Source organism: Aeromonas sp. R10-2 (assembly GCF_040908445.1).
Classification (GTDB): domain Bacteria; phylum Pseudomonadota; class Gammaproteobacteria; order Enterobacterales; family Aeromonadaceae; genus Aeromonas; species Aeromonas veronii.
This window is the reverse complement of sequence record NZ_JBFODS010000035.1, coordinates 1-57,671: the sequence shown is the minus strand read 5'-3', so window position 1 is coordinate 57,671 and position 57,671 is coordinate 1. Positions and strand designations below refer to the sequence as shown.

Annotated in this window: 49 protein-coding genes, 1 pseudogene and 1 riboswitch (1 of these 51 running past the window's edge); of the genes and pseudogenes, 22 read left to right on the top strand and 28 right to left on the bottom strand. The window is 59.3% G+C overall.

Features of this window, described 5'->3' with window-relative positions; translation table 11 throughout:
• The 7 genes from AB5Y97_RS09075 to AB5Y97_RS09045 all read left to right on the top strand — a co-directional run.
• Positions 1–443 carry the 3' portion of an OmpA family protein gene (locus tag AB5Y97_RS09075; protein ID WP_047435991.1) on the top strand. The gene continues 1,096 nt to the left of window position 1, outside the view, so the window shows 443 of its 1,539 coding nt (coding positions 1,097–1,539); its start codon lies off the left edge, out of view; it ends in the stop codon at positions 441–443.
• Positions 444–460: 17 nt separating this feature from the next.
• Positions 461–2,041 (top strand): hypothetical protein, encoded by a 1,581-nt coding sequence (locus AB5Y97_RS09070; protein WP_201947494.1) that lies wholly within the window; start codon positions 461–463, stop codon positions 2,039–2,041.
• A 2-nt stretch (positions 2,042–2,043) separates the two neighbouring features.
• On the top strand, positions 2,044–2,877 hold the full coding sequence (locus AB5Y97_RS09065) for a hypothetical protein (protein ID WP_005349984.1): 834 nt from the start codon (positions 2,044–2,046) through the stop codon (positions 2,875–2,877).
• A 344-nt stretch (positions 2,878–3,221) separates the two neighbouring features.
• On the top strand, positions 3,222–4,721 hold the full coding sequence (locus tag AB5Y97_RS09060; RefSeq protein ID WP_368157656.1) for a histidine-type phosphatase: 1,500 nt from the start codon (positions 3,222–3,224) through the stop codon (positions 4,719–4,721).
• Between the two features lie 398 nt (positions 4,722–5,119).
• Positions 5,120–5,347 (top strand): dsDNA nuclease domain-containing protein, encoded by a 228-nt coding sequence (locus tag AB5Y97_RS09055; protein WP_368157654.1) that lies wholly within the window; start codon positions 5,120–5,122, stop codon positions 5,345–5,347.
• Positions 5,295–6,209 (top strand): dsDNA nuclease domain-containing protein, encoded by a 915-nt coding sequence (locus tag AB5Y97_RS09050; protein WP_368157658.1) that lies wholly within the window; start codon positions 5,295–5,297, stop codon positions 6,207–6,209. Before AB5Y97_RS09055 ends, AB5Y97_RS09050 begins: the two co-directional genes overlap by 53 nt.
• Positions 6,206–7,858 carry an AAA family ATPase gene (locus tag AB5Y97_RS09045; protein ID WP_100646511.1) on the top strand — a complete coding sequence of 551 codons (1,653 nt, stop codon included), beginning with the start codon at positions 6,206–6,208 and terminating at the stop codon, positions 7,856–7,858. Before AB5Y97_RS09050 ends, AB5Y97_RS09045 begins: the two co-directional genes overlap by 4 nt.
• Positions 7,859–7,941: 83 nt before the next feature.
• Here AB5Y97_RS09045 and AB5Y97_RS09040 read toward each other — a convergent pair whose 3' ends face one another.
• The 3 genes from AB5Y97_RS09040 to AB5Y97_RS09030 all read right to left on the bottom strand — a co-directional run bounded on the left by AB5Y97_RS09040 (position 7,942) and on the right by AB5Y97_RS09030 (position 14,705).
• On the bottom strand, positions 7,942–10,341 hold the full coding sequence (locus tag AB5Y97_RS09040) for a YgiQ family radical SAM protein (RefSeq protein WP_368157652.1): 2,400 nt from the start codon (positions 10,339–10,341) through the stop codon (positions 7,942–7,944).
• 198 nt (positions 10,342–10,539) lie between these two features.
• Positions 10,540–13,656, bottom strand: a complete 3,117-nt coding sequence (locus AB5Y97_RS09035) for an efflux RND transporter permease subunit (RefSeq protein ID WP_368157650.1) — start codon at positions 13,654–13,656, stop codon at positions 10,540–10,542.
• Complete coding sequence (locus tag AB5Y97_RS09030; protein ID WP_368157648.1) at positions 13,656–14,705, bottom strand: efflux RND transporter periplasmic adaptor subunit; 1,050 nt, start codon at positions 14,703–14,705, stop codon at positions 13,656–13,658. The genes AB5Y97_RS09035 and AB5Y97_RS09030 overlap by 1 nt, the downstream gene beginning before the upstream one ends.
• Positions 14,706–14,902: 197 nt before the next feature.
• Between AB5Y97_RS09030 and AB5Y97_RS09025 the strand changes: the two genes are divergently transcribed.
• Positions 14,903–16,441, top strand: a complete 1,539-nt coding sequence (locus tag AB5Y97_RS09025) for a diguanylate cyclase (RefSeq protein WP_368157646.1) — start codon at positions 14,903–14,905, stop codon at positions 16,439–16,441.
• A gap of 46 nt (positions 16,442–16,487) precedes the next feature.
• On the top strand, positions 16,488–17,363 hold the full coding sequence (locus AB5Y97_RS09020; RefSeq protein WP_368157644.1) for a patatin-like phospholipase family protein: 876 nt from the start codon (positions 16,488–16,490) through the stop codon (positions 17,361–17,363).
• A gap of 71 nt (positions 17,364–17,434) precedes the next feature.
• Here AB5Y97_RS09020 and AB5Y97_RS09015 read toward each other — a convergent pair whose 3' ends face one another.
• Positions 17,435–18,775 (bottom strand): APC family permease, encoded by a 1,341-nt coding sequence (locus AB5Y97_RS09015; protein ID WP_058057807.1) that lies wholly within the window; start codon positions 18,773–18,775, stop codon positions 17,435–17,437.
• A 199-nt stretch (positions 18,776–18,974) separates the two neighbouring features.
• Positions 18,975–19,241: a DNA-binding transcriptional regulator gene (locus tag AB5Y97_RS09010; protein WP_005338367.1), complete on the bottom strand. Its 267-nt coding sequence runs from the start codon at positions 19,239–19,241 to the stop codon at positions 18,975–18,977.
• 258 nt (positions 19,242–19,499) lie between these two features.
• Between AB5Y97_RS09010 and AB5Y97_RS09005 the strand changes: the two genes are divergently transcribed.
• From AB5Y97_RS09005 to AB5Y97_RS08995, 3 genes and pseudogenes are all read left to right on the top strand, one after another.
• On the top strand, positions 19,500–20,096 hold the full coding sequence (locus tag AB5Y97_RS09005) for a hypothetical protein (protein WP_219263350.1): 597 nt from the start codon (positions 19,500–19,502) through the stop codon (positions 20,094–20,096).
• Between the two features lie 308 nt (positions 20,097–20,404).
• Positions 20,405–21,424 (top strand): porin OmpA, encoded by a 1,020-nt coding sequence (gene ompA, locus AB5Y97_RS09000; RefSeq protein WP_013723997.1) that lies wholly within the window; start codon positions 20,405–20,407, stop codon positions 21,422–21,424.
• Between the two features lie 270 nt (positions 21,425–21,694).
• Positions 21,695–21,997: pseudogene (locus AB5Y97_RS08995) on the top strand (OmpA family protein); the annotation flags it as partial.
• Between the two features lie 85 nt (positions 21,998–22,082).
• Here the strand turns inward: AB5Y97_RS08995 and AB5Y97_RS08990 are convergent.
• Both AB5Y97_RS08990 and AB5Y97_RS08985 read right to left on the bottom strand, forming a co-directional pair.
• Entirely contained in the window at positions 22,083–23,777 is a 1,695-nt protein-coding gene (locus tag AB5Y97_RS08990; RefSeq protein WP_005338379.1) for an NAD-dependent malic enzyme, read from the bottom strand.
• Between the two features lie 69 nt (positions 23,778–23,846).
• The gene (locus AB5Y97_RS08985; protein WP_335827168.1) at positions 23,847–24,704 is read right to left on the bottom strand and encodes an AraC family transcriptional regulator; all 858 of its coding nucleotides are present in this window, start codon (positions 24,702–24,704) and stop codon (positions 23,847–23,849) included.
• 120 nt (positions 24,705–24,824) lie between these two features.
• Here AB5Y97_RS08985 and AB5Y97_RS08980 point away from each other — a divergent pair, with 120 nt between their 5' ends.
• Both AB5Y97_RS08980 and AB5Y97_RS08975 read left to right on the top strand, forming a co-directional pair.
• Positions 24,825–26,204, top strand: a complete 1,380-nt coding sequence (locus AB5Y97_RS08980; RefSeq protein ID WP_325793875.1) for an MATE family efflux transporter — start codon at positions 24,825–24,827, stop codon at positions 26,202–26,204.
• Between the two features lie 123 nt (positions 26,205–26,327).
• Positions 26,328–26,576, top strand: coding sequence for a YciN family protein (locus tag AB5Y97_RS08975; protein ID WP_005338382.1), 249 nt, complete (start codon positions 26,328–26,330; stop codon positions 26,574–26,576).
• A gap of 33 nt (positions 26,577–26,609) precedes the next feature.
• Here the strand turns inward: AB5Y97_RS08975 and AB5Y97_RS08970 are convergent, their stop codons facing one another.
• Positions 26,610–27,731, bottom strand: coding sequence for a GGDEF domain-containing protein (locus tag AB5Y97_RS08970; RefSeq protein ID WP_040066714.1), 1,122 nt, complete (start codon positions 27,729–27,731; stop codon positions 26,610–26,612).
• Positions 27,732–27,977: 246 nt separating this feature from the next.
• Here AB5Y97_RS08970 and AB5Y97_RS08965 point away from each other — a divergent pair, with 246 nt between their 5' ends.
• Positions 27,978–29,375 (top strand): nucleobase:cation symporter-2 family protein, encoded by a 1,398-nt coding sequence (locus AB5Y97_RS08965; RefSeq protein WP_201947478.1) that lies wholly within the window; start codon positions 27,978–27,980, stop codon positions 29,373–29,375.
• 100 nt (positions 29,376–29,475) lie between these two features.
• Positions 29,476–30,192: a protein ligase gene (locus AB5Y97_RS08960; RefSeq protein ID WP_201947476.1), complete on the top strand. Its 717-nt coding sequence runs from the start codon at positions 29,476–29,478 to the stop codon at positions 30,190–30,192.
• Between the two features lie 114 nt (positions 30,193–30,306).
• Here AB5Y97_RS08960 and AB5Y97_RS08955 read toward each other — a convergent pair whose 3' ends face one another.
• Positions 30,307–31,683, bottom strand: a complete 1,377-nt coding sequence (locus tag AB5Y97_RS08955; protein ID WP_201947474.1) for a sodium:alanine symporter family protein — start codon at positions 31,681–31,683, stop codon at positions 30,307–30,309.
• Between the two features lie 107 nt (positions 31,684–31,790).
• Positions 31,791–31,906, bottom strand: a riboswitch (glycine riboswitch).
• Between the two features lie 507 nt (positions 31,907–32,413).
• Between AB5Y97_RS08955 and AB5Y97_RS08950 the strand changes: the two genes are divergently transcribed.
• Entirely contained in the window at positions 32,414–33,580 is a 1,167-nt protein-coding gene (locus AB5Y97_RS08950) for a type III PLP-dependent enzyme (protein ID WP_043818871.1), read from the top strand.
• 84 nt (positions 33,581–33,664) lie between these two features.
• On the opposite strand, the gene AB5Y97_RS08945 is transcribed toward AB5Y97_RS08950, so the two are convergent.
• On the bottom strand, positions 33,665–34,633 hold the full coding sequence (locus tag AB5Y97_RS08945) for a calcium/sodium antiporter (RefSeq protein WP_005343920.1): 969 nt from the start codon (positions 34,631–34,633) through the stop codon (positions 33,665–33,667).
• A gap of 126 nt (positions 34,634–34,759) precedes the next feature.
• Positions 34,760–35,233 (bottom strand): peroxiredoxin, encoded by a 474-nt coding sequence (locus AB5Y97_RS08940; RefSeq protein ID WP_005358893.1) that lies wholly within the window; start codon positions 35,231–35,233, stop codon positions 34,760–34,762.
• Positions 35,234–35,388: 155 nt separating this feature from the next.
• Here AB5Y97_RS08940 and AB5Y97_RS08935 point away from each other — a divergent pair, with 155 nt between their 5' ends.
• Positions 35,389–36,315: a phenylacetate--CoA ligase family protein gene (locus AB5Y97_RS08935; protein WP_139735652.1), complete on the top strand. Its 927-nt coding sequence runs from the start codon at positions 35,389–35,391 to the stop codon at positions 36,313–36,315.
• A gap of 83 nt (positions 36,316–36,398) precedes the next feature.
• Here the strand turns inward: AB5Y97_RS08935 and yfcD are convergent, their stop codons facing one another.
• Positions 36,399–36,881: an NUDIX hydrolase YfcD gene (yfcD, locus tag AB5Y97_RS08930; protein WP_201947473.1), complete on the bottom strand. Its 483-nt coding sequence runs from the start codon at positions 36,879–36,881 to the stop codon at positions 36,399–36,401.
• 203 nt (positions 36,882–37,084) lie between these two features.
• Between yfcD and AB5Y97_RS08925 the strand changes: the two genes are divergently transcribed.
• A complete protein-coding gene (locus tag AB5Y97_RS08925; RefSeq protein WP_201947471.1) occupies positions 37,085–37,303 on the top strand; it encodes a DUF1107 family protein in 219 nt (72 codons plus the stop codon).
• Positions 37,304–37,355: 52 nt separating this feature from the next.
• On the opposite strand, the gene AB5Y97_RS08920 is transcribed toward AB5Y97_RS08925, so the two are convergent.
• From AB5Y97_RS08920 to AB5Y97_RS08870, 11 genes are all read right to left on the bottom strand, one after another.
• The gene (locus AB5Y97_RS08920) at positions 37,356–37,670 is read right to left on the bottom strand and encodes a DUF2845 domain-containing protein (protein WP_368157636.1); all 315 of its coding nucleotides are present in this window, start codon (positions 37,668–37,670) and stop codon (positions 37,356–37,358) included.
• Between the two features lie 188 nt (positions 37,671–37,858).
• Complete coding sequence (locus AB5Y97_RS08915) at positions 37,859–38,470, bottom strand: FKBP-type peptidyl-prolyl cis-trans isomerase (protein WP_005338405.1); 612 nt, start codon at positions 38,468–38,470, stop codon at positions 37,859–37,861.
• A gap of 149 nt (positions 38,471–38,619) precedes the next feature.
• Positions 38,620–39,345 (bottom strand): copper homeostasis protein CutC, encoded by a 726-nt coding sequence (locus tag AB5Y97_RS08910; protein WP_201947467.1) that lies wholly within the window; start codon positions 39,343–39,345, stop codon positions 38,620–38,622.
• 41 nt (positions 39,346–39,386) lie between these two features.
• The gene (locus AB5Y97_RS08905) at positions 39,387–40,289 is read right to left on the bottom strand and encodes an ROK family protein (RefSeq protein ID WP_005343908.1); all 903 of its coding nucleotides are present in this window, start codon (positions 40,287–40,289) and stop codon (positions 39,387–39,389) included.
• A gap of 108 nt (positions 40,290–40,397) precedes the next feature.
• On the bottom strand, positions 40,398–40,904 hold the full coding sequence (locus AB5Y97_RS08900; protein WP_058059158.1) for a GNAT family N-acetyltransferase: 507 nt from the start codon (positions 40,902–40,904) through the stop codon (positions 40,398–40,400).
• Positions 40,892–41,698 carry a M48 family metallopeptidase gene (locus tag AB5Y97_RS08895; RefSeq protein WP_005338409.1) on the bottom strand — a complete coding sequence of 269 codons (807 nt, stop codon included), beginning with the start codon at positions 41,696–41,698 and terminating at the stop codon, positions 40,892–40,894. Before AB5Y97_RS08895 ends, AB5Y97_RS08900 begins: the two co-directional genes overlap by 13 nt.
• A gap of 181 nt (positions 41,699–41,879) precedes the next feature.
• Positions 41,880–42,854, bottom strand: a complete 975-nt coding sequence (locus tag AB5Y97_RS08890; protein ID WP_005338411.1) for a PstS family phosphate ABC transporter substrate-binding protein — start codon at positions 42,852–42,854, stop codon at positions 41,880–41,882.
• A 178-nt stretch (positions 42,855–43,032) separates the two neighbouring features.
• Entirely contained in the window at positions 43,033–44,328 is a 1,296-nt protein-coding gene (gene phoR, locus AB5Y97_RS08885) for a phosphate regulon sensor histidine kinase PhoR (RefSeq protein ID WP_201947465.1), read from the bottom strand.
• Positions 44,329–44,336: 8 nt separating this feature from the next.
• Positions 44,337–45,026, bottom strand: a complete 690-nt coding sequence (phoB, locus tag AB5Y97_RS08880) for a phosphate regulon transcriptional regulator PhoB (protein ID WP_005338414.1) — start codon at positions 45,024–45,026, stop codon at positions 44,337–44,339.
• Between the two features lie 101 nt (positions 45,027–45,127).
• Positions 45,128–45,547 carry a VOC family protein gene (locus AB5Y97_RS08875; protein ID WP_201947463.1) on the bottom strand — a complete coding sequence of 140 codons (420 nt, stop codon included), beginning with the start codon at positions 45,545–45,547 and terminating at the stop codon, positions 45,128–45,130.
• Between the two features lie 129 nt (positions 45,548–45,676).
• Positions 45,677–47,356, bottom strand: coding sequence for a sigma-54-dependent Fis family transcriptional regulator (locus tag AB5Y97_RS08870; RefSeq protein WP_201947461.1), 1,680 nt, complete (start codon positions 47,354–47,356; stop codon positions 45,677–45,679).
• Between the two features lie 236 nt (positions 47,357–47,592).
• On the opposite strand from AB5Y97_RS08870, the gene AB5Y97_RS08865 reads away from it, so the two are divergent.
• Positions 47,593–49,110: an aldehyde dehydrogenase family protein gene (locus tag AB5Y97_RS08865; protein WP_042079825.1), complete on the top strand. Its 1,518-nt coding sequence runs from the start codon at positions 47,593–47,595 to the stop codon at positions 49,108–49,110.
• Between the two features lie 80 nt (positions 49,111–49,190).
• On the opposite strand, the gene AB5Y97_RS08860 is transcribed toward AB5Y97_RS08865, so the two are convergent.
• Positions 49,191–49,976, bottom strand: a complete 786-nt coding sequence (locus tag AB5Y97_RS08860; protein ID WP_236361801.1) for a helix-turn-helix domain-containing protein — start codon at positions 49,974–49,976, stop codon at positions 49,191–49,193.
• Positions 49,977–50,209: 233 nt separating this feature from the next.
• Here AB5Y97_RS08860 and AB5Y97_RS08855 point away from each other — a divergent pair, with 233 nt between their 5' ends.
• Positions 50,210–51,109 (top strand): DMT family transporter, encoded by a 900-nt coding sequence (locus AB5Y97_RS08855; protein WP_368157632.1) that lies wholly within the window; start codon positions 50,210–50,212, stop codon positions 51,107–51,109.
• A 76-nt stretch (positions 51,110–51,185) separates the two neighbouring features.
• Here AB5Y97_RS08855 and AB5Y97_RS08850 read toward each other — a convergent pair whose 3' ends face one another.
• From AB5Y97_RS08850 to AB5Y97_RS08835, 4 genes are read right to left on the bottom strand one after another with little or no spacing between them, the layout of a single operon-like run.
• Positions 51,186–51,881 (bottom strand): response regulator, encoded by a 696-nt coding sequence (locus AB5Y97_RS08850; protein WP_139735660.1) that lies wholly within the window; start codon positions 51,879–51,881, stop codon positions 51,186–51,188.
• Between the two features lie 3 nt (positions 51,882–51,884).
• Positions 51,885–53,453 (bottom strand): sensor histidine kinase, encoded by a 1,569-nt coding sequence (locus tag AB5Y97_RS08845; RefSeq protein WP_069526286.1) that lies wholly within the window; start codon positions 53,451–53,453, stop codon positions 51,885–51,887.
• Between the two features lie 17 nt (positions 53,454–53,470).
• The gene (locus tag AB5Y97_RS08840; RefSeq protein WP_368157629.1) at positions 53,471–55,021 is read right to left on the bottom strand and encodes an NAD-dependent malic enzyme; all 1,551 of its coding nucleotides are present in this window, start codon (positions 55,019–55,021) and stop codon (positions 53,471–53,473) included.
• A 23-nt stretch (positions 55,022–55,044) separates the two neighbouring features.
• Complete coding sequence (locus AB5Y97_RS08835; protein WP_368157627.1) at positions 55,045–56,289, bottom strand: 2-hydroxycarboxylate transporter family protein; 1,245 nt, start codon at positions 56,287–56,289, stop codon at positions 55,045–55,047.
• Positions 56,290–56,389: 100 nt separating this feature from the next.
• Here AB5Y97_RS08835 and AB5Y97_RS08830 point away from each other — a divergent pair, with 100 nt between their 5' ends.
• Positions 56,390–57,658 carry an IS4-like element ISAeme4 family transposase gene (locus AB5Y97_RS08830; RefSeq protein ID WP_041206016.1) on the top strand — a complete coding sequence of 423 codons (1,269 nt, stop codon included), beginning with the start codon at positions 56,390–56,392 and terminating at the stop codon, positions 57,656–57,658.
• Positions 57,659–57,671 lie beyond the last annotated feature (13 nt).

Sequence of the window (57,671 nt, the reverse complement as noted above, 5' to 3'; positions counted from 1 at the left end):
AGCCGCGCAGTGCTGGCCAGGTACTGAGCATGGCGGACGACAAACCTCTCCCACGTCATGCCACCAAGGAGTACATGCCCGGCTATAACAATCGTGTCTGGGCCAATACCGTCAACGGCCACCTGGTGACTGTTTCTCCGGTTTCCATCTTGCGTGACAACGCCAAGGTCGATCGTCAACCGATCCTGCAGGTGGTTCAGGGTTACAAATCTTCGAATCAGAAGAAGCCTCAAACCCTCAAGGCGGTGGCCAACACCTATGAGGGAGAAAGTGAAGTGCTTTACCGCGTCTTCACCAGCGATCCCAAGGCATCTGTGTCCTGCATGGATCTCGTGTTCAGCAAAGGCAACGCCCAGGTAAGCCAGGGAGCCCTGTTCTATCCGGCAGGTTCCGAGGCTTATGTTGCCTCCTACAAGCCCATTCCCGCCACCCATTCCAAATAAGAAAACGGAGAAACTTAGTGGAAGACTTTTCTTTGGCAGCGCTCAAAGCGCTGATCCTCGCCAACCAGATGCTGACCGTTGGCCTTGTTTCATTCCTCATCAGTGCCGTTGTGGTATGGCGGCATTGGGAGAATGTCTCCTACTTCCTGATCCGGGTATGGCACAGCCTCCCTCTCATCGGCACCGTTGCTCGCCTAGCGCGCAAACCCGCATCGGTCGATGGAAATGGCTGGATCAACCATGAAGTGACCCTGTCCAATGTGTATTACCGCGAATACAAGAAGCATTTAAAAGGAACAGATGCCTACAACGCCTCCCTCGACTACCTGGCCAAGGCAGGAGAGGCTGGTCGTTCCCCGCGCCCTGCGTGGGTTCTGGCCTTGGTGCTAGTACTGGTACTGGTCGAGGCAATGGGGTTTGCCTACGTGCTCGCAGGTTGGATGAACATGGATGCATCAACCAATGACCGTCACCTGCTGGCGGCCGCGACTGCGCTATTGCTTGCCGTCGCATCCGCATTTCTAGCGGAAGTTGCCGGGCACTCCCTGCATCACAACAGTCTGATAGCCCGTGCGCGCCACTGGTGGCAAGGGGAAGAGCCATCCAAACGCTCTCGTACCCTCAAGGCAAACAAGGCCATCAATCTGGAAGACTCCTTCTCGGATTCTGACAAACCTGACTATGAACAGCTGCTGGCACGCCTGAAGGATGTGAATTCCAATGTTAGCCGCAAGTTTGTCTGGCTGATTGTCTGTGCTTCATTTGTTGCCTGCATGGCTGTTGGCGCCTTCGTGGTACGCTCCGCGACCCTCGATAGCATCGAAACCGAGATGGTCAACAACATGCGTGCAGAAACAACGGCCCAGCATGACAGCAGCATGAGTTCGCCATTTGACCTGCCGGAAGAGTCTCAGGCAATCAACAACGAGGCGGAAGAAGCCACCATCGAAGACAAGATGCAGGCAATCCGTGAGGCCAGCCTGACCACCTACGTCATGCTGTCGCTCATCTACATCGCCATCCAGGGGATCAGCATCTGGCTTGCCAGCAAATACCATTTTGCGGGCACCCATTCCAAAACAGCCTGGCGTCTGACTCACGAGTACGCAACTGCCGAGGAGATGCTGGACGCGATGGACCAGCAACGCACTGCCATTGCCAGCCATGCCGATGACAAACTCCGCCGTTTGCAGACCCTGTTGTCGAGCCGTGACCATACCAACTCTGCTGTGCTAGGTGCGCTGGAAGGGGAGAAATCTGCCCGTCGTAACTTCCTGGCCTTTATTGAAAGGCCGAGCACTGTACCATCCAAGGTTGCCCCTCAGGCAGCTCCGGCAGCGCAAGCCGAGGTGGCACCGGCCGTACAACCTGCGGTTGCTCAAGCAGAAACGGAGGTCCTATCTACCACTGATGCCCCCAGCCAAGCCGGACCGAGCGTCAAGGCCGCCGATTTCCATGATGTCACTGGCCTGCCCGAAGAGAGCCTGGCCGCGGCCAGCCGCGCACTGGGTGTTGATGAAGCTCAGTTGCGTGATATCCGTGAGCAGCAGATGGCCCTCAAGACCCTGGGCCTCTTTCCCGCCAAGCAGAGTGCCTAATCGTGAAGATCACCCATATATTGCTACTGGCGTTGACGCTGCCTTGTGCAGCGTTGGCGGCCGAGCGTAACGACATACAGAGCTGTTATGAGCGTAATGGCCTGGCCGACATGAAACCTGCGGGCACCGGCCGCGAGCTGGTAGTCATCATCGACCAGACCATTCCGATGCCTGAAGACCTGCAACGAAGCAGTTGGGGGCAGATCGAACGGTTCGTCCAAGCCGGTGATCGCGTCAAGCTCTATACCTTCTCCGCCTTCTTGCCTGGTGAATACCTTCGCCTGACTTATGCGGGGCAACTGGATATGCCGCTGGAAGGGGAAGTCCGGGACGATGTCAGCATGCGTAAATTGCGCGGTCTGGACACCTGCCTGACGACGCAGACCAAGGTCTTTCGTAACGGCTTTGGCAAACAGTTCGTGAAAGCACTGCGTGATGCCCGCCAAGACATCCCCAAGAGCGAAATCATGAACTCGCTGCGAAAAGTGGGCGAGGATATGAAGGCCGAGCAAGGCGTCAGTGACCGCGTCGTGTTCCTCATTTCGGACATGCTGGAGCACTCCGATTACACCAGTTTCTATGCCACCAACAAGATCAAGCAGCTCAATGTAGGCGACGAGCTCAAGCAGGCCAAGAGCAAGGGGCTGTTTGCCGATCTGCAAGGCGCTCGCGTCTACGTCACGGGCGCCGGTCTGGTGACAGACGCGGTGAAGCATGCCTATCGTTCCGGCAAGACCATGGATGCACTCGGTGACTTCTGGTCACAGTACTTCGAGCACTCCCATGCCACTCTGGTGAACTTCGGAGCCCCCAGCCTGAGCACGGATTTGCAGTAACCGTCACATCCACAGGCAGAGCTCCGCGCTTCAACCCCATCACACAAGGGCGACCAACCGGTTGCCCTTGTTATTTTCATTACTGCCCACCTTCTCCCTGCGGGATCGCGTTTTTATTGCCATCTGATTGCTCCTGCCAAACACGTCATGAACGGGCTCCAAGCCCGTCTATCGGGCAAGCCAAGATAACAGAAGCGCTCCCTGATGGGCATGCTCGCCACGTCTGTCCCCTTGCTTACGGCTTTATCAGAAGTCATCAGCCTGTCATCTGGCTGACATCCCGCGGTCATTTTCAAGCCATAGAGTTTTTCACTTATTTTTCATATGGATAGATAAGGAACATCATGACTTTCCCGCGCTCTTCTTATGTGGCTTTGGCCGTCTCGCTGGTCTTGCTTGGTGGCTGCCAGTCAGAGAACGAATCGTCTGCCGACAGCCAGGGCAAAACGGCCTATCAATACAGCACCAAAGCGGTCTACAGCCCGCAGCAGCAGGCGGAGAGCTACGAGCCAGCGCCTCAGGGGTTCAGCCCGGTCTTTACCGAGATGGTGGCGCGCCACGGCTCGCGCTCCCTCTCCAGCCCGAAATATGACGTGCTGACCAAGCTGGTCTGGGAAGAGGCACAGCGTCAGGGGGCGCTCACCACCCTCGGGCAGGGGCTGGGAGGTAAGGTCGATCTGGTGACGGCCGCCAACCAGAAACTGGGCTATGGCCTGCTCTCGGCGCTGGGCAAGGAGGAGCACGCCAATCTCGCCACCCGGCTGGCGGCGCGGCTGCCGACCCTGCTCAACAGCAGCGAGCCCCACTGCATCAAGGTGGTCACCTCGGGCAAGGACAGGGCCAACGAAAGCGCCTTCTACTTTATGGAGAGTCTCAAACGCGACGTGAACTATGTCAGCGACTCGGCGCAGTGCTACCTCACGCAGGATGACCCCTCGAAGATCGACAAAAAGCTGGTCAACAAGTTCGAGCTCTACTTCCACAAGACCACGCCCGAGGGGGATTACGCCCGCTACCTGCCCGCCTATGAGAGCTACCAGCGCTTTATCGGCGACGAAGATGCCGGAATCGCCCCGGCCCCCGAGCTGGCCAGAGCGCTGGATCAGCTTAAAAACCTGAGCAAGACCAAAGAGATGGCCCGCAGCATGCTGGAGCGTATCTACAGCAAGGGCTTTGTCGACTATCTGGCGGGCGGCGTCGAGTTTGTCGCCATCAACCCGGAAGATGGCGGCATGACCTATGTGCGCGACGAAGTGGATGCCGCCCTGATGCTCTACAACCTCTTTATCATCGGCCCCGGCATGATCCGCGAAGCGCAGGCACAGGGCAGCGAACCCTGGGCGCTGGAGCAGTTCCTCACCCCGGAAGAGTCTGCCTGGTTCTCCTACCTCTCCGATGCGGAAGATTTCTACGAGAAGGGGCCGAGCTTTGCCAACCAGAGCGCCCCCTACGCCATTGCCCAGCCGCTGCTCGACGGCCTGTTTGGCGAGGTGCAAAGTCAAGTGGTGGAGGGCGAGCAGAGCCGACGGGCCACCCTGCGCTTTGCCCACGCCGAAGCCATTATCCCTCTCGCCGCCCTGATGAAGCTGGAAGGGAGCCGTCAGGGGGCCAGCCCGGATCAGCTGTTCAGCCAGCAGAACAACGAGTGGCGCGGCGGCTGGGTCTCCCCCTATACCGCCAATATTCAGTGGGATATCTACCAGAACGGGCAGCGGCAGGTGCTGGTCAAGATGCTCTACAACGAAAAGGAGATCGCCTTTAAGACCGGCTGCCAGCCCTACCAAAGCGGCAGCCACTACTACGACTTCGAGGAGCTCAAACGCTGCTACGGCTATAACGGCTAACCCCTAGCGCGCCGGATATGGCAATAACAAGGGCGACCAGCAGGTCGCCCCTATTCACTCCCCTTCCCTGTTTGCCAAAGCGGGATATGGCTACAAAGCCGCCTTCCGGCTCCATTTGCTGATCAAGCTCAAAAAACGATTAATTTCTGATAGTTAAGTTACTTTAAGACTCGCCTCGACAGTTTCATTTGGCTTACCATGGCCATTCAGAACCTGTTGAACTGCGATGGGTTGCTGCCAGCGCGGGTCAAGGGAGCATATTGGAAGCTGTAATCCACGGGCGGTAGCGTGGGATTTGGCTGCACTACACCTTGTTAAGAAACATAAGTGTCCCTGATTCTTCCTTATGCCTTTAATCCAAGATGAGCAAGTCAAATTAACAATAAATAAGGAAGTCTATGGGTTTAGCTGAAGCCTTAGTTGATATTCCACAATCTGAAAGAGGCGGAGAAATTGCTCAGCGCGGTTTTGATTATCAAGCTTGCTGGGCTTTATCTGAGATGCTGGAATATGAGCTAAATGGTAAAAATTATGTTTTTATTTTTGAGTATCACGATGATGTCCTTATTCTTGATGATCACTCAACCCCCCCAAAATTTGACATTTGCACAAGTAAAAACAAATGAAAATCACTGGACAGCATCGTCACTGAGCAATAGCACCAGCAAAAAACCTATATCTATTATTGGAAAACTATTTGTTCATTACAAAAATTTTATTGAGTATTCACCGAAACTTTTGTTTGTTACAAACGCATCATTAAATTTATGTGGTAGTAATGGTGGAAAATCTTCTTTTAGGGCTAATGAAATAAAGAATGAATACCAGATAAAATTTAAAAAAGCAATAAAGAACCAGGTTAAGCTCGATGATTCATGTATTGACCTTTCAGTAATGAAGTTTATTCAGTCATCATTGAGCCTAGATGATCACATTATCCATCTCAAAGGTAAACTATGTGACTTCATTAGTAGGAAGTATGGTGATAGCTCTATTCTTAATATTAATGCGCTAGCATCATTACTGGATCAGGAATGTCGAAAAAAATCTAAGGTTAAGTCAGCAGATATAATTGACTTTTCAGATTTAATCGCAAGAAAAGGATTTTCATCTCAAGATTTCAACTCTGTTCTAGAAGAGTTGAATGCTATTAATAAAACTATACCTACTTGGGAAATGGCAAGGCAGGTATTTCATGACCTTCATAAAACTTCAATACAGCTCATTCTATTACAAGCAAACTTCTCACAGATTTGCATAGAAATAAACCAAGATGTGAATAATCCGACACGCACTTATCAAAAGTATGCCATTGCATTTTACGACGAATCAAAAATCAATTTAAATCTAGAAGAATATATACTTACAACCATAAACAATATTGATGCACGTTGCCCTGACTACAAATTGGCTTTAACATCAGGAAAAAAAGAATGCATCGTTGTTTATTCCATAATTCAGAAGTTGCTAGAAGGGAATAAGACATGAGACACATCTACTTTAAAAGTGCCCATATATTATCCCTTCGAGATAAAAAAGGCTTCTCTTATGAATTCTCACCCGATATAAATATTATTACTGGAGAGAATGACACAGGGAAGTCCAGTTTTATAAAGAATCTATATTATACATTAGGAGCCGATATTCGCTTAGATCAGAAGTGGAAGAAAGATAGCTTTGTTTCAAAGGTTGTCATTTGCGTAAAAAATCGAGACTATGCATTTATTCGTCACGGAAAACGTATTTCCATATTTGATATTACTGATGACAATGAACATCTCCTAGTGACTTCTAATTCTCGTACAGAGATCGCTTTGACCGTACGAGATATATTTGACTTTAATTTAGAGCTGGTTTTAAAGGATGCCTTGGTTCAAGGGCAAGCACACCCAGCAAGCCTTTATCTTCCGTTCTATATTGATCAGGATGACGGATGGGCGACAGTATTAGATTCATTTAGTAGCTTGAAGATGTACAAAGACTGGCAGAAAAACATCCTTAATTTTCATACTGGGATTAAGCCAAAGGAATATTATAGGCTTCAAGGTAAAATTAGTTTAATAGATATTGACCTTAAAGAAACACGAGCAACATTAAAAGCTCTAGAAACTGCTAAGAAGCGCTTCGAAGATTCATTCGGAAGAGTACTATTTGATATTGATATTGAATATTATGAAATGTTATTGGAACGATTTCTGAGTAAGTGCCAGCATTTACATCAGGAAGAAACAGAGTACAGAATTAAACTCATAAAAGCTCTATCTCAACGAGATGAATTAGTAGCAGAGATAGACTCATCCAAAAGACAGCTTGATGACAGTAATATAGATTTTTTATCCCCGTCTGCAAGCTTAGAAGCCAAGTATGCCATCCTTGCAAACAGAGAAAATCTGTTGCAAATCATCCCTGAGTTGTATGATCAAAAATCATTATATGATGATCAAATTTCTAAAATAAAAGAAGACTTGAGAAACGCTCAAAAATTAAGCTCAGAACTTAAATGTATGCTTCAAGAAGTTAAAGAGCAACTGACACTTCAAGATGTTATAAAATCTCAAGCAAGTAAACAGGTTGAGTCAACATTCGATGAACAGATCGATGAACTACTAAGAAAAATTGGAGAACTAGATCAATCCAGAACTAAATTATCAGAGCGTTTAGCAGAGTTCGATGATAAAAAACGCACCCGTGAAATTAATGAAATATTTAAAGAGTCATTGATTTTTGCACAAACCGAACTAGGTATAAAAGACCCAAAAGTTGGAACTATTCTCCAATACGGTCCTATATCAAAAAGCGAAACTGGTAGCCGTGCGCCAAGAGCAATATTAGCTTATCATTATGCTCTTCTTAAAACGATAGAAGCTAAATCAACAAACCCGATGCTCCCAGTTATAATTGACTCACCTAAACAACAGGATCCTGATCCGCATACTACAAAAAAATTATTTGATTTATGTATTAATGGCCTATCTACTAACAATCAGCTTATTATCGGTTCTGTTTCTTTCGAAAGAGAAACTAATGCATTTAAAACACTTACAATGACTGAAAAATACAGCTTATTAAAAGCACATTTATACAGCGATGTTTATCAGCAAATCATGCCGTTATACCAAAAAGCATCTTTGTCTTAATCAGATTGCTTAGACAGCACAGCCTGTAAAAAGGCGACCATCCGGTCGCCTTTTTATTTTCTATCGCTTTCCTATCAGAAATATTACCGTACCGGTCGCTTGGCACTATTGCCTTTGGCCGCAGGCTTGCCGCCCTGAGCAGCGGGTTTGACTCCCGGCTTGGCAGAGCCAGCGCGGGTCGGGGTTTTACCCTTATGGGCGGGTTTTCCGGCAGGTTTACCCTGACCAGTACCCTGCGCGGCGGGCTTGCCGTTGCCAGAGCCTTTCTGGAGCGGAGAACCGACCGGTTTGCCATTGCCCACCTTGCCGCCATTTCTGCTGGTTGACGGGGCATTGCCTGCTCCAGCCTCGCTGCGGGCGGCCTTGTTGCCTGCACCATTGCCTCGCTGATGGGCAATGTTACTGTGGCGAGTCAGGGCCGGTTTCAGCCCCTTGCCGCTTGCGGCGCGCTCGTTGCGACCTTCCGCTGGCACCAGACAACCGGGGCCACTGCCAATCAGGTGGCCCTTGCCCATGGCGAGCAGGGCTTCGCGGATCATCGGCCAGCCAGCGGGGTCGTGGTAGCGCAGCAGCGCCTTGTGCAGGCGGCGGCGGCGCTCGCCCTTGGCGACAAACACATCGCCACCGGTACGGCTCACCTTGTTTAACGGGTTTTTCTCCGTGTAATACATGGTGGTGGCGTTGGCGAGCGGCGACGGGTAGAAGTTCTGCACCTGATCGAGCTTGAAGCGGTTCTCTTTGACCCAGAGCGCCAGATTGATCATGTCTTCATCCGTGGTGCCCGGGTGGGCGGAGATGAAGTAGGGGATCAGGTACTGCTGCTTGCCCGCCTCTTTGGAGTATTTGTCGAACAGCTCCTTGAACTGGTAGTAGCTGCCCATGCCCGGCTTCATCATCTTGGAGAGGGGCCCCTCCTCGGTGTGTTCCGGCGCGATCTTGAGGTAGCCGCCGACGTGATACTTGGCCAGCTCCTTGATATAACGGGGATCTTCGACCGCGATGTCGTAACGCACGCCGGAGGCGATGAGGATCTTCTTGATCCCCTTGAGGTCGCGCGCCTTGCGATAGAGGTTGATGGTCGGGCTGTGGTCGGTGTCCATGTGCGGGCAGATGGTGGGCCAGACACAGGAGGCGCGACGGCAGGTCTGCTCGGCCTTGGGGCTCTTGCAGCGCAGCTTGTACATGTTGGCGGTGGGGCCGCCGAGATCCGAGATGACGCCGGTAAAGCCCGGCACCTTGTCGCGAATATCTTCGATTTCTTTCAAGATCGACTCTTCCGAGCGGCTCTGGATGATGCGCCCTTCGTGCTCGGTGATGGAGCAGAAGGAGCAGCCGCCAAAGCAGCCGCGCATGATGTTGACCGAGGTCTTGATCATCTCAAACGCCGGGATCTTCTCGTTGCCATAGGCCGGGTGCGGCACCCGCTGGTAGGGCAGGCCGAATACGCCGTCCATCTCCTCGGTTTCCAGCGGGAAGGCGGGCGGGTTGACCCAGACGATGCGATCGCCGTGAGCCTGCGACAGGGCACGGGCACAGCCGGGGTTGGTCTCGTGGTGCAGAATGCGCGAGGCGTGGGCGTAGAGCACCTTGTCCTCTTTCACCCGCTCGAACGCCGGCAGCTTCACATAGGTTTTTTCCCACGGCTTGGGCTTGGGCGGCTGCACCAGCACAGGCTGGGCTTCCTGCGCGGCAGGTGCCGTTTCGCTGGCGTCATCCGAGCAGGGTGCCCCTTCCATATAAGGGTTCATGATGGGATCGATGCGGCCAATCTGGTCGAGCTTGCTCGAATCCACCCCTTTCCAGCCCGGCAGCGGCTCCTTGCGGATGACGGCGGTGCCGCGAATATCCTGCATGGTCTCGATGGTCTCCCCCGCCGCGATTCGGTGAGCCACTTCCACCAGCGGCCGCTCGGCGTTGCCGTAGATCAGGATATCGGCCTTGGCATCGAGCAGGATGGAGCGGCGGATGGTCTCGGACCAGTAGTCGTAGTGGGCGATGCGGCGCAGGGATGCCTCGATGCCGCCGATAACCACCGGCACCTCCTTGAAGGCCTCCTTGCAGCGCTGGGTATAGACCAGAGTGGCGCGATCCGGCCGCTTGCCGCCCACATCCCCCGGGGTGTAGGCGTCGTCGTGGCGCAGCTTCTTGTCGGAGGTGTAGCGGTTGATCATGGAGTCCATGTTGCCCGCAGTCACCCCGAAGAAGAGGTTCGGTTTGCCCAGACGCATAAAGTCATCCTTCGATGACCAGTCCGGCTGGGCGATGATGCCGACCCGAAAGCCCTGCGCTTCCAGCATGCGGCCGATGACCGCCATGCCGAAACTCGGGTGATCCACATAGGCATCCCCCGTCACCAGAATGACGTCGCAGCTGTCCCAACCGAGCTTGTCCATCTCTTTGCGGGACATGGGCAGGAAGGGCGCCGTGCCGTAGCACTCGGCCCAATAGCGGGGATAGGAGAAAAGGTTGGGTACCGGCTGCATTTTAACCACCTGGAACAATTCGGGTCGCGCATTATACCGGTTGCGGCCAAGGGGGGCGATGGCTTTTTGTCCCTATAGATCCCGCGGAATAGGTCGCCGCCCGCAATAGCAAGGGCGCCCGCAGGCGCCCTTGTGATGATGGAGGCTGATAACCGGCCCCCGCTTGGGTTCTGATCAGGGTTCTGATCAGGATGCTGGTCAGAGCGCCGGAGGGTGCGACTCCCCTGCCCCCTTGGCGGCCAGTGCTTCGTCTACCTGCTGATCCCGCGACCCAGTCATGCCGGCGTGACGGGCGATCAGATGGTAGATGGCGGGTACCACCAGCAGGGTAACCAGGGTTGCCAACGACAGTCCAAAGAAGACCACTGTCCCCACCGCCATCCGGCTCTCGTAACCCGCCCCCATGGAGAGCATCAGCGGCACAGCGCCGATAATGGCGGTCAGCGAAGTCATCAGGATGGGGCGCAAGCGGCGCACCGAGCCTGCGATGATCGCCTCCTCGAACCCTTCGCCGCGCTGGCGCAGCTGGTTGATGAACTCGACGATGAGGATGCCGTTCTTGGTCACCATGCCGATCAGCATGATCATCCCGATCTGGCTGTAGATGCTCATCTCCTGCCCCGTCAGCCAGAGGCCAAGCAGACCACCGAAAATGCCGAGCGGCACCGTCACCATCACCACCGCCGGGGTCAGGGTGCTCTCGAACTGGGCCACCAGCACCAGATAGACCACCAGCAGGGCGAGGCCAAACACCAGCACCATCTCCCCCTGATTGTCGCGGTAATCCTTGGAATCACCGGCGTAATCCACCGTCATGCCGGTCGGCAGGTTGGCGTTGGCCCAACCATCGAGGAAATCGAGCGCTTCGCCCAGGGTGTGGTCGGGGTGCACGTCGGCGGTCAGGGTGATCGCTTTTTGCCGCTGGTAGTGGTTGAGGCGGTTGGCGGTCGCTACCTGCTTGACGGTCGCCAGCGTCGAGAGACTGACCATCTCGCCGTTGGCGGCTTTTAGATAGATGCGGCCAAGATCCGAGATGCCGTTGAACTCGGTCTGGTTGCCGCGCAGGTAGACGTCATACTCCTCCCCCCTGTCCACATAGGTGGTCTTGCTCGCCCCGCCCAGCAGGGTCTGCAAGCTGTTGGCCACGGTGGAGACCGGAATACCGAGCTGGCTGGCGCTATCGCGATTGATGGTCACCTGCAGCTCGGGAGTCTTCTCGGCGTAGTCGAGATCCGGGCTCAGCATCAGGCCGCTGCCCTGCGCCGCCTGTTGCAGCGCCAACCCTTGCTGGTAGAGCTCGGCATAGTCGTTGCCCTGCAGCACGAACTGTACCGGTGCGGTGGAGCCGCCCCGGAAACCGGGCTGGAAGGTGCGGATCATCACGTCGGGAATGCCGGAGAGCTTGGCACCGAGCGAGCGGGAGAACTCGGTGGCGGTGACGTCGCGCTCGGCCCAGTCGGTGAGCTGGATGATCACCATACCGGTCTGATCGCCGCCACGGCCAAACGCGGGGGTACTGAAGCTCAGCGCCTGCACCACCCCTTTGCCCAGCATCGGCATGATGGCGGACTCCACCTGCTGCATGTTGCGCTTCATCCGCTCGATACTGGTTCCCTCTGCCCCCTTGACGAAGACATAGATGACGCCGCGATCCTCGGTCGGGGTAAGGCTGGTCGGCAGCTGGGTAAACAGGGCACCGATACCGCCCAGACAGAGCAGCAGCACCAGCGGCGTCCAGCGGGAGCGACGCAGCACCCACGCCAGCAGGTGGCGATAGTGCCCCTCCAGCCAGCCCAACCCGCGATCGAGCCCGGCAGTCAGCCGGTTCGGTTTATCCAGCGGGCGCATCAGCCAGGAGCCCATGGCCGGGGTCAGGGTCAGCGCCACCAGCGAGGAGCAGAGCACCGCCAAGGAGAGCAATATCGCAAACTCGGTAAAGAGCCGCCCCACCATGCCATCCATAAAAGCGATGGGGACAAACACCATCACCAGCACGGCGGTGGTGGCGATGACCGCAAAGCCCACCTCGCGGGTGCCGTGCCAGGCGGCCAGCAGCGGCGGCTCCCCCCGCTGCAGATGGTGGTGGATGTTCTCCACCACCACGATGGCGTCATCCACCACCAGGCCGATGGCGAGGATCAGCGCCAGCAAGGTAATGAGGTTGATGGAAAAGCCGAAATACCAGGCGCCGATAAAGGCAGAGATGAGCGATACCGGCACCGTGATCGCCGGAATGAGCGTGGTACGCCCCTGCCCGAGGAACAGATAGAGCACCGCCACCACCAGCACGGCGCAGATGGCCAGGGTCTCGTACACCTCGTCGATGGCCTGCTTGATAAAGATGGTGGAGTCGTAATCCACCTCGAGCTTGGCCCCCTCTGGCAGGAAGCGCTGCATCTCGCCGAGTTTCTTCTCGATCCCCTGCGCTACAGCCAGCGGGTTGGCGGTGGACTGGGCGACGATGCCAATACCCAGACTCTCCTTACCGTTGCGCTGATAGGCACTGTCTTCGTTCTTGGCTCCCACCTCCACGTCGGCGATATCGGCAAGATAGACGCTCTGGCCGTTGGCGGCGGTGGTGACTTGCAACTGCTGGAAATCTTCCGCTGTGTGGTAGAGACGGGCGATCTGCACCGCCATGGTCATTGAGTTGTTGCGGATCTCGCCGCCCGGCAGCTCGATGTTCTCCCGCTTGAGGGCCTCTTCCACATCGCTCACCGTGATGCCACGGGCCGCCATGTCGGCAGGACGCAGCCGCACATACATCACCTGGGTCAGATCGCCGGAGAGCGCCACTTCGCTCACCCCATCTACCAGACTCAAGGGATCGACCAGCACGCGGTTGGCGTAGTCGGTCATGGCGGTGCGATCCATCTGGCTGCTGCTGAAGTTGAGCCAGATCGCCACATCGCCGTTGCCGCTGTCCTTGGTCACCAGCGGCTCGTCCACCTCATCGGGCAGCCGGGGCCGGGCGCGGGAGAGGGCATCGCGCACATCGGAGATCCCCTCCACCATGTTCCAGCCGAGCTTGAACTCGACGGTGATCATCGAGCGCCCCTTGCGGGTCATGGAGTTGATGTTCTTGATGCCGCTGATGCCGGAGAGCTGATCCTCGATGGGCTTGGTGACCTGGCTCTCCATCACAGAAGGGGCAGCCCCCTCATAGGTGGTGGTGATGGAGACCGACGGGATCTGCACATCGGGCATCTCCCGCACCGTCAATTTGCTGAAGGCGACCAGACCAAACACGGTGAGCAGGGCGCTGAGCACCACCGCCACCAGCGGGCGACGTACTGAGATATCGGAGAGCCACATCAGCCGTTCACCTCGGCCAGGTCACGCACCTGCACCCCATCACGCAGATTGACCAGCCCCTCGACCACGATGCGATCGCCGACCTTCAGCCCCTCAGTGACCCAGACGGTCTCCCCTTCGGTTTCGCCGAGCACTACAGGCACCCGCTTGACCCGGCCATCGGCCTCGAGACGGTAAACAAAGCGCTGCTCACCGGCATACTCTACCGACTGGGCAGGGATCAGGGTGAGCTGCTGGGCAGGCAGCGCCAGCTCCACATTGAGCAGCATGCCCGGGCGCAACTGGCCGTTGCCATTGGGGATCATCACCCGCGCCTTGATGTTCTGGGTATCGTTGGAGACGCGGCTGTCGAGGGTGGTGAGAGTGCCGTTAAATTGCTGATCCGGCCAGGCAGTACTGGTGGCGGTGACCGCCATGCCGGGGCGCAGCAGGGAGAGGTAGCGCTCCGGCACCGCCAGATCGAGGCGCAATTTGTCGAGCTCATCGAGATGCAGCAGGGTATCGCCGCTGTTGACCAGCGCCCCTTCGCTGAGATCGATCAGGCTCACGGTACCGGCAAAGGGCGCCTGCAGGGTGCGCAGGGAGAGCTCGTAGCGGGCGGCATCGAGGCGCGCCTGCACCTGGGCCACGGTGGCCTCCTGCCCCTCCAGCTCGGATTGGGTCACGGCGCCACGGGCCACCAGCTTGCGCATATCACTCAGCTTGCGGTTCTCGTCGCGCAGACTGGCGCTCTGCTCGGCCAGCTCCGCCTGCTGCTTGCCCGCATCCAGCGCGATCAGGGTATCCCCCTTCGTCACGCTCTGACCCGACTGCACCGCAATCTTGACGATGCGGCCGGTCACTTCGGGGCTGATGATGACGGAGCGATTGGCCGCCAGCTTGCCCACCAGCTTGAGGGTCGGCTCAGCCAGACTCTGCTTGACGGTTTGGGTGCGGATATTGACCTGTCTGGCCGGTGCTTTGGCGGCGGGTTCGCTGTGACGCAGCGCCCAGACGCCGGCAACCACGATTAGAAGAAGGCCCAAGCCGAGCCAGATACGCATTTTCATCGAACGATCCATGAAGAGTGAGAAAGAAAAACCAGATTGGGGCCATTTTAGCCCCAGACTATGCCGTGACTATGTATAAATGTGACAAAACGTAACAGGAAGGGGGCAAGATCACTCCATTTGGCACGGTTCGATTCTTTTCCCGCCCTCTTCGCTTACACTCACGACACTCTCTTTTCCATGTCCGATCGTTGCCTATGCCCAATGTGTCAGCCACCCCTTTTCTCACCCGCCTGACCTGGCTGCTGTTTGCCCTGGTCATCCTGCTGGTTGGTCTGACCCTGCGGCAAAGCCTGAAACAGATAGAACGCCTCTACCAGAGCGATACCCTCAACAGCGCCATCTACCTGCGAGATCAGTTCAAGCAGATTGAGGTCTTTCTGGAGGCGATGCGCGGTCAGGCCGAGGAGCGACTGCGCAGCGACCCCCAGTCGGTGCTGACCCGCCAACTCTATGGCCACATCGAGGCACTGCCGGATGGACTGGCGCTGGACACGCTCCCCGCAAACCTGCCCGCGGGGCTGGCAGGCAACCTCACCGGTACGGAGCCACTGCCGCCACCGGGCAGCGAGCGGGAGGCGCGCATACATCTGGCCCTGAGCCTCTCCCCCCTGCTGGCCACCGCCAGCGAACACCTGGCCAAAGAGATCGCCTGGGTCTACTTCATCGGGGTGGACAACTTTATCTACCTCTACCCCTGGCAGCCCTCCAGCCGGTTTCGCTTCTACCCTGCCCTTTACCAGAAGTACTTCTGGCAAGATGCGCTGACGACCCGCACGCCGGACAAGGGAACGGTTCTCTCCCGCCCTTACGAAGACTTTCTCGGACTCGGCACCATGATCACCATGTCGCAACCCCTCTACAAGGACGGCACCCTGGTGGGGATGATCAGCATGGATGTGCTGCTCACCCGCCTGCAACAGCAGCTCGATCAGCTGACGCCGGCGCTGGGGGAGTATCTGCTGCTCAATCAGTATCATCAGGTGCTGGCCAGCAGTGCGCGCCAACCGGTGATCCCGCAGGACCCAGCGCCCACCGGTGAGTACCGCTGGCGACAGGGGCGATTGCAACTGACGATGGCGATCCCCGATACCCCGTTGCGACTGGTACACAACGTCACTCTGCTACCGCTGGCGTGGGCCATGCTCTGCCAATCCACACCGACCCTGCTCGCCATCCTCTTTATGCTGCTGGCGGCCCTCTCCAACCTGAGGTCCCACCGTCTCAACCTGCGACTCAACTACCTCTCCTGTCACGATGCCCTCACCGGCGCCTTCAATCGCCACTATCTGGAACGCCTGGAGCAGGGGGGCGAGCTGGCGCGACTGCAAGCCGGGATCCTGATGTTCGATGCGGATCACTTCAAACGGGTCAACGACACCTTCGGCCATGCCGTTGGCGATATGGTGCTGATCCGGCTGGTGCAGCTCTGCCAGCAGCAGCTCGGCCCGTCGGACAAATTGATCCGCTGGGGTGGCGAGGAGTTTCTACTGCTGATTAGCCACAGTGATGCCTCCCGCCTCGGCGAGCTGGCAGAGCAAATCCGTCTCGCCGTAGCCGAACATCACTGGGCCGCCATCGAGCCCGGGCTGGTGGTCACCATCAGCCTCGGCTATCACCCCCACGAGGCGGGCATCCCGCTCCATGAGGCGGTGCGCCGTGCCGATGTGGCGCTCTATCAGGCCAAAGCCAACGGGCGCAACCGCAGCGAAAGATGGCAGGGTGACGCATCCTGACTTGCGGAGTAAGCTGGTCGCTCCAACCCCTTTTTGGAGGAACGTCGTGCCACGTAAACCCCGCGTAGGGCTCGCTCTCGGGAGCGGTGCCGCCAGAGGATGGGCCCATATCGGCGTCATCCGCGCCCTTGAACGACTGGGCATCAAGCCCGACCTCATCGCAGGCTGCTCCATTGGCAGCTTTGTTGGCGCCGCCTATGCCGCCGGTGAGCTGGACCGGCTGGAGTCATGGGTGCGCGGCTTTACCCGTCTGCAGGTGGTCAGCCTGCTCGACCCGGCCCTCTCCGGCGGTCTGTTTCGTGGCGAGAAGGTGTTTGGCCTCGCCGCCAACCACCTGGGTAATCCTGAGCTGGAGAGCCTGCCCATCCCCTTCGCCTGTGTCGCCACCGAACTCGATACCGGCCGCGAGATCTGGCTGCAACAGGGGCCGCTGCGCCAGTCGGTACGCGCCTCCTGTGGCATGCCGGGGATCCTCACGCCGACCCGGGTCAACGACCGCTGGCTGGTCGATGGCGCCGTGGTCAATCCGGTGCCCATCTCGCTGGCCCGCGCCATGGGGGCCGAGGTGGTGATCGCCGTCAACCTCAACACCGACTTGCACCAGCCCTGGACCGACGAGCCGGATCAACCGGGCAGCATGGGCCTGCTCAGCCAGTGGCTCAATCGCGGTGAATCCGCGCCAGCCACCCCGGGTCTGTGGAGCGTGATGAGCGGCTCCATCAACATCATGCAGGAGCGCATTACCCGCGCCCGGATGGCGGGCGACCCGCCGGAGATCCAGCTCTGCCCGCGCCTTGGCAGCTTCTCCATCATGGATTTTCATCGCGCCAGCGACGCCATCAACGAGGGGGAAGCCTGCGTCGAGCGCAACCTCGATCAGCTCAAGGATGAACTCGGCCGCCTCGGGTTGCTGGGCAGTTAGTTGTCGACATGCTGCGGTTTACACATGAAAAAAGCGCCATCCGGCGCTTTTTTTTCAACTTACTTACCCGGTCACTCCTTACGGTAGAAGAGCAACCCGAGCAGAATCACTCCCACAGAGACCAGCAGATAGAGTCCCAGACTGGGATTGGTGATACCGCCATACAGAATGATGAGCGCACCCAGGGTGGCGCAGGTCGGGATCACAAACCGCTTTATCCAGCCCAACTCGGTAAAGGTGCGCATGTACCAGACATAGAGGAACAGATAGAGGCCATAAATCAGTACGATCGGCATCTCGTCCAGGGCGATGTAACGACCGAATGTCTCGTTGATGCTGCAGTACCACAGCACTGAGTAGATCACCGACAACAAGGCTGCCGCGAGGGCCGAGTTGATTGGCATGTGGTGATGCGGTTCGATACGGCTCATCCACTTGGGGGCAGGCCCCTGATTGCGGATCGCCAGCGAGTAGGGAATGCGCATGGTCGCCAACACCAGACCATTGAGGGTGCCGAGGCAGGAGATAATCACGAACACGGTCAAAATGGTCGAGGCAGTCCCGCCAAACAGGCTGGTTGTCGCGAGATTTACCGCGTTATCCCCTTGCGCCACTATCTCGTCCGTCGGCAAGACACTGGCGATCCCCAGAAAATAGGTGACATAGACCACAAAGACTATCAGGGTGCCAATCACCAGCGCTCTGGGCAGATTCTTCTTGGAATCGCGAATTTCGCTGTTGATGGTCACAGCGGCGATCCACCCCTCATAAGCGAAGGCGGTGGCAACCACGGCCGTGGCCAGAGTGCCTCCGGTGCTTCCTATCCCATCCATTGCCTGCACAAAGTTGGTCACGGTGACACCATTGAGCAAGCCTGAAATGGTGCCCACAATGGCAACCAGGATCAGCGGGATCAACTTGATCAGGGTAGAGCCCACTTGCAGCTTGCCCGCCAGGGCCGGGGCATAGAAGTTGATCAGATAGGTGACCGTCATATAGACAGCCGCCAGTATCCAGGTCGTACCAGAGTTGGTCGGATTATCACTGCCGAGCAAGATCATGGTGTACAGAGCGGCGACCCAGGCAAGGATGGCGGAAAGAGGAGCGTAATAGAGTACGCCTTTGAACCACCCCACCAGATAACCAAACATTTTGCCGTATGCCGCTTCGGCATAATCGACGATACCGTTGGACTTTTCGATCCGCTGGGCAAACTCGGCAAACACCAGCGCGCCGAAGATCATCGAAAATGCCCCCAGCGCCCATGCCAGCAGCGCAATGGCCAGATTACCGCCAGTCAGACGCAGTACATCATCGGCCTTGAAGAAGACACCGGAGCCGATCACCACGCCGACCACCATCGCAATGGCAGTCATCAGGCCATAACGTTTATCCAACTCATTACTGCTCATACCCATACTCCATACGATTGCTCATATCATCCTGAATGTAATAGTGTTCAGGTGGCCAGATACCACCAGGGGCCCACTTTTCGGGGCCGCTTATTCTCGTTGGCCTGCATGGATAATTCAAAGCGAGTTAGATCAAAATATCGATCGGCAACCCAAAAAAAATACCGCCCGAAGGCGGCATTTCTATTCACATCGATGATCACGCCTTGGCGAGGTCATCCGGGCCAATCTGGCCGATTTCGGCGACTTTCTTGTCTGCCAGCAGCCAGAGGGTGAACTTGTGCAGATCCGGGTGGTGCGCCAGGGCAACCAGGAAGGCGCCCCCAACTTCACGGTAACCCAGTTCGTAGTTTTTCAGCGTGGTGGGAGGAACACCCAGCAAATCTGCAAACTTCGGACGGCTCAAACCGACCGCTTCACGGATCTGACGGATCTTCTTGCCAACAGTGACGATATTTGAATTCATAATGTTACATACTCCGTTTGGCGGATTTACTCCGCCTTTTATTTTTCGCGACGACTCGTAGTCAAGTGTATCAGTTTTGTTCGGACTCGTTATGGTCGAGCCTCTATCTTATGAGCGCCTTTCGGCGACAACCCTTGCCTTCAAGGGGGGATGGTAATCGCTCAGCCGCCTCAGGTAAACAGTCTCGAAAAGAAACCTTTATTGTAGCCCCCCCAATAACTCGTATAATCCGCCAGATACCCATTAAGAGGAATAAGTATGGCGTTTCCCGGCATTATCTCTCGCCTGCACCCCGTATCCAGCACAGAAGAACTGGCACAACAGCGCCTGCAAGGTGAACAATATCGCGCCGAAGCATTCTGGCTTCCGGCCTTGATGTCCAGCCACGCCAGCGAGCTGCTGGCCGCCCTGCCGGAGAGCTGCAGCCTGTTTCTTGAACAGGCATGCCCGGACCTGACCCTGCGCAGCCACGACGGCACCCTGCATAACAATGAGCAGCTCGTCACGGTAAATGGTCAGGCGATTGCTCTGGCAACCACTCAAGGTGATGGTGGTCTGGTGCCCGAATCGGGCATGTGCGAGATGGCCAACTGGCTGGAGGCGGGACATCGCCACTTCATCTGTTCAGCTGCGGTTCAGCCTGTGGCTCGCGCTATCCTCAACATCTGGCCCCTTGACCCCTATCTGGCCCGACATTTCTTGATGACATTTACCCCCCTGCTGCAGAGCGCAACCCAGACAGATTACCTCGCGGTCTTTGCCGCCAGAGCGAATCCAGCCAACCCGCATAGCGACTGGGTTCAGGCCTATATGAAGCTGGAGAAGAAACTGCACAGGGCCTATCTGGATCACTAATTAATCTGGATAAACAGCCAGTTAAGGGCACGACACAATTTGCCACAAGGCTCATTTGTGAGCTTGATCATGTTTTAAAATCGGCATAGAGTGCGCCTCGTCATCGGAATGACATCAGTTGCCTGGCAGTGGTTTCTCACGCATTGCGTGCCATGCCAGCGCACTCGACACACCAGGAGAGTGTGCAACCCGGTTATACCGGGTCATCTGCCAGACTCGACGCCAGCCGTACGGCGGAGCCTGCAGCTTACATAAATTACAAAGTGTGAAGCACGTGAATAACGTGCGATCTCAACGAGGATTTTTTTATGATGAAAATGGCTCCTTCCATGATCGCCATCGCCATGGCTGCTCTGGGTGCTACCGCTGCTCACGCCGCTGACGACATCTACTTCGGTGCCGGTGTCGGTGCTACTCACTTCAACGGCCTGAACAAGCTGGAAAGCACCAATGTAGGCCAGGAAGACGCGGCTGCTGCCAACGCCTTCATGGGTTACAACTTCACCGAGAACTTCGGTACCGAACTGGGCTACCAGTACACCGGTCGTGGCAACACCGACGGCAACCGTTACGAGAGCCAGGGTGCCACCCTGTCCGGTATCGCCCGTATGCCGGTTGGCAACGACTTCTCCCTGTTCGCTGAAGGCGGCGCCTACTGGGGTCACACCGATGGTCTGGGCACCAGCGACACTAAAGTTTCCCCGCTGGCCGGTGCTGGTGTGACTTACAAGGTAAATGACGCGCTGGATCTGCAAGCTCGCTACCGCTACATGTGGGACGTGGCTGACCTGCACGCCAACGGTGAGCGTTACAAAGCCAACCAGAGCATCGCTACTCTGGAAGCGGTATACCACCCGTTCCGTACTTCCTACGTAGCTCCGGTAGCTGCTCCGGTTGTTGAAGAAGCGCCGGCTCCTGCTCCGCAAGTGGTAGAGAAGAACTTCGCCCTGAACTCAGACGTGCTGTTTGCCTTCGGCAAAGACACCCTGAAGCCTGAAGGCGTTGCAGCCCTGAACGGTCTGTATCAGCAAATCGTTGAGTTCCAGCCGAAAGATGGCAACGCTGTTGTTGTTGGTTACACCGACCGTATCGGTTCCGACGCTTACAACCAGAAGCTGTCTGAAGCCCGTGCCCGCACCGTTGCCAACTTCCTGGTAAGCAAAGGTATGGCTGCCAGCAAAGTTGCCATCGAAGGTCGTGGCGAAGCCAACCCGGTTACCGGCACCAAGTGCAACGGCGTAACCGCTAAAGCTCAACTGATCTCCTGCCTGGCTCCGGATCGTCGCGTAGAAGTTCGCGTATCTGGTGTACAAGAAGTTCAGCAATAATCTGACCTCGTTCAGATAGTGCGAAAAAAAGGGATGCTGCGGCATCCCTTTTTGTTTGTCTAGTTCTCGCTTGCATCCCTCACTCCCGCCTCCCTGCCCTTGCCTGCCCCGTCTCGAAAGCATAAAGTAGTTGCGCCTGTAAGGTATTGGATAAGCACTAAAAAGCGCTTCTTGTCCGGTCTGTTGTCCATGACGCCAATGCATCATGAGAGTCCAAAGCCTTCGCTATCCACTTTGCTGGCGATTTTTCGCAGCAATAAAAACAAGTGCAAGCAGATCGTCGACGTGCAGCCCAAGGATGGCAGTGCGGTCGTGATGGGGTATACCGACCGTATCGGCTCGGATGCCAATAATCAGAGGTTGTCAGAAGCTCGGGCCCAAACCGTTGCCGACTTTCTGATCAGCAAGGGATTGCCTGCCGACAAGGTGAGCATCCAGGGCAATGGCGCGAGCAATCCGGTCACCGGCAACCAGTGTAATGCCATCAAAGCTAAGGCGGCGCTCATCGACTGCCTTGGGCCGGATCGCCGGGTAGAGGTGCGTGTCACCGGCGTACAGGGCGGCAGCGAGTAGTTGATCTTGAGGCGATAACCATGTCAGACGTGCAGTAAAAAGGGATGCCGAGGCATCCCTTTTGCTTTGCGTCTTTGCGCAGAAATCAGAACGAGGTGCGACGGTAGCGGCGATATTCCGGATGCCAGAAGTTGGCGTCGATGGCCTGATCGATCACCTCGTCCGGGGTCTGCACCGCTTTGCCCTGCAGCATGGCGGTCTTGGCCACCATCTTGGCGATGTAGCGGGAGACCTGATGGATATCCGCCAGATCCGGCAGCAGAGAACCCTCCTCCCCTTTCACCAGCGGCGAGCACTCCGCCAGCGCGCGACTGGCCGACATCAACATGGCGTCAGTCACCCGGGTGGCACCGGAGGCGATAACACCCAAACCGATCCCCGGGAAGATGAAGGAGTTGTTGCACTGGGCGATGACGTAGCGCTTGCCCTTGTGCTCCACCGGTGCAAACGGACTGCCGGTGGCCACCAGCGCCTGACCGTCGGTCCAGCGGATAAGGTCTGCCGGCGTCGCCTCGACCCGGGAGGTGGGGTTGGAGAGCGGGAAGATGATGGGACGGGCACAGTGCTTGTGCATGGTCTTGACCACCTCTTCGGTAAACAGCCCCGGCTGACCGGAGACCCCAATCAGGATGTCCGGGCGACCGTGCTCCATCACCTCCAGCAGGGAGATATTGTCCCCCACCGGCCAGTCAGCGATCCGCTCCACCGGCTGGGAGAGGCGGCGCTGAAAGTCGAGCTGGTTGGGGATCTTGTCGGTGATAAGACCGAAGCGATCCACCATAAAGACCCGGCTGCGTGCCTGGGCATCGGTCAGCCCTTCAGCCTTCATCTGTGCCACGATCTGCTCGGCGATGCCGCAGCCGGCGCTGCCCGCGCCGAGGAATGCAACCCGCTTCTCGGAGAGCTTGGCGCCGGAGGCCTTGCAGGCGGCGATCAGGCTGCCCAGCGTCACCGCCGCAGTACCCTGAATATCGTCGTTGAAGCAGCAGAGCTCGTTCTTGTAGCGGTTGAGCAGTGGCATGGCGTTGTTCTGGGCGAAATCCTCAAACTGCAGCAGGATATCGGGCCAGCGGCGCTTGACCGCCTGAATGAAGGCATCGACAAACTCGGCGTACTCATCCCCCGAGATACGCGGATTGCGCCACCCCATATAGAAGGGGTCATTCAGCAATTGCTGGTTGTTGGTGCCGACATCCAGCACCACCGGCAGGCAGTAGGCGGGCGAAATGCCGCCACAGGCGGTGTAAAGCGACAGCTTGCCGATGGGAATGCCCATGCCGCCGATCCCCTGATCACCCAGACCCAGGATCCGCTCGCCATCGGTCACTACGATCACTTTGACGTTCTGCTTGGTGGCGTTTTGCAGCATGTCATCGATCCTGTCCTTGTCCGGATAGGAGATAAACAGGCCACGGGCGCGGCGATAGATGTTAGAGAACTCCTCGCACGCCTTGCCCACCGTCGGGGTGTAGATGATGGGCAGCATCTCGGTCAGGTGGTTGTGCAGCAGACGGTAGAAGAGCGTCTCGTTGGTATCCTGGATGTTGCGCAGGTAGATGTGCTTGTCCATGTCGTTGCCAAACGCCATGAACTGGCGATAGGCACGCTCGGCCTGCTCTTCGATGGTCTCGATATTCTGGGGCAACAGACCTTCGAGGTTGAAGTTGCTGCGCTCTTCGCTGGTGAAGGCGCTGCCCTTGTTGAGCAAAGGGGTCTCCAGCAGGGCGGGACCGGCGTAGGGAATGTAGAGAGGACGTTTCTGGTTATTATCTTCAAACATGGATCTTGGTACCTAAACGGTTAGCTAGACGCAGGGACCCGCCGATCCTAGGGGCTTGTCTCATTAATTTCAAAGAGTTTGCACATCCGTTGCAAAAGGTTTGCGACCCAGTCGACGAAAGGCGCCGGGGGTCTGACCAGTCAGACGACGAAAGCGGTTGGCAAAGTTGGCCCCATCGCTGTAACCGACCCGGGCCGCCAGCTCGCCAAGTGGCCAGTTGGTATAGAGCAGCAGCTGGCGCGCCTTGTTCATTCTGAGCTCGGTCACCCTCGCCATCGGCCCCATACCGAACGCTTGCTGACAGAGGCGATGCAGATGGGGCACCGAGCAGGCCATCTGCCGGGCCAGCAGGGCGACACTCCAGGGTTCGTCCAGGCGCGCCTCCACCCGGCGAAACAGTGCCTGCAATCTGAGTTCAGGGGTGCCGCGTACCTCCCCTTGCAGGGTGCGCTCCAGCAGCGCCAGCAACAGGCTGAGCAGTTGAGGTTGCAGCGGGGAGCGAACCCCTTCCCCCTGCATCAGGCTGAGCAGATGGTAGAGCTGATCGCCGCCATCCCCTTGCCAGATACGGTGCCCAAGACGATGCAGGTGCTGCCAGCGCGACACGTCATCGAGCAAAATCCAGCTGATCTGCCAGCTTTCGCCAATCAGCTTGAGACCACCGGGCACGGCGGCGGGCAGGAAAATCAGTGACCCGGCCGGAATGGCTTGCTCACCCTCGTCGGTGAGCAGCGCGCCCCCCTCATCGTGACTCACCATCAGGATGTGAAACTCGGGGCGATTGCGACGGATGAGGTAGTGATCCCGCACCCGTGAGAGGCCGGTCAGGAAGATCCCAGCCTCGCCGAGCAGGGGCAGCCCTTCACGTCCCAGCATCTGCTCTTCACAGGCTGGCGCTATCTCCAGACACTCGCTGGCAAATGGCATAACACCTCAACAGGATAGTTTTACACAAGAAAATCGAGAGCTACTCACAGTGAGAAGAGCCTCGTCAGCCCCTATCATACCCCTGACAAACCTTGCTTTTCTCATACCCGGTTAACAACTATGAATTATTGGCAAGCGATTTTAAAACAAACCACCGATCGCGAGTTCATGACCCGATTGTGGCGGCTGGCCCTGCCTGTCTCGCTGCAATCCATGATGTTCTCCCTGCTCGGCCTCATCGATATCATGATGGTGAGCCAGCTTGGCACCACGGCTGTGGCGGCGGTCGGCTTGGGTAACCGGGTCTTCTTCTTCAATCTGCTGGTGATAGCGGGCCTCGCGGGCGGGGTCTCGGTATTGGCAGCACAATACTTCGGGCGCGGGGAGATGGCCGGGGTGCGCCGCTCCCTGGCGCTGGCCATAGTGGGCGCCCTGCTGGTCACCCTGCCCTTTGCCTTCATCTATGTGTTATCACCGGGCAGCGTGCTGGGTTTTGCCAGTCAGGATCCGGCGCTGCGGGCACTGGCGGATCAATTCTTGATGATCACCGGCGCCACCATCCTCTGTACCGCTATCGTAGTGCCGCTGGAATCAGCCCTGCGCTCGGTCGGCAATGCCGCCGCGCCGACCCGCATCGGCATTATCGCTATCATCGCCAACGTCATCCTCAACTACGCCCTTATCTTCGGTCACTTCGGCTTCGAGGCGATGGGGGTGGCCGGCTCGGCCTGGGGCACCACCATTTCCCGGCTGCTGCAGACAGCCCTGCTGCTGCTCTACGTAAAGCGTTATGAGGCGCGCCTGATCCCGCGCGCACCAGACTGGCTGGCCGCCTTCAAGCGCAAGGAGGTGGTGCGCTTTACCCTGATCGCCCTGCCGCTGCTGTTCCATGACGGCCTCTGGGCCTTCGGCATGCTGATTTACGGCTTTCTCTACGCCCATCTTGGCACCGATTCGCTGGCCATCATGACCACCCTCGGCACCCTGGAGAGCATCCTGATCTCCCTCTTCTTCGGACTGGCGGTGGCCTGCTCCACCCTGCTCGGCCACCGGCTCGGGGCCGAGGAGTACGAGGTCGCCTGGCAGCACTCCCAGCTGTTCCTGCTGCTGGCACCGATTGGCGCGCTGCTGGTGGGGATCATCGTCTGGCTGCTGCAAGCCAACCTGCTGCAGTGGGTCGGCAACCTGCCCCCCGATCTGATGACGGAAGCGGGACAGGTGCTCGGCATCATGTGCCTCGGGATGCTGCTCAAGGTGTTCAACATGGTGGGGATCATCGGAGTGCTGCGCTCTGGCGGCGATGTGAACTACAGCATCTTCATCGACATCGTCGGCATGTGGTGCATCGGCATCCCGCTCGCCTGGGTGGCGGTCACGCTGCTCGGCTGGCCCCTCTCCTGGGTGGTGGCGGTGGTCTTGCTGGAGGAGCTCAGCAAGGTATTGCTGGTGCAGCGCCGTATTCGCCAACGCTGCTGGTTGAAGAATCTGGTGATCGGATAAACAGCCACAAATCGGGGTCATATCAATGACAGAAAAACCCTGTTTGCAGTATGCTGGGCGCCTCTTCAATCAGAGGCAGGGATCCACGGTTTCCCTGTCCAGTAGTCGTTTAAGGAGACGAGCATGCAACCACAGAAAGAGCTGATCACCGAGACGGCCCTGCTTGAGATGGCCAACAAGATCATCAAAGAGCATGAAGACTTCATCCACGGTATGCGCGCCGATTCGGTGGAGCAGAAGGGGGATATTCTGGTGTTCAAGGGGGAGTATTTCCTGGCCGAAGATGGTACCCCGACCGGCAAGACCATGGCGGTCTTCAACATGTTCAAGCTGCTGGCCCAGCAGCTCTCCGGCAAGTACAAGCTGGCCTGATCGCACCAGCTCATTGCCAACAGGATGCCGCCCTCAGGCGGCATCTGTTTTTGCGCGGTTCTGCCCCTCGACCACCACGCAGTTGCGTCCCGCCATCTTGGCTTGATAGAGGCACTCGTCGGCACGGTTGATCAGAATATCGATGGTGTCATCACAACGGGCCATGGCAATCCCGATACTCACCGTCACCTCCAGCAATTCGTCCGAGGTGGGGCTCTTCACCAGCCGCGCCTCGACAGCAATGCGCAGCCGCTCGGCCATTTTGCTCGCCAGCGCCGGATCGGCGCAGTTGTGCATCAGGATGGCAAACTCTTCGCCGCCATAACGCCCCAGCACCATGTCAGGCTCCAGCTGCTCCCCCAGGGTGGTAGCCACCTCCTTGAGCACCGCATCCCCCGCCAGATGGCCGTAGATATCGTTGATCCGCTTGAAGCGATCGAGATCCAGCAGCATCACCGCAAAGGGCTTCTTCTTGAGTTGCAGCCGGATTCTGGCCTGCTCCAGCTGCTTCATCAGCAGGCGGCGGTTCATCATGCCGGTCAGCTCATCGGTGGTCGATTCCCGATAGAGCCGCAGCAGCATGTTGAGTTGGCCGCACTGCACCCAGCAACTGGCCATGGTAAACATGCCGAGCACCCACACCTGATTCAGGGTGGCCTGACTCCAGATGCTCTGGCCCACCAGCAGCCAGTGGCCCAGCAGCATGGTCACCAGTACCACGCCTGCCAGTTGCAAGCCGAGGGAGAGGGGGATGGGGAAGATGGCAAACAGGGTGATCAGCAGATAGGGGAAAGCCGCATAGCCCGCCTGCAACTCCTGTCCCGCGCCAAAGCTGTTCAGGCAGAAGAGGGAGAAGAGCATCATCACGGCCATCAGATAGCCAAGGGCCAGCTTCATCCGTTCCCGCTTGAAGTGGATGAGGTACGAGAGCGGAATAAGTGGCGAGAGCGCCAGGGTGCAGAAGATCCTGGCCTGAAACAGCTGCTCAAAATGAACGGCGGGCAAAGTCAGCCAATCCACCACGGCCCAGGCGGGCAATCCGAGCATCAGCAAGCAGGTCAGCAGGCGCAAACGCACCGTCATAAAGCCCATGCGAGTACGAGTAAAGTCTTCGGAGTGAACCCTCGCACTCCAGAACTCTGACAACTTGAGCATCCAGAGTCTCCACGATGAATACTGAGGGCTCATTCTACACCTACAAAGTGGTAAAATTGTTATTAGCGGGGAGAATAAAAAGGAGAGGTCGGTCACACAAACCGACAGATGATAATCGCAGCGCGCAAACGTTTCAACCCATCAAAAAATAAACCTTTTTTTGCATAATTAGCGCTGGTCAGCCTCATTTCAATCACTACAATAGCGCCCAATTTTCTCCCCCTCCCCACACAATTCGAGGTACTTATGGAACAGGCTGCTGTCACACGCGCCAATCGAGAGGCACATCCCCCCAGGCGAGCCCATAGCGAACTGGTCTATGGCATAGAGGATGTCCCGCCTCTGCCCCAGACGCTGTTCGCCGCCCTGCAGCATATGCTCGCCATGTTTGTCGCCATCATTACCCCGCCCCTGATTATCGCCAATGCCCTCGGCCTCCCTGCCGCCGACACCCGTTATATCGTCTCCATGTCGCTGGTCATGTCCGGCATCGCCTCCTTCATTCAAACCCGCCGCTTCGGCCCCATCGGTTCCGGCCTGCTCTCGGTGCAAGGTACCAGCTTCAACTTCCTCGGCCCCATCATCGCCTCCGGTCTCGCCCTCAAACAGGCGGCCATACCCACCGAGGATCTGCTGGGCACATTGTTTGGCACCATGATGGTTGCCGCACTCACTATCGTGGTGATGAGCCGCTTCCTCCATCTGGTGAAACGGATCATCACCCCGCTGGTCACCGGCATAGTGGTGCTGCTGATCGGTCTGACCCTGATCAAAGTGGGCCTGATCAGCATGGGCGGCGGCTATGCAGCCCTCTCTGATGGCAGCTTCGCCAGCCACACCAACCTCTTCCTCTCCCTGCTGGTGCTCGGCCTGATCGTGTTGCTGCAGCGCAGTCGCAACCCCTGGCTGCGTCTCTCCGCCATCATGATCGCCATGCTAGCGGGCTATGCCGTGGCGCTGTTGCTGGGCAAAGTGAGCGCCCCCACCTTCGACGGCCCGCTGGTGATGGTGCCCATTCCGCTTCACTACGGTCTCGGCTTTGACTGGCAGCTGTTCGTGCCGCTCGCCATCATCTTCGTGGTGACGGCGCTCGAAGCGATCGGCGACATGACCGCCACCTCGGATATCTCCGGCGAGCCACTGGAAGGGCCTGTCTATATGGAGCGGATCAAAGGCGGCGTGCTGGCCGATGGCGCCAACTCCATGCTGGCGGCAGTTTTCTCCACCTTCCCCATGTCCACCTTCGCCCAGAATAACGGCGTCATCCAGCTGACCGGCGTCGCCAGCCGTCACGTCGGGCTCTTTATCGCCGCCATGCTGGTGCTGCTTGGCCTGTTCCCGGCGGTCGCCAGTCTGGTGCAGCAGATCCCCGAGCCCGTGCTGGGCGGAGCTACCATCGTCATGTTCGGCACCATCGCCGCCGCTGGCGTGCGCATCATTGCCCGCGAGGAGCTGGATCGCCGCGCCCTGATGATCCTGGCGGTGTCGCTGGCCATGGGGCTGGGAGTCGCGCAGGTGCCGGAAGTGCTGCAACACCTGCCGGAGCTGGCCAAGAGCGTGCTCTCCTACGGCGTCGCCACCGGTGGCATTACCGCCATCGTGCTCAACCTGCTGCTGCCCAAGCGCGAAGCGCGTCACTCCTGAGACACAGCCTACCGATAGCAAACAGCCCCGCACTTGCGGGGCTTTACCTTGCCTGTCGCCACGGGTAGTGTGCTGGGCAGCCTTTTTTGAGGATGCCGCCATGCCCTATCCCCTGCTCTCTCCCCTCCCCGATACCGCTTCACCCGCACAGATACTGGCGCAAGAGCAGTGCTGGTTGCGCGACTGTGCCCATGACGGCCAGCCCCGCGCTCACCTGTGGCAGGCGCCCCAATGCCTGATTGTCACTCGCAAAGATACCCGCCTCCCCCGTTACGAAACCGCCTGCCAGCAACTTGCAGATGAAGGCTGGCCGGTACATGTGCGCGACAGCGGTGGCACCGCCGTGCCCCACGGGGCGGGCATTCTCAACCTCTCCCTGCTGCTGCCCCGCACCACTACAGATCTCGCCCACTACTACCGGCTGCTGGGGGCCCCGCTGCTGACCCTATTGGCGGAGTACGGACTTGAGGGAAGCTATGACTTTGTGCCCGGATCCTTTTGCGATGGTCAGTACAATCTGGTGATCGGGGGACGCAAGATCACCGGCACTGCCCAGCGCTGGCTGGCGCCGGGACAGGATCACCAGGGCGCCGTGCTGGCACAAGCCATGCTGCTGGTGGCGGGTGATGTGGATGAGGGAACCAGAATGGCGAGCCGCTTCTACGAGCTGGCGGGCGGCGAGCTGCGTTTTATGGCGGGAACCTCCATTACGCTGGCAAGCTGCATCGATTGGCGCGGTAGCGATCAGGCACTGGTGGATAAGGTGCGAGCTCGTCTGGATAGCCTGCTGAGCGAGGGGCTATCCCCCTCATTCTGACCTTATCCCGAAGGGAGAGGGAAAGTCCCCATCCAGAGACACGGCGCACAAAAAAGCCACGACCGGAGTCGTGGCTTGTTCTTTTCAAGGGGAGCGTGAAACGGGCTGAGGCGTTCAGGCCGTCTGCGGCTCCGGCTCGGCTTCGCTATCCAGATCCCGGCTAAAGTAGGCGCGGGTCTCGGCGATCACCACATGGCGCAGGCCAATCAGGCCGATGAGGTTGGGCACCGCCATCAGGCCGTTAACGATATCGGCCAGCAGCCAAATCATGTCCAGATGGAGGAAAGCACCGCTCGCCACCAGCGCCAGATAGACCAGACGATAGGGCTTGATTGCCTTAACCCCGAACAGGTATTCGGTGCAGCGCTCGCCGTAGTAGTTCCAGCCAAGGATGGTGGTAAAGGCGAAGAACAGCAGGCCGATGCTCACCAGATACTGGCCGACATGGGCATCCAGCCCCTGGGCAAAAGCCAGACTGGTCATGGCCGCGCCGCTTGCATCGCCGCTCCACACGCCGGTCACCACCAGGGTCAGGCCGGTCATGGTGCAGATGATGATGGTGTCGATGAAGGTACCTGTCATGGAGACCAGCCCCTGCTCCACGCAGGAATCGGTCTTGGCCGCCGCCGCCGCGATGGGTGCAGAGCCCAACCCTGACTCGTTGGAGAAGACCCCGCGCGCCACCCCGGACTGAATGGCCAGCAGGATGCTGGCACCGACGAAGCCGCCGGTCGCCGCATGGCCGGTGAAGGCACTCTCGATAACCAGCATGACGGCATCGGGCAAGGCGCTGGCGTTGTTCACCAGCACACCCAGACAGGCGACGATGTAGAAGATGGCCATGAAGGGCACCACCTTGCTCGACACGCTGGAGATGGATTTGATCCCTCCCAGGGTCACCAGCGCCACGATCAGGGTCAGCACCACGGCGGTCGCTTCACGGGGCACCGAGAAGGAGAGGCTCATGGCGTCGGAGATGGCATTGACCTGCGGGAAGGTACCGATCCCGAAGAAAGCCACGCCGATGCCGAACAGGGCAAACAGCTTGGCGAGTGGCTTGGAGCCGAACCCCTTCTCCAGATAGTACATGGGGCCGCCAGCCATCTGGCCGTTGGCATCCTGCTCGCGATACTTCACCGCCAGCAGACACTCGGCGTACTTGGTGGCCATGCCGAACAGCGCCGCCATCCACATCCAGAACAGGGCACCGGGGCCGCCGAGCTTGATGGCGGTAGCCACCCCGACGATGTTGCCGGTACCAATGGTGGCAGAGAGGGCGGTACAGAGGGCGCCGAAGCTGGAGACATCCCCCTGCTTGCCCTGCCCCTGATCGCGACCAAAAACCAGCCGCAGCGCGAGTGGCAAGCGCACGACCTGAAGCAGACCCAGACGCAGGGTGAGATAGATACCGGTCCCGACCAGCAGGATCAGCAGGGGCGGCCCCCAGATAAAGCTATCGATGGCGGTTAACGCCGATTGAATTGATGACATGCATCCTCCTTAAGAAACAGAAATTAAGGAGGAGAAGGATGATCTTCCCATAGGTGTCGCGATCGGCCAGAGGCGATCGGATGCGGGCCAAGCCCAGGTACAACCATCCCATCCCCTCTGTCCTTTTGCCTGAGAGTTTCCGGCGCCAGCCTGCCCTTGCGGGTAGTCATGGTGCCTTGCTCCTTCGGCGCCCGATTTAACGGGTCTCTCCAGAGTATCGTCCAGTAGCAGTCCACACCGGTTGCCCGGTACCTGAAAGATTCACTTCTTCGGTGGATGGTTGCCCATCGCTCTCCTGCTACCTTCATCCGAACTAGTTTGGATTAGGAAGTCGGCATGTTAATCCAAAAAATGTGAGCTGTCTCGCACTTGGCCGTCCCCATTTATATTTTTTTAGTGACCGCCAAAACCGCGGCAAGAATGTTAAATGTTAGTTAACTATCAACAAGTTAGGCTCTCACGGATCAAATGTGGCCCAAACGGGAAAAATGGCGGATAGAGAACAGTGATCCCTCTCGTTTCGCCAAGAAAATCTTGCCGACATATCCAATCAAAATGCTTGCACACAGAATCAATAAGCCGATAATCCGCTGCATAACCAAGCACTTTGTTATCAATTTATGCACTGTGTTCGGTTGGTCCCACCGGACCGCTCGCCTGACCCGGCCGTCGCCGGTTCAATCGCATATGGCTTGGGCATATCACGCCCCCTAAGGATGACCAAAAGAGAATGAACGAGACCCTGGTTGCAAAAGATGTGGTCGCACAAGATTACCGTCAGCTGGTTGAACAATTCGGCTCCCCCCTGCTGCTGCTCGACAAGGCAGCCGTCCGCAAACAGTATCGGGCACTGGCAGCCGCCCTGCCCGATGTACGATTGCACTATGCACTCAAACCCCTGCCCCATGAGGCGGTGGTCTCTGTCTTGAAGGAAGAGGGGGCCTGTTTCGATCTGGCCACCAATGGCGAAGTGGATCTGGTGCGCAGTCAGGGGGTTCGCCCGGGACGTTGCATTCATACCCATCCCATCAAGCGCGACAGCGATATCCGTTACGCGCTGGAGTTCGGCTGCACCGTGTTTGTCTACGACAACCCGCTGGAGCTGGAAAAGTTCATTCCCTACAAGGACGAAGTGAAACTGCTGCTGCGGGTCAGCTTCCCGAACCCCGAGACCAAGGTCGACCTCTCCAAGAAGTTCGGCTGCACTCCGGAGCAGGCGCTGCCGCTGCTGCAACTGGCCCACGCCAAGGGGATCAAGGTGATGGGGCTGTCGTTCCACGTTGGCTCGCAAGTGCCTCATGCCCGTCGCCATGTGCAGGCCATCGACGCCTGCCGCGAGATCATGGAGCAGGCCTGGGCGCTCGGGCTCAAGCCCTGGGTGCTGGATATCGGCGGCGGTTTCCCGGTGGATTATGAGGGGGGCGAGTTCGATATCGACGGCTTCTGCGCGCCGATCCGCGAAGCGCTGGCCAAGTTGCCCGCTACCGTGCAGAAGATTGCCGAACCGGGCCGCTTTATCAGCGCGCCGGCCATGACTTCGGTTTCAAGCGTTATGGGCAAGGCCCACCGCGGCGACAAGATCTGGTACTACCTGGATGACGGTCTCTACGGCAGCTACAACGGCCAGCTCTATGACCACGTCACCTATCCGGTGAGCACGCCTTATGCCAGCGGCGAGCAACACAACTCGGTGCTCTCCGGCCCGACCTGCGACAGCGTGGATGTGATCCGCGATGGTATCATGCTGCCGGACTTGGCTATCGGCGAACTGGTGGTTGGCAAGGTAATGGGCGCCTACACCTGGGCCTCGGCCTCCACCTTCAACTTCTTCCCCAAGGCCAGCATCCTCATTCTGGACAGCAGTCAGAAGGGGCAGAAGCTGGTGGCAGTAGCCTGAGCACACCGCTCGCCAACAGGTTCACTGGGCAAAAACAAGAGGGGGAAGCGTGAGCTTCCCCCTCTCTCATTTCACCAACCCCTATCAGATAAACTGACTGGTCAGCAGCCAGCCGGTATAGGCAACGAAGCAGGTGAGCAGCACGCCCCCCTCCAGCCGGTTGATGCGGCCCTGCCCCTTGCGGCCCAGACACATCACCAGCAGCAGCAGGGTCAGCCCCATCATGATGCTCCAGTCACGGGTGAGCACCTCCGGCGCCACATCGAGCGGGTGGATGCCCGCCGCGATCCCCACCACCGCCAGGGTGTTGAACAGGTTGGAGCCGAGCACGTTGCCAAGGGCCAGATCATGCTCGTTCTTGCGAATGGCGATTAGGGACGAGGCCAGCTCTGGCAGGGAGGTTCCCACCGCGACTATGGTGAGGCCAATCACCAGATCGCTGATACCAAGCGCCTGAGCGATGGTCACCGCCCCCCAGACCAGCAGACGGGAAGCACCGATCAGCAGCACCAGCCCTACCACCAGCCAGAAGATGGCGCTCTTGAGGGACATCCCCTCGCTCTCGATATCCTCGGCTGTCTCGGTATCCAGCGCATCTCCCTTGCCATTCATGCCAGCCCAGATGGACCACCCCATCAGGGCAACGAAGACGGCCCCCAGAATGACCGCATCCATCCGGCCCAGATGCCCATCGATCAGCAGGGCACCGGAGAGCAGGGTAATACCAAGCAGGATCGGGATCTCCTTGCGCACAACCTGAGAGGCCACCGCGATAGGACTGATCAGTGCCGTCAGACCCAGGATCAGCGCGATATTGGTGATGTTGGAGCCATAGGCATTACCAAGCGCCAACCCGGGATTGCCCTGGGACGCCGCCAGTGCCGAGACCACCATCTCCGGGGCCGAGGTACCAAAACCGATGATCACCATGCCGATCAGCAGCGGCGGCATCCCCGCATAACGGGCAGTGGCGGCGGCACCGTCGACAAACTTGTCTGCACTCCAGACCAGCAGCGCCAGTCCGGCAATCAGGGCAACAAAAGCCAGGGTCATAGGATCTTCATCTCTTGTGATCTGCAACGAAGCGCCAGCCCAAACGGGCAGGCACCATGGGAAAGTGGCGCCAGTGTAGCTGTGCCACCTCCCATTTCAAGGGGAAATCAAACCGTGATTAACATTTCACAGTGCAGCCAGCAGGCTCGCGGCATCGGAGACCTCAAACTTGCCCGGCGCCTCCACAAACAGCTGCTCGACCACACCATCGTTGGCGATCAACGCAAAGCGCTGGGCACGGATGCCGCCAAAGGCGCCGGTATCCTTGGCCAGATCCAGCGCCCGGGTCCAGCTGCCATCGCCATCCGCCAGCATGGTGATCGCCTCGGCATTCTGGGCCGTCTGCCAGGCCCGCATCACGAAAGCATCGTTGACCGACAGACAACAGATGGCATCCACCCCTTTGGCCATAAACTGATCGGCCAGCACCACATAACCGGGCAGATGAGCATTGGAGCAGGTGGGAGTAAAGGCGCCGGGTACCGCAAACAGCACCACTTTTTTACCGGCGAACAGCGTCTGGCTATCCCGCAGCTGCTTGCCCTCGGCGGTGATAAAGGTAAATTCGCCCGCAGGCAGGGGGTGTCCTACAGCAATCATGATTTCTCGTCCTGAGTCGTGATGGGAAGTCGCCAGTTTATCCCAGAGTGACGATGCCGCCTAACAGCGGCTCTGAGCCTGACCATGGATAGCGGCAGGCATTTTCCCCTTGGGCAGACTACTCTTGAGCTGGTTTCACGGCGCCAGGAGGCCCCATGCAACACTATTACGATGGTCTGGAAATTCGTCCCCCCACCATGCGTGAACAGCAGCAACTGGACCAGCTCAATCATCAGCTTACCCATGTCAGTCAATACTGCGCCGGTTACTCCAGCGCCTATCGCCAGTGCCGCCTCGAGGATCTGGCAGAGCTGGCCACCCTGCCACTGCTCGACAGCAAAGAACTCTTTGCCGCCCAGCAGGCTCATCCCCCCTTTGCCGGTCTCACCGGCCGCCCCGCCAGTCAGGCGTTGCGGGTCTTCTCCTGTCCGGGCCAGCTGGCCATCCCCGAGTATGCGGGTGCAGACTGGTGGGGCGCCGCCCGGGCGCTGTTTGCCGCCGGCTTCAAGGCGGGGGAAGTGATGCTCAACGGCCACGACTATCACGCTGGCCCCACCGCCTTTATCTTCGATAACGGCGCCCGCCAGCTGGGGGCTCCAGTGGTACCCTGCGGCCCCCATGATACCCAGCGCCAGCTGGAGGCACTGCTGCGCTATCAACCCACCGGCTACGTCGGCCCGCTGGTGACCCTGCTCGACCTGCTGGAAGCGGCCGAGGCGGCGGAGATCCCGAGCGACTCGCTGCGCCGCGCCCTATTGTGCGAAGCCACCCATCCCGAAACCGCGCCGCTGCGCGCCATTCACGGCATTGCGGCCCTCAACTGTCTGGTATGGCAGGATGTGGGGGTGGTGGCCTACGAGAGTCAGCCCGGTCAGGGCTTTATCGTCAACGAGAGTTGCATCGTCGAAATCATCGATCCCGCCAGCGGCAATCCCGTGAGTGGCGATGAAACAGGCCAGCTGGTGGTGACCCGGCTCGATCTGGAGTATCCGCTGCTGCGGCTAGCCACCGACTGGCAAGGTCACTGGCTCGCCAAGCCGAGCGCTTGCGGGCGCACCAACCGACGCCTCAAGCTGGTGTAGCAGGCCAAGTCAATGCACAAATGCAAACGGGCAGCCATCAGGCTGCCCGTCTTGTCTCTGGAGAAGAAAATATATGAAGTTGGTCAGCGCCTTGCCTGCCAGGTGGCGATGGCGAGCAGGGAGTCGGGGGTAAATTCGCTGGCGCGCTCGGCAATCTCGGCCAGGCTCATCCAGTGCACCGCGCTCACCTCTTCGGCCTGCAACTGCAGCGGCCCCTGATAACGGCAACTGAAGAGGCCGCCCCAAACCCGGTAGCCTTCCCCTTCAGCATAAAAGCTGCCAAAGCCCTGCAGTGGAATATCCATAATCCCCAGCTCTTCGGCCAGCTCGCGGCGGGCGGAGCGCTCCATCTCCTCACCGGTGGTGACCACGCCACCGGCGCAGGCATCCAGCATACCGGGGCAGAAATCCTTGCTGAGGGTGCGTCGCTGCACCAGGATCCGATCCGCGTCGTCGAGCACCAGAATATAGCTGGCGCGATGGCAGAGATTCTCCCGCCGCACCTTGGCTCGCTCGGCCACGCCAATCACCCGGTTATCCTCGTCCACCACATCAACCCATTCCACGCACAGGCCCTTTTATTTGTTCCATTCAAGCCCGCAGTATATCGGTGCGGTGGTTTGCCATGGCACAACTTTTTCGATGATGCCGTCAATTTGCCGAGCCCACAGGCAAAATAAGGATTCACACAAATCTTTATAAACCGTCATATCAGTGTCATCGACCGACACCATAGTGTGCCCTGTCCAGGCAATCAGGGAACCGTGTGATGAAGGTATTCAAGCAGTTATCCCTACGGCAGATCGCTCGCTACATCAAGAGCTTTCATCGAGGCTATTTTGCCATCGAGTCGCTGGGGACATTTGAATTCAACGCAGGCAGGATCAGCCTCCATGGCCTGACCTGCCGCCAGCGGCTAAGACTGGCTCGCCAGATCAATCTGGCGGTCAGACAACTTGGTCACCACAACCCCTTGCCGGACATGTGAGTCAAAGGGTCTTGCCCTACTGTCTGTTGTGCATCCATGCTTTGCCCGCCGGCTACTCGCCGCGCGGGCCGTTTTCGATATCGGTAATGATGCCGTTGCGCACCGTCACAAAGCGCATGAACTCGTTCTTGCCGAGGTTGTAGGTCCAGCGTTCACCATATTTGACCTGCACCATGTTGCCAAACTGGTTCTCCTCGTTGCGGTTGAGCTCTTCACGCAACATCGGCTCGCCGCACTTGAGCAGCATTTCGGCGGTGCTGTCACCCTCGCTGATCAGGGCGTTCTTGCAGCGCATGGCATCGGCACTGGCCGGAATGCTCAGCAGCAACAGAGCAAGCCCCGCTACATTCTTCATCTTATTGCTCATCGGGTTCTCCATATCCTCTCTAATGAGTCGCAGTATGCCTGTTCCCGTTTCTGAAACAACCAGTCAATGGCGCAAAAAAGCCGCCCTTTTCTGCTCTCCAACCTGCTGACCGCGACAAATACTGTCTATCACATAACCCAAAAACAAACGGCGACCCGAGGGTCGCCGTTTGCATCAAGCCAGCAGGATCACAGGATGTCCAGCAGCTCGACTTCAAATACCAGTGCAGAGTAAGGCGGGATAGAGCCCGCGCCACGGGCACCGTAGGCCAGATCGTGGGGGATGTAGAGCTTCCACTTGGAACCAACCGGCATCAGCTGCAGCGCTTCAACCCAGCCAGCGATCACGCCGGTCACCGGGAATTCAGCCGGCTGGCCGCGAGCAACGGAGCTGTCGAATACACCACCGTGGGTAAAGGTACCGTGGTAGTGCACACGCACGGACTGACCGGCTACCGGAACGGCACCGTTGCCTTCTACCAGCACTTCGTACTGCAGACCGGAGTCAGTCACCTTCACTTCAGCGCGCTTGGCGTTGTCAGCCAGGAAGGCTTCGCCGTCAGCAGCAGCGGCCTTGGCGGCGGCTTCCTGCTCTTCTTGCATACGCGCAGTGATCACCTGGAAGGCATCATTGATATCGTCACGGCTGACCGCGAACTCCAGACCATTCAGGGCATCTGCCAGACCTTGTTGCAGGGCCGGGATATCCAGACCGGCGAAGGCTTGCTGCGCCAGCTGATCACCCATGTTGCGGCCGATGCCATAGCTGGCCTTCTGTTCGATAGAGTCGTATTGGGACATTGAGATGTTGCTCCAGATCCATGTAGTAAAGAGGCGGGATAATATCAGACTTTTGGCCGGGGTGCTGCCGGGGCGCCCCTGATTTCCCCGTCAGTGGGAGGAACTTCACACAAGATGCGGATGAACGCCGCCCAACGGCGGCGATCTGCTTAACCGCGATCCAGCAAGGCTCTGACCGCGGCCACCTTGGCGCCATCGGTGATATTGACCCGGCCATCATCCGAGGTGCCCATATTCACTCCGTGCGGCACCATGCCGCCGCGCCAGCCCATGCCGGACATATGCACTTCGCTCACCCCGGTGAACTCGATGATGGTACGCACGTTGTCGGCATTGACCCCGGCCCCCGGCATCAGGCTGGCACGCCCCGCCAGCGCCTGCTGCATCTCCTGCAGGGTTTCCAGCCCAGCCAACGCGGTCGGCGCATGGCCCGAGCTCAGAATGCGCTCACAACCGGCAGCGACTATGGTCTCCAGATCGAGGCGCCAGTCGGAGGAGAGGTCGATGGCGCGATGGAAGGTGACCCCCAACGATCCTGCTGCATCCACCAGCTGTTTGAGCTTGGCGGCAGGCACCCGCCCCTCCTCATCCAGCAAACCGACCACCACCCCTTGCAGCCCCGCAGCACGTGCGGCCGCAATATCTTGCAGCATCATCTCGAACTCGCCGTCATTGAAGCAAAAATCCCCGGCACGCGGGCGGATCATGGCATAAACCGGCACGGTGGCATGGCGGGCTGCATGCTGCATAAAACCGTAGGAGGGGGTCAGGCCGCCCAGACCCAGCGCAGAGCAGAGCTCGATGCGATCCGCCCCGGATTGCTGGGCAGTAAACAGGGATTCCAGGTTGTCGATACAGATTTCAAGACGGGTCATGAGGACTCCTTTTTCGTGGAGATCAGACCCCACATCTGATCTCATAGATTGAGCAAGGCTGCGCCGCGCACACCACCGGCACCGCCGAAGCGGGCCTGGCGGATCTCGGGCAGGGCGACCCCGGGCAGCAAGTGGCCGGGCAGACGCAGCGGCAGCTGTTCATAGAGGGCGGGCAGGCCGCTCAGGCCGCCCCCCAATACCACCACCTCGGGATCAATCACCGAAATGGCGGTGGCAAGCCCGGCGGCCATGATCTCCAACCAGCAGTCGACCGTCTCGACCGCATGGGGTTCATGGGCCTCGAAGCGCCCCACAATCTGGTGACCCGTGGCGCGCTGGCCATGGAAATGGTGATAGAGACGCTCCAGACCGGTGCCGGAGGCATAGGTTTCAAAACAGACCAGACGGCCGCAGCCGCAACGGGGACGGGGCAACTCGGGGTACTTCATCAGCATGGTCGCGGGCAATGGGTAGTGACCAATCTCGCCAGCCAGCCAGTTGCGCCCCTGAATAAGCTTGCCCGCCAGATAAACAGCGCCGCCGATGCCGGTACCGATGGTGACGCCGAGCGCACTGCCGGCGCCGTCGGCGGCACCCTGATGCACTTCGGACCAGAGGAAGCAGTTGGCGTCGTTATCCACCTTGACCGGCCGCTCCAGCAGTTCGGCCAGATCTGCGCCCAGATGGCGACCATTGATGGAGGGCAGATTGGCCGCCACTATGCTGTGATCCTGGCTATTGATGACACCGGGAAAACCGATACCGACCGAGCCCCGTGCGCCGAAGCGGGCATCCGCCTGCTCGACCCGGGAGCGGATCAGCTGCTGCAACCCCTCGTAATCGTTGCCCGGGGTGCTCATGCGCTCCTCGTGGCAGAGGTTCAATGCACCGTCATAGACCGCAAAAGCGATCTTGGTGCCACCGATATCAAAGCCGTAATACATGCCAGCACTCCCTTGTCAGCCCGTGTTTATCCAACTCTGTTCCAAGGGGGACATTGTATTAATTCGCAAAAAAAATAAAGTGACCGAAGGCGAAAAACGGGAGAGTGATCAGAGCAAACGGCTCATTTGTCGCTGCAGGCAGGGCTGCCCGAGGCTTATCAGGGTACGCTCCTCGCCATCAAAGACGAAGCCACGGCGCAGGTAGAACCCCTCGCCGATGTGGTTACCATCGAGCAGCCACAATTTGACGCTATGGCAGCCGGCGCGGCGCATCTGCATCGCCACCGCCTGCCACAGCCGTTTGCCATAGCCTTGTCGCCAATGGTCGGGATGGAGGTAAAAGGCGCGGATCAGGGCGCTGCTCTGCCCCGCTTCCTGCTGTGGTTGCCAGTAGAGCAGGCCAATCACCACCTCATCGAGACAAAGCAGCATGGGCCTTGGGCCCGGCTCGGCCAGACGGCTCTGCCAGATCTGCAGATGGGCGGTGACGTCCAGCTGCTCCAGCAGGTCGGCACCGAGCACCTTGCCATAGGCAGCGAGCCAGCTGGCTCGCTGCATCACCGTCATGGCGGCGGCATCGTCGCTGCGCGCCATGCGCAGGCTTATGCCTTGCATTGGGGCACCAGACCGTTGGCGCGGGCCTGCTCATAGAGCGGCAGCACTTGCGCCTGTTGCGCCTGCAACTCGGCGATCCGGTTCTCGTTGCTCGGGTGGGTTGAGAGCAGTTGCGGCGGGGTGTTGCCACCGGCGGCGGCACTCATGTTTTGCCACAGGGGGATCGCCTCGGCCGGATTGAACCCGGCACGCGCCATCAGCTCAAGTCCGAGCCGATCCGCTTCGCTCTCCTGAGTGCGGCCATAGGGGAGCATCACCCCCACCTCGACCCCGAGGCCAAGGGCGGCCATGGTGGCGCCGCGATACTCGCTGGTGCCCATGGCAATGTCGGCGGCCGCCAGACCGATCCCCGCCAGCTGGCTGCGCGAGAGTCGCTCGTTGGAGTGCTGGGCCAGCACATGAGTCAGCTCGTGGCCGATGACGGTCGCCAGCTGATCCTGATTCTTGGCCACCTTGAGCAGGCCACTGTAGACCCCGATCTTGCCGCCGGGCAGGGCGAAGGCGTTGACCTGTTTGGAGTCAAACACCACCACTTCCCAGTTGGTGATGCCATAGCTGGCTGGCACCTGGGCGGTCACAGCCTTGGCAACACAGGAGACATAGGCGTTGAGTTTGGCATCCTTGCTCACCTTCTCCTGCTTCTTCATTTGCTCGAAGGAGTCGGCGCCCAGCTGGTTCATCTGCTGGGGAGAGTAGAGCAGCATCTGGCTGCGGCCGGTCGGCGACTGGGCGCAGGCGACCAGCAGGGAACTACAGAGGGCTACCATGCCAAACTTGGTGAGGGACGCAATCATGAAGGGATCCTTTGCCATAACGTTGCCCTATTCTCGGAAATGCCGCCCTGCTACGCAAGGGAGCCAGCCCTCGGCTGGCGGAAAAATATCCATCCTGCGTTATTAACAAAACTGACAGCCGCCAAAAACAAAACGAGCCCGCTTGGGGCTCGTTTTATCAGGGCATGCTGACTGCCGGTAGTTACATGATACCCAGCTTTTTCAGGTCAGCCTGTACCACCTTGGCCGGCACCGGCACGTAGCCATCTTTGGCAACGATGTTCTGGCCTGCTTTGGAGAGCATCATCTTGACGAACTCTTGCTCCATCGGGGAGAGCGGCTTGTTCGGATGCTTGTTCACGTAAACGTACAGGAAGCGTGACAGCGGATACTTGCCAGTGATGGCGTTATCGGAGGTCGCTTCGATGAAAGTCTTGCCATCTTTGGAGAGCGGTACCGCACGCACGCCGGAGGTGACATAACCGATACCGGAGTAGCCGATGCCGTTCAGGGAGGCAGAGACAGACTGCACCACGGAGGCAGAGCCCGGCTGCTCGTTCACGCCGCTCTTGAAGTCGCCGTTACACAGGGCGTGCTCCTTGAAGTAACCGTAGGTACCGGATACGGAGTTGCGACCGAACAGTTGCAGATCCTTGCTGGACCAGTTGCCGTCCAGACCCAGATCAGACCACTTGGTGGCAGCCTTGGCTTCGCCGCACTTCAGGGTGCTGGAGAAGATGGCGTCGATCTGCGGCATGGTCAGCCCCTTGATGGGGTTGTCCTTGTTGACGAACACCGCCAGGGCATCGACTGCAACGCGGATGGCAGTCGGCTTGTAGCCGTAACGCTTCTCGAATGCTTCCTCTTCACCAGCCTTCATGGCACGGCTCATCGGACCGAACTGGGCAACACCTTCGGTCAGGGCAGTCGGGGCGGTAGAAGAACCGGCGGCCTGGATCTGCACGTTGACGTTGGGGTACAAACGCTTAAATTCTTCGGCCCACAGGGTCATCATGTTGGCCAGGGTGTCCGAGCCGACAGAGGACAGGTTGCCCGAAATGCCGCTGGTCGGTGTGTAATCCGGCAGGTCTTTATCCACACCGGCAGCCAGGGCGCTGACAGAAAACAGGGTTGCTGCGGTGAATCCGATTACACCAGCCAGTTTGTTGAGTTTCATCCAATCTCTCCAAAGTTACAGAAGGTCCGTTCTTAAGACGGCGCCAGTATCTGACCTGGCAGTGACAAATTTATGGATTTAATGTGACACTTTAATGACATGGCGACAGATTTGAACAAATGAAAAGAGGGCCCGTTCAAAGGCCCTCTTTTTGCAGCTAACTCATTGCCATAAAAGACTATTTAATCACCACCATGCGGCTCGGAATGAGAAAGCTGAAGCGGCTGCCAAGGCCAACCCGACTCTCGATATCGAGCTGGCAGTCATGATGACTGAGGGCATGCTTGACGATGGCAAGGCCCAAGCCTGAGCCGCCGGTGTGGCGCGAGCGTGCCTTGTCGACCCGATAGAACCGCTCGGTCAGCCGTGCCAGATGCTCGGGGGCAATCCCCTCCCCTTCATCGCTCACGGCAAACAGCGCCATCGCCCCCTGCTTGCGCCACTCCACGGTAATTTTTCGCCCCGCCGGGGTGTAGTGGATGGCGTTATAGACCAGGTTGGAGACGGCACTGCGCAGCTGCTCCTGATCCCCGCGCACCAGCAGATTCGGCTGCACCACAAATTCGATCTGGTGGGCCCGTTCGCCCGAGAGCGCCCGCGCCTCCTGCTCCAGCAGCCCCAGCATGGCAGGCATGTCCACCAGATGGGAGAGATCCACGGTCGGAGCCGCCTCGATACGGGAGAGGGTGAGCAGCTGATTAACCAGATTATCCATCCGGATGGTCTGCTCCATCATCACCCGATGCGCCTTGGCCCACATGGCGGGCGGGGGCGGCTCCTCGGTCATCTCCAGATAGCCCTTGAGCACGGTCAGCGGGGTGCGCAGCTCGTGGGAGACGTTGGAAACGAAGTGCTTGCGGGTCTTCTCGAGACTGCGCAAACGGGTGACGTCGCGCACCACCAGCATCGCCTGATCCGAGGCGTAGGGCATGATGCGAAACTCGAGAAACTTCTCCTCGTTGACCGGGGAGTGCATCTCGAGGGGCTCGTCATACACCCCCTTGCCCAGATAGGCGTTAAAGGCCGGATTGCGAATGAGGTTGCCGATATGCTGGCCGGCATCCTCCGGCCAGCGAAAACCGAGCAGTTGCTCCGCCAGCCGGTTGCACCAGAGGATGCTGCCATCGGTGCGAAACACCACTGCGGCATCGGGCAGCGCCTCGGCACCTTCCCGGAAGCGGCGGATCAGCCCCGCCAGCTCGCGGCGACGGGCACGGTGACGCTGCTGCAACTTGTAGATACCGTTGAAGATGTACTCCCAACTGCCATTGCCGCTGGGGGGCACCAGGCTGCGGTCGTGCCACAGCCAGTCAGAGAGACGCTTCTGGAAGCGATAGTGCCAGCCCAGATGCAACACGGCCGCCACCAACAGGCAGAGGGCAAGATGATCAATCAACCAGCCAACCAATGCGAAGGGGGCGTAAAAAAACGCCATTCGCCACAACTGTCGCCGCCAGGCGTAAGGTTGCAACATAACTGCCTCTAGAGACGGGTTGAGAAGCGGTATCCGGCTCCACGCACCGTCTGGATCAATCTGTCGTGCCCTGTCTCTTCAATCGCCTTGCGCAGGCGACGAATATGCACATCCACGGTTCTATCCTCGACGTACACATTGGTACCCCAGACATTGTTGAGCAGCTGTTCACGGCTGTAGACCCGCTCGGGGTGAGTCATGAAGAAGTGAAGCAGCTTGAATTCGGTCGGCCCCATGTCGAGCGCCTTCTCTTCGGCACTGACCCGGTGGGAGACAGGATCGAGTTTCAGCCCCTGCACCTCGATCACCTCGTCCACCGAGGTGGGCGACACGCGGCGCATCACCGCATGGAGGCGAGCGGTCAGCTCCTTGGGCGAGAACGGCTTGGTGATGTAGTCGTCAGCACCGGCCTCCAGACCACGCACCTTGTCCTCCTCTTCACCGCGAGCGGTGAGCATCACCACCGGGATCTGGCGCGTCACCTCATCCTGCTTGAGCTGCTTGATAAACTGGATGCCACTGCCGCCCGGCATCATCCAGTCGAGCACGATGAGTTCGGGGTAGGGTTCGCGCACCTTCGCCAGTCCATCGGCGTAATCTTCCGCTTCAATCGTCTCATATCCCTTCTGCTCCAACACGAAGCAGAGCATTTCGCGGATCGGTGCTTCGTCCTCGACCACCAGAATTCGCTTAGCCATTCCCTTCTCTCTCCTCTGTGAAGATGGGTGCGCCAATTATTAGAATTTTCTGTGACACTTTTATGACTTTATGACAGGCGGGATGATAAACGTTTTCAGATTCAGTTGGCAGCAGTACGTTGCAACAAGTCCCACCGGTTGCCGCTGATATCCTCAAACACCACCACGGTGCCATAAGGCTCGTCACGGGGCTGTTCACAAAAATGCACACCGTACGCCTGCATGCGCTGGTAATCCCCCCAGAAATCAGTGGTCTCGAGGAACAGAAATACCCGGCCACCACCCTGCTGGCCGATGGCGGCCTGCTGCTGCGCATTGGCCGCTTGTGCCAGCAGCAGCGCGGAACCGGAGGCGCCTTTGGGGGCAACCCGCACCCAGCGCTTGCCCGGTTTGCCCGGTTTGCCCGGTTCATCGAGCCGAGTGTCCTCCAGGAGCGCAAAGCCAAGTCCCTCGGTAAAAAAGCGAATGGCCTGATCGTAATCAGCCACCAGCAGGGTCAGCGCCCCTATGTGTTGTGACATGGCAGAAAAACCTCAACGGATGAGTCAACGGGCGCAAAGCCCCGGCCAGGGCGCATCATAGCGGCTGGATGGGCAGGGCTCCAGCCGTCATGTGAGTCTTGAAAACGACCGGTGAGGGGGAGTGAGCACTCAAGGGGCTTCGCGCAGCGTCCGGTAGAGGGTGGTGCGGCTGATCCCCAGCTGGCGCGCGGCCTCGCTGACATTGCCGCCGCATGCCGCCAGCGTTTGCTGCACCTGCCGCCGGGTTTGTTCACGCAAGCTGGTCGCTTCCCCCATCGGCAAGGCGCCGGGCTCTGTGGCCACACTGGGCAGATGCAGGTGGGCGGGTTCTATCCAACCCAACCCCTCTGCCAGCACACAGGCCACTTCCAGTGCCTGCTTGAGCTGACGCACGTTGCCGGGCAGCGGATGGGCCAGCAGTTGTTGCTCCGCATCGCGGGTCAGACGCAGGGTCGGGTCCATCTCCGCCAACAGTCGCTGGATCAGCCCCAGACGCTCAGCGGCAGGCCAACGGCGCAGCGGCATCAGCTGCTGGCGCCAGCCGCAGATCCGGTAATAGAGGTCTTCGCGAAATGCGCCACTCTGCACCATGGCCGCCAGATCCCGGTGGCTGGCACTGACCAGCCAGAAATCCACCGCCTCCGGCTTGTGACTGCCAACCGGCGTCACGCTGCGCTCCTGCAATACCCGCAACAGTCGGGTTTGAGCCTGCAGCGGCAGTTCGCCAATTTCATCGAGCATCAGCATGCCGCCGTGGGCTGCGCGCAGATAACCCTGACTGCCCTGGCTGCGGGCACCGCTGAAGGCCCCGCCCACATAGCCAAACAGCTCGGCTTCCACCAGATCTGCTGGTAACGCGCCGCAGTTGACGCACACCAGTGGCTGCTCCCGCCGACTCGACGCTCGGTGCAGGGCCCGCACCAGATGCTCCTTGCCGCTGCCGGTCTCCCCCTCGATAAGCAACGAAATGCCGCGCTCCAGCATCTTGAGCGGCACCTGCTGCGGAGGTAGCACCGAGCTTGAGTGACCCGGCAGGACGGCGCGGGAAGGTGTCGCGTCCGCTTCTGGCAACAGCCGCAAGCCACGCCCCTCGCGCAGCAGTTGCCTGCCATCGAAAGGGTGCAGGCCGAGCCAGAGTCGGCCTGCCCGGTTGGCGCCGAGCAGTTCCCCCTCCTCTCCCAGCAACAGGCGAGCGGACCAGAGGCTCTGGGGATCGAGATCCACCAGCCAGCCCGGCTGACGCGCCAGTAGTGCGTTTTCCAGGGTCATTGCCAGCAGCCGCACCGTGCCCAGCATATCGCCATCGTGATGGGCAGCATCGGTGGAGATATCGAGCACCCCCAGTAATTGCCCATCCGGCCCGAGCAACGGGCAAGCGCTGCAACTGAGGAAGCTGTGCTGGGCGAAGAAGTGCTGATTGCCGAGCACCTGCACTTCACTCTGTTCGGCCAGCGCGGTACCGATCGCGTTGGTGCCCTTGCTCGCCTCACCCCAGCGGGCGCCACTGCGCAAAAAGATACGCTCGGCATGGCGGGCGAACCCCTCATCACCACTGGCGGCCAGAATGGCCCCCTCACCGTCACACAACAACAGGCGACAGGGGCGACCCGCCAGCAACTGGGCAAACAGCGGCAGCACGAAGCGCTGGAAGCAGGAAATCAGAGCCCTGTGCTGCTCCTGACGGGCCGACAGCTCCCCCTGGGGCAGCAAGTCCAGATCGGCACTCTGCTGGCGGCTCAGCCCCTGATGCAGGCAGCGCTGCCAGGAACGCTGGATCGGACCGGGACCGGGTTGAAGTGACTCACTCATCACGCCTCCTGTTCACAAACAGCACGACTGTCTCGGCCACTGTCCAGAAACGGTACAGTTTTATCGCAATAGCCGTGGTCATTGGTTAACCAAGATACGCTGCCATATCCCATTTGATAACGTTTTTGTAACCTTCTGCCTGCTGGTCAGACCCTTTGGCACGCCCCTTGCGATATCAGCTGGCAACCGGTCTGTCAGCCAGTCCGGTCAGGATCACACACATAAAGGATGATGAGATGATTTATACCGCTCCCGGTCAGGCAGGTGCCCTGGTCAGCTTCAAATCCCGTTACGACAACTTCATCGGTGGTGAGTGGGTGGCTCCTCGCGCTGGCCGCTACTTTGAAAACATCTCGCCGGTGGATGGCAAAGTATTCTGCGAGGTCGCCCGCTCCGACGCCGCCGATATCGAGCTGGCGCTGGATGCCGCCCACAAGGCGTTCACCAGCTGGAGCAAAACCAGCGTCACCGAGCGCAGCAACCTGTTGCTGCGTATCGCCGATCGCATCGAGCAGAACATCGAACGGCTCGCCATCGCCGAAACCTGGGAGAACGGCAAGGCGGTGCGTGAAACCCTGGCGGCAGACCTGCCGCTGGTGGTGGATCACTTCCGCTACTTCGCTGGCTGCATTCGCGCTCAGGAGGGCTCGGCCGCCGAGCTGGATCAGAACACCGTCAGCTACCACTTCAAGGAGCCCATCGGCGTGGTCGGCCAGATCATCCCGTGGAACTTCCCGCTGCTGATGGCGGCCTGGAAGCTGGCCCCTGTGCTGGCGGCGGGTTGCTGCAGCGTGCTCAAGCCCGCCGAGCAGACCCCGGTCACCATCATGCTGATGATGGATCTCATCAAGGACATCCTGCCCCCCGGCGTAGTCAACGTGGTCAACGGCTTCGGCGCCGAGGCCGGTCAGGCGCTGGCCACCAGCAACCGGATCCAGAAACTGGCCTTTACCGGTTCGACCGAAGTGGGCGCCCATATCCTGCGCTGCGCCGCCGACAAGCTGATCCCCTCCACCGTGGAGCTGGGGGGCAAGTCCCCCAATATCTACTTCGCCGACGTGATGCAGCACGAGAGCAGCTACATCGACAAGGCGGTAGAAGGGATGTTGATGACCTTCTTCAACCAAGGGGAAGTATGTACCTGTCCCTCCCGCGCGCTAGTGCAGGCCAGCATCTATGACGACTTCATGGACCGGGTGCTGGCCCGTGCCCGCACCATAGTGCAGGGCAACCCCCTCGATACCGCCACTCAGGTGGGGGCCCAGGCGTCCCGCGAGCAGTTCGACAAGATCCTGGGCTACATGGAGATCGGCCGCGGCGAAGGGGCCAAGATGCTGATCGGCGGCGGCCCGGCCAAGGTGAGCGGACTGGAGGGGGGATTCTACATCCAGCCCACCATCTTCTCCGGTCAGAACAAGATGCGGGTGTTCCAGGAGGAGATCTTCGGGCCGGCGCTCGGGGTCACCACCTTCAAGGACGAGGCGGATGCTCTGGCCATTGCCAACGACACCCAGTACGGGTTGGGGGCAGGCCTGTGGACCCGTGACAGCAATCTGGCCTGGCGCATGGGGCGTGGCATTCAGGCTGGCCGGGTCTGGGTCAACTGCTACCACGCCTACCCGGCACACGCCGCCTTTGGCGGTTACAAAAAGTCGGGGATCGGCCGTGAGACCCACAAGATGATGCTGGACCACTACCAGAACACCAAGAATCTGCTGGTAAGTCACGACATCAACCCGCTCGGCTTCTTCTAGCGCAAGCGAATGTCATCAGAAAGGGCGCCTGCGGGCGCCCTCCTTGTTTTGCTTCATCAGATGACATGTCCGGCGATTTGTTATCGGCCTGACTGCTGGCGATAACGCTGAGGGGAGCAGCCCAGCTCCCGGTTGAACATGGCGATAAAGGCCGAGGTGGAGCCGTAACCGAGCCGCCAGCTGATCTCCTGAATGGGCATGTCCCCCTTGAGCCAGGCCAGCGCCTTGAGCAGCCGCAACCGCGCCCGCCACTGACCGAAGCTCATCCCCAGCTCCCGCAGGCAGCGCCGCGCCAGGGTGCGCTCTGTGGTATGCAGTTGTCCGGCCCACTGGGCCAGAGTTCGGGGATCGGCAGGATCGCTGTGTAACGCCGCCAGCATGGGAGCCAGCAGCTTATCCTGACTCATCGGCAGGTAGCTCTCCTGACAACGGGTGCGCGCCAGTCGCTCCACCAGCAACTCGGCCTGTCGCTGATCCCACTCATCCACCATATGGCCTACCCGCCGTTCGCAAAAATCGCTCAGCAGGGCGCGAATAAGTGGGGTTAGCAGCAGCAATCTGGGCTCTGGCGGCAGCTTGGCCGCCAGCTCGTGGCTGACGTAGATGGAGGTGTAGTCGAGGGTCTGCTCGTTGTAGGAGGTGTGGTCGAGACCCGCCGGTACCCAGATAAGATAGTCGGCAGGGGCCACCAGTCGCTGATCCCCCAGCTCTATCTCCATGATCCCCAGGCTGATCATATTGAGCTGGCCCCAGGGGTGGGAGTGCAGCACGGTCGCGCTGTCGGCCAGCATCTGCTGGTAACTGAAAAAGAGCGGATTGGGAGCGGGCAGAACGACATCTACCGGCTGAAAGTGGTGAGTGGCCATCAGCGCCCCTTGTCAGCGAGAGAGAGGTGCAGGCGTGATGCAACGCCCTGTTGGCTCGGTCTCCGGCACAGGCCAAAAGCAGCCATCAGTTGCGGGCAAACGCAGTCCATATGAGCCGGAATAAGGTACATCAGAAAGAGTTGTCTTTTCTGCTGGGTCATCTGTCTGTTTTACGCTACTTGATAATATAAAGACAAGGGTAGACTTGGCCCCCTGTTAATAAGGAGCCTCTGATGCGAATCTTTTCCCCTCTTCTCTTTCCGCTGATGGCTGTGCTGATCTGGGCTACCAATACCGTGGTTTCCAAGGCGGCCGCCAGCGTGCTCGACCCTGCGGCTATCTCCTTCTATCGCTGGGTGATCGCCGCTCTGGCACTGACCCCCTTCTGCCTGCCGCAGCTGTGGCGCCGCCGTAGCGAGGTTCGCCCCTGGCTCGGCAAGCTGCTGGTGCTGGCGGCGCTCGGTATGGTGCTCTACCAGTGTCTGGCCTATTACGCCGCCCACAGCACCTCGGCTACCAATATGGGGGTGATCGGCTCCCTGATTCCGCTGCTCACTCTGCTGCAAGGGGCGCTCTTCTTCGGCCAGCGTCCCGGCAAACAGGCACTGCTCGGCATGAGTCTCTCCCTGTTCGGGGTGCTCTGGCTGCTTGGCAAGGGCGAACCACTGGCCCTGCTCCATAACGGCATCAACCCGGGGGATGGCATGATGTTGCTGGGCTCCGCCAGCTACGCCCTTTACGGCCTACTGATCCGCCGCTGGCACCTGCCGTTTGGCCCCTGGCTCAACCTCTATATGCAGATCCTGCTGGCGGTACTGCTGCTGGTGCCGCTCGCCCTCAGCGCCGACTCGATGGCGGTACCGGCCGAAGGGTGGGGACTGGTGCTCTTCGCCGGGCTCGCCTCCTCCCTGCTGGCGGCTTACTGCTGGATGCGCGGCCTCGCCTGCATGGGCGCCGAGCGCACCTCGGTCTTTATGAACCTGATGCCGCTCTGTACGGCGCTGATCGCCGTCGTCGGCCTGGGCGAACCGATCCACGGCTATCACCTGCTGGGTGGCGGGCTGATCCTGGGCGGGGTGATGACCTCCCAGCTGAAGGGGCATGCGCCGGTAGCCGAACGGGAAACCGCCTGAGAACCAACATCGTCCGGAAACAACAAGGGAGCCCATGGCTCCCTTGTTGTTTCTGCAATGCACTCCAGTGCGCATCTCAACCGGCCCGGCGCCAGCGGTAGCGCCGCTCCGGCCGCCCCCGCTGACCGTAGTTGAGATCCACATCGACTCTGTCTTCCGACTCCAGATACTCCAGATAGCGGCGCGCCGTGGTGCGGCTGAGGGAGAGTCGCAGCGCCACCGTGTCGGTGGAGAAGACGCTCTCCGGCTCACCCGCCAGCAGATCCAGCACCTGACGCAGGGTGATGCTGTCGATCCCCTTGGGAGTGACACGCATCTCCTTGATCTGGGAGCGCCCCCCCTTGCCCAGCAGCTTGTCGAGATCTTCCTGCTCCAGCCGACCCCGCTCGCACAGACGGCTGTGCAGTTGCAGGATCTCGTCCAGGCTCTGCTGGATGCGAAACAGCCGCAATGGTTTGATGACGTAGTCATGAACCCCCAGATTGAGGGCCTGCTGGATGGTCTCCACATCCCGCGAGGCGGTCACCATGATGACATAGGCTTCGCGGTTGTGGCTGCGCAGGCGGCTCACCCACTCAAGGCCGGAGCCATCGGGCAGGGAGACATCCACCAGCAGCAGTTGGGGCACCACACCGGCCATCATGGCATCGGCCTGGGCCAGGGTGCCGGCCCGCCCCAGCAGGGAGAAACCGGATGTCGCCGCCACCAGTTCTGACAAGATGGCACCGATCCGATCGTCATCTTCAATAACAAGCGTGATTATTGGGTCCATGGCTCACATTAATTGGTTTTTATTCAAGTAGATACCAAACAGGGTGGTCTGCTCGGCGGTTCGCCGCCATTCTATCACACCCTCGTGCCGACCCACGGTCTCCTTGACCAGGAACAGACCCACCCCGTGATCGCCGCTCTGGCGACTCACCCCGTAATCGAACAGATGATCGGCCAGCTCCTCGTCGACCCCCTCGCCGCTGTCCTCCACCTCGATCACCAACCGCCGTCCCACATCGCACAGGGAGAGCAGCACCCGCGGCGGCCGCTGCTGGCGGTTGCGCCAGGCCGCCTGCAGGCCGTTGTCCAGCAGGTTGCCAATGAGGGTGATGAGATCGGCCGAGACCGAGGCCGGATACTCCGCCAGCGCCGAATCGGGATCGAGTTCCAGGGTCACCCCCAGCTCGCGAGCCCGGCTGAACTTGCCGAGAATAAGCCCCGCCACCGGCTTGTTGTCGATCAGCCGCAGCAGCTCCTGCAGCATGGTCTGGCACGCTTCGTTCTCCTGCTGGATCAGCTCCACCGCCTGATCCACATGGCCCAGCTGCAACAGGCCGGAGAGGCTGCTCAGCTTGTTGGCGAACTCGTGGCTCTGCATCCGCAGCATCTCGGCATACTGACGCAGATGGGTCACTTGCACCCCCAGACTGGCGGCCACCTCCGGACGGCTGAAGATCAGCAGCCGCCCCGGCGCCTTGCCCTGCACCGCCTGCCAGCGGCCGACGAAGGACTCCCCCTGAATGGTGAAGCTCACTTCCCCACCCTCCTGCTCCAGACAGGGGGCAAGGGGTGGCACCAGCTCCGCCAGCGACTGCCCCTGCAGGGCGTGGCGCCCGGTAACCGGCAGCCGCAGCTGGTAGCTGGCGGTGCTGTTGATCATGTTGATGTTGCCGCGACCATCGAGGGCGATGACCCCTTCAGTGATGTGCTCCAGCACCAGATCCTGCAGGGTGAAGCGGCGCACGATCGCCTCCGGCTCCAGATCGAGCAGGGTCTTGCGCAGCAGGTATTGCACCCAGAGTGCCAACAGCAGGCCGCACCCCAGCACCGCAACGATGGCGCAGATGAGCAGGGCCACCCGCTCCATATAGATGCCCTCCACCTGCTGCATCAGGTAGCCTACCACCACGGCCCCCATGACGCGCCCGTCACCACCCACCACCGGGGAGAAGCAGCGGATCGCCGGCCCCATGGTGCCCCGATCTTTCGAGCAGTAGCTGCGCCGCTCCTGCAGCGCAGGCCAGATATCCTCGCCGCGAAACTTCTGCCCCACCAGCTCGGGGTTGGGGTGGCTGAGGCGGCGACCATGCTCATCGGTCACCACCATATAGGTGGCATCGGTGCGGTTGCAGACCGCCTCCACGTAGTCGCGCAGGGTAGGATCACTGCCCTGACGCAGGGCCTCGACCACCCGGGTATCGGCCGCCATGACCCGTGCCAGATCGCTCCCCTTATCCTGCAGGTTGCTCTCCAGCAGATGACGGATAAAGAGAGCCAGCAGGCTGCCCAGAATGAGGATCAGCAGCAGGGAGAGCCCGAGAGAGAGGGTGACCAACTGGTGGCGAAGTTTCATGCACATACCTTAAAACGTCAGGACGCAGCCCAATAGTGCGGATGCCACCAGGTCTGGTCAATCAAAGGAGCCGGATCGCCGACAAAATCAGCCAATCCTTCCTCGCGGGCACAGAGCGCCACCGCTCTGGCGACGGCGCGGGCCACCTCTCCCACCTGCTCGATGGGGGGCAACAGCCGGCCCGCCACCAGCGGATAGGCGCCGACTGCCCGCACCGCGGCCAGCAACATGCCATCGCTGATGCGGCGCGCCTTGACGGCGCAGGCTCCGAGACCAATACCCGGAAAGACATAGACATTGTTGCACTGGGAGACCACCCGCCGCTCCCCTGCCACCGTCACCGGCACAAAGGGGCTGCCGGTGGCCAGCAAGGCGCGGCCATCTGTGGCGGCCCACACCTGCTCGGGGGTGGCCTCGGCGCTGCGGGTCGGGTTGGAGAGTGGCAGGATCACCGGCTGATCGCACACCGCCCCCATCGCCTGCAGTACCTCGCAGGTAAAGAGGCCGCCCTGACCGCTCACGCCAATCAAGACCGCCGGGCGCACCTGGCGGATGGTCTCCAGCAGCGAACTGCTCCCCTCCTCCACGGCACGGGCAAATGGCTGTTGGGCGCGGGTCAAATTGGGACGATCGCTGCAGACCACCCCATCCTGATCAAACAGCCAGACGCCGTCGTGACTCCCCGCCAGCTGGGCCAGCATGGCGGCGATGCCGCAGCCGGCAGAGCCCGCTCCGACGATCAGCACCGGGGCATCACTGAGGGTGGTCCCCGCCTGTTGCAACCCGGCCAGCACGCAAGCGGAGGCGACCGCCGCCGTGCCCTGAATATCGTCGTTGAACATGCAGAGCTCGTCCCGATAACGGGTCAGCAGGTTGGCGGCATGCTTGCCGGCAAAGTCTTCAAACTGCAGCACCACCTGCGGCCAGCGCTTGCGAATGGCGGCCACCACCTTGTCCATGAAGTGGTAATAGCTCTCGCCGTCGATGCGCGGGGATTGCCAGCCGAGGTAGGAGTCATCCTCCAGCAGCTCGGGATTGTTGGTGCCCACATCGACACAGAGCGGCAGGGTGCGGGCCGGGTTGATGCCACCCGCGGCGGAGTAGAGCGCCAGCTTGCCGATACAGATCCCCATGCCGCCGATACCGAGATCGCCAAGCCCCAGCACCCGCTCGCCGTCGGAGATGACGATCACGTCCACCTCCTGCTCCACCGACTCGAGGATATCGTCAAGATCGTCCCTGTCATGCCAGGAGAGGTAGAGACCGTGACTGCGCAGATAGAGATCGCTGTGGCGCTGGCACGCCTCCCCCACCACCGGGGTGTAGATGATCGGCAGCAGCTCCGGCAGGTGGTGACGCACCAGACCGTAGAAGAGTACCGGGTTGTCCTCTTGCAGCTGACGCAGCAGCAGATGCTGGTCAAACGGACTCTGCATGGCGCTGACCAACCGGTAGATCCGGCGCCGCTGCTGGGAGAGGGACTCCTCCTTGTGAGGCATACGCCCCCGCACCCCCTGACGCTTGCGCTCAGCATAGGGCAGGCTGGTGCCCATCATGATGTCGTTCATTTTGTTTGTTCCTCAATCCGGTATCAGGCGAGCAGGGAGATAAGAGCAGTAGCCAGGATCAGCATCACAGCGCCACCAAGGCGAGAGGAGATCTGGGCAAAGGGCATCAGCTTCATCCGCTGGGCCGCCGAGAGCACGGCTACGTCGCCGGTGCCGCCCATGTTGGCCATGCAGAGCCCGCCGGTGATGGCCGCCTCAATGGGATAGAAGCCGATCATCCGGCCGACCAGAGCCGCACCGAGAGCCCCGCCAATCACGGTGACCATGACCAGCACGAAGTAGCTGATGGAGAAGGCGCTGATCAGTTCCGGAATACTGGTGTAGGCGACACCAATCCCCACCAGCAGGGAGGGGGTGAGGTTGCTCACCACAAACTGATACCAGTCGGCCGCCGCCTGTTCATAACGGCGCGGCAGCAGGCCGCTCACCTTGATAAAGGCTACCGCCAAAATCATCAGGGCGAAGGGGTGCATGGGGATAAAGTTGCCAAGCAGGGAACCCAGCACAAACATGCTGGAGCTGATAAAGAGCCCCATACCCAGACTCTGCAAGGTCGGCGCTTCGGCCTGCTCATCGGCAATGCTCTGGCTACTCTCTTTAACCATCAGCTTGCCGTTGCCAGTCAGGGAGGGGTAACGGCGACCGAGCCGCGCCAGCAGGGAGCCCACCAGAATGGCCAGGGTATTGGCGATCACCACCGCTGGCACCATCCGTGACAACAGATCGGCACTGGACATCTGCATCGGGCCGGAGAGGATCTCTACCAACGGCACCGCGCCAGCCCCCATGCCGCCGCCCATGATCGGCAGGCCGATCAGCAGCACCGCATTCTTAAAGCCATACCCCATCAGGGAGCCGACCAGCCCCACGCTCAGCAGTGCTAGTGCGACGCCGCCAAGAATGACCGGCAGGTAGCGCATGGCGGCATTTTTCAGCAAAGCGCCGCTCATACCGAACACCGAACCGGTCACCAGACTGGCGATAAAGAAGTTGAGAAAGCCCCCCTCCTTCATGAAGTTGGTGATGACCTGCCCCGCCGGCACCGGCAGCAGCTGATATTCGAACAGGGCGGCGCCGCCGAAGATGGCGAGGATGGTGCCGCCCCCCAGGTATTCGCGGATCGGCATGATCCGCTCGCCCAGTTCGGTCAGCAGGGTGCCCAGCACAAACATCAGTGCCAGTGCACCGACCATGCCCAGCGGCAACGAGCCATTCCAGCCGGAAAAGAGAACGCAGGTCGCCAGCCCCAGAAATATAAAGAGCGGCACATGTACAGGATCTTTAGCAGCAACCAATTGAAATAGATATAAAAATGGCTTCGATTGTGATCTGATTTTATCGCCAAACAAAACCGCCACGCACGAAGCCATGACCATTATCGATGCCAACCACTATCTTGAGCAACTTCTCTCTCCTGCCGAACTCGACCGCATTGCCCGTGACTGCCAATTTTGCTTGCGCAAACGAGCCATTACGCCTGCCATGCTGGTGACTGCACTCTTGCGGGCACTTGGCTGCGACCAGGTCGATGGTATCGCTGGATTGCACCATCATTTCAATGCCTTGCAACTGGTTGATGCCCATCAGGTTTCCTACAAGCCCTTTCACAACCAGTTGCGCAAAGCGTCGTTCGCCCTGTTCATGAAGGCGCTGGTTGAACGGGCTATCGCCTTGCGTATCGGCCAACAGATGAAGACTGCATCCCTTGGCGCATTCAAACAGGTGTTGTTGCAGGATGGTACTTCCTTTGCCGTCCACAAAAGCCTGGCCGAAGTGTTTCCGGGAAGGTTCAAGACCATTAGCCCGGCGGCAATCGAGTGTCATATGCTCATGTCTCTATTGGAGCAAAGTCCAGTTTGCATGCAGGTCTCTGCCGATACGGCGTCAGAGCGCCAGTTCCTGCCTGAGCCCGAGCGGCTCAATAACAGCCTGCTGTTGGCGGACGCGGGTTACATCGATATGGCCTACTTTGCGAAACTAAACGAGGCGGGCGGTTTCTATCTGGTCAGGGGTAGTAAGAGCCTGAACCCGAAGATTATCCGGGCATGGCGCGGTGACGAACGGGAAGTGCCGAAGCTGGCGGGCCTGTCACTCAAGGATGCTGGACGGCGGCACTGTCGGGCAGAGGTACTGGATATGGTGGTGAAATCGGGCAAGTTCGAGTATCGGCTGATCCGACGCTGGTTTGCCGAGGAGAAACGGTTCTGTATCTGGATGACCAATCTGCCACGAGAGGCATGGCCAGCAGAGCGGGTGATGAGCCTGTACCGCTGTCGTTGGCAGGTGGAGCTGCTGTTTAAGGAGTGGAAGTCGCACAACCGGCTCAAGGGCTTTGTGACAGGTCAGAAAGCCATTGCCGAGGGGCTGGTGTGGGCCAGCCTGTTGTCGCTGGTGATGAAAAGACGGGTAGCTCAGACGCTGATGGGGGACGGTTTATCCACACTGAAAGCGGCGAAAAATAGCGGAACCTGGTGGTTCCCGTTATTGGAAGCGGTGGCTCATCGGGTGTTGGTGGAAATAAGAGAGCGTCTGGAATGGGCTGCCGTTTACTTGGCGAAAAATGCCCGTCGAACCAAGCAGCGAAAATCGATACAGAACAGGACCTTAGAAGGAATTTCAAATGAAGTGTTTTCTTAAGGTCCTGTATATG

Excerpts from the sequence above, each read along its gene's own strand:
- AB5Y97_RS09060 (WP_368157656.1), top strand. The coding sequence starts at position 3,222 with ATGACTTTCCCGCGCTCTTCTTATGTGGCTTTGGCCGTCTCGCTGGTC.
- AB5Y97_RS09055 (WP_368157654.1), top strand. The coding sequence starts at position 5,120 with ATGGGTTTAGCTGAAGCCTTAGTTGATATTCCACAATCTGAAAGAGGC.
- AB5Y97_RS09050 (WP_368157658.1), top strand. The coding sequence starts at position 5,295 with ATGATCACTCAACCCCCCCAAAATTTGACATTTGCACAAGTAAAAACA.
- AB5Y97_RS09045 (WP_100646511.1), top strand. The coding sequence starts at position 6,206 with ATGAGACACATCTACTTTAAAAGTGCCCATATATTATCCCTTCGAGAT.
- AB5Y97_RS09040 (WP_368157652.1), bottom strand. The coding sequence starts at position 10,341 with ATGCAGCCGGTACCCAACCTTTTCTCCTATCCCCGCTATTGGGCCGAG.
- AB5Y97_RS09035 (WP_368157650.1), bottom strand. The coding sequence starts at position 13,656 with ATGTGGCTCTCCGATATCTCAGTACGTCGCCCGCTGGTGGCGGTGGTG.
- AB5Y97_RS09030 (WP_368157648.1), bottom strand. The coding sequence starts at position 14,705 with ATGAAAATGCGTATCTGGCTCGGCTTGGGCCTTCTTCTAATCGTGGTT.
- AB5Y97_RS09025 (WP_368157646.1), top strand. The coding sequence starts at position 14,903 with ATGCCCAATGTGTCAGCCACCCCTTTTCTCACCCGCCTGACCTGGCTG.
- AB5Y97_RS09015 (WP_058057807.1), bottom strand. The coding sequence starts at position 18,775 with ATGAGCAGTAATGAGTTGGATAAACGTTATGGCCTGATGACTGCCATT.
- AB5Y97_RS09010 (WP_005338367.1), bottom strand. The coding sequence starts at position 19,241 with ATGAATTCAAATATCGTCACTGTTGGCAAGAAGATCCGTCAGATCCGT.
- AB5Y97_RS09005 (WP_219263350.1), top strand. The coding sequence starts at position 19,500 with ATGGCGTTTCCCGGCATTATCTCTCGCCTGCACCCCGTATCCAGCACA.
- ompA (WP_013723997.1), top strand. The coding sequence starts at position 20,405 with ATGATGAAAATGGCTCCTTCCATGATCGCCATCGCCATGGCTGCTCTG.
- AB5Y97_RS08990 (WP_005338379.1), bottom strand. The coding sequence starts at position 23,777 with ATGTTTGAAGATAATAACCAGAAACGTCCTCTCTACATTCCCTACGCC.
- AB5Y97_RS08985 (WP_335827168.1), bottom strand. The coding sequence starts at position 24,704 with ATGCCATTTGCCAGCGAGTGTCTGGAGATAGCGCCAGCCTGTGAAGAG.
- AB5Y97_RS08980 (WP_325793875.1), top strand. The coding sequence starts at position 24,825 with ATGAATTATTGGCAAGCGATTTTAAAACAAACCACCGATCGCGAGTTC.
- AB5Y97_RS08975 (WP_005338382.1), top strand. The coding sequence starts at position 26,328 with ATGCAACCACAGAAAGAGCTGATCACCGAGACGGCCCTGCTTGAGATG.
- AB5Y97_RS08970 (WP_040066714.1), bottom strand. The coding sequence starts at position 27,731 with ATGCTCAAGTTGTCAGAGTTCTGGAGTGCGAGGGTTCACTCCGAAGAC.
- AB5Y97_RS08965 (WP_201947478.1), top strand. The coding sequence starts at position 27,978 with ATGGAACAGGCTGCTGTCACACGCGCCAATCGAGAGGCACATCCCCCC.
- AB5Y97_RS08960 (WP_201947476.1), top strand. The coding sequence starts at position 29,476 with ATGCCCTATCCCCTGCTCTCTCCCCTCCCCGATACCGCTTCACCCGCA.
- AB5Y97_RS08955 (WP_201947474.1), bottom strand. The coding sequence starts at position 31,683 with ATGTCATCAATTCAATCGGCGTTAACCGCCATCGATAGCTTTATCTGG.
- AB5Y97_RS08950 (WP_043818871.1), top strand. The coding sequence starts at position 32,414 with ATGAACGAGACCCTGGTTGCAAAAGATGTGGTCGCACAAGATTACCGT.
- AB5Y97_RS08945 (WP_005343920.1), bottom strand. The coding sequence starts at position 34,633 with ATGACCCTGGCTTTTGTTGCCCTGATTGCCGGACTGGCGCTGCTGGTC.
- AB5Y97_RS08940 (WP_005358893.1), bottom strand. The coding sequence starts at position 35,233 with ATGATTGCTGTAGGACACCCCCTGCCTGCGGGCGAATTTACCTTTATC.
- AB5Y97_RS08935 (WP_139735652.1), top strand. The coding sequence starts at position 35,389 with ATGCAACACTATTACGATGGTCTGGAAATTCGTCCCCCCACCATGCGT.
- AB5Y97_RS08925 (WP_201947471.1), top strand. The coding sequence starts at position 37,085 with ATGAAGGTATTCAAGCAGTTATCCCTACGGCAGATCGCTCGCTACATC.
- AB5Y97_RS08920 (WP_368157636.1), bottom strand. The coding sequence starts at position 37,670 with ATGAGCAATAAGATGAAGAATGTAGCGGGGCTTGCTCTGTTGCTGCTG.
- AB5Y97_RS08915 (WP_005338405.1), bottom strand. The coding sequence starts at position 38,470 with ATGTCCCAATACGACTCTATCGAACAGAAGGCCAGCTATGGCATCGGC.
- AB5Y97_RS08910 (WP_201947467.1), bottom strand. The coding sequence starts at position 39,345 with ATGACCCGTCTTGAAATCTGTATCGACAACCTGGAATCCCTGTTTACT.
- AB5Y97_RS08905 (WP_005343908.1), bottom strand. The coding sequence starts at position 40,289 with ATGTATTACGGCTTTGATATCGGTGGCACCAAGATCGCTTTTGCGGTC.
- AB5Y97_RS08900 (WP_058059158.1), bottom strand. The coding sequence starts at position 40,904 with ATGCAAGGCATAAGCCTGCGCATGGCGCGCAGCGACGATGCCGCCGCC.
- AB5Y97_RS08895 (WP_005338409.1), bottom strand. The coding sequence starts at position 41,698 with ATGATTGCGTCCCTCACCAAGTTTGGCATGGTAGCCCTCTGTAGTTCC.
- AB5Y97_RS08890 (WP_005338411.1), bottom strand. The coding sequence starts at position 42,854 with ATGAAACTCAACAAACTGGCTGGTGTAATCGGATTCACCGCAGCAACC.
- phoR (WP_201947465.1), bottom strand. The coding sequence starts at position 44,328 with ATGTTGCAACCTTACGCCTGGCGGCGACAGTTGTGGCGAATGGCGTTT.
- phoB (WP_005338414.1), bottom strand. The coding sequence starts at position 45,026 with ATGGCTAAGCGAATTCTGGTGGTCGAGGACGAAGCACCGATCCGCGAA.
- AB5Y97_RS08875 (WP_201947463.1), bottom strand. The coding sequence starts at position 45,547 with ATGTCACAACACATAGGGGCGCTGACCCTGCTGGTGGCTGATTACGAT.
- AB5Y97_RS08870 (WP_201947461.1), bottom strand. The coding sequence starts at position 47,356 with ATGAGTGAGTCACTTCAACCCGGTCCCGGTCCGATCCAGCGTTCCTGG.
- AB5Y97_RS08865 (WP_042079825.1), top strand. The coding sequence starts at position 47,593 with ATGATTTATACCGCTCCCGGTCAGGCAGGTGCCCTGGTCAGCTTCAAA.
- AB5Y97_RS08860 (WP_236361801.1), bottom strand. The coding sequence starts at position 49,976 with ATGGCCACTCACCACTTTCAGCCGGTAGATGTCGTTCTGCCCGCTCCC.
- AB5Y97_RS08855 (WP_368157632.1), top strand. The coding sequence starts at position 50,210 with ATGCGAATCTTTTCCCCTCTTCTCTTTCCGCTGATGGCTGTGCTGATC.
- AB5Y97_RS08850 (WP_139735660.1), bottom strand. The coding sequence starts at position 51,881 with ATGGACCCAATAATCACGCTTGTTATTGAAGATGACGATCGGATCGGT.
- AB5Y97_RS08845 (WP_069526286.1), bottom strand. The coding sequence starts at position 53,453 with ATGAAACTTCGCCACCAGTTGGTCACCCTCTCTCTCGGGCTCTCCCTG.
- AB5Y97_RS08840 (WP_368157629.1), bottom strand. The coding sequence starts at position 55,021 with ATGAACGACATCATGATGGGCACCAGCCTGCCCTATGCTGAGCGCAAG.
- AB5Y97_RS08830 (WP_041206016.1), top strand. The coding sequence starts at position 56,390 with ATGACCATTATCGATGCCAACCACTATCTTGAGCAACTTCTCTCTCCT.